General features: G+C 68.2%; 46 protein-coding genes, 1 tRNA gene and 1 pseudogene (2 of these 48 cut by a window edge). 15 read left to right on the plus strand and 33 right to left on the minus strand.

The window, feature by feature from the left end; all coding sequences use genetic code 11:
• From AC30PD_RS17440 to AC30PD_RS17465, 6 genes and pseudogenes are all read left to right on the plus strand, one after another.
• A protein-coding gene (locus tag AC30PD_RS17440; RefSeq protein ID WP_489536935.1) for a DUF429 domain-containing protein crosses the window boundary here: on the plus strand, positions 1-103 show its final stretch. Its footprint begins 722 nt before the window's first position; 103 of the gene's 825 nt are visible here — the last part of the coding sequence; the start codon falls outside the window, past its left edge; the stop codon is at positions 101-103.
• Between the two features lie 88 nt (positions 104-191).
• On the plus strand, positions 192-917 hold the full coding sequence (locus AC30PD_RS17445) for a hypothetical protein (protein ID WP_489536936.1): 726 nt from the start codon (positions 192-194) through the stop codon (positions 915-917).
• A gap of 82 nt (positions 918-999) precedes the next feature.
• Positions 1000-2463, plus strand: coding sequence for a potassium/proton antiporter (locus AC30PD_RS17450; RefSeq protein ID WP_489536937.1), 1464 nt, complete (start codon positions 1000-1002; stop codon positions 2461-2463).
• Positions 2460-4976, plus strand: coding sequence for a ligase-associated DNA damage response DEXH box helicase (locus AC30PD_RS17455; RefSeq protein WP_489536938.1), 2517 nt, complete (start codon positions 2460-2462; stop codon positions 4974-4976). The genes AC30PD_RS17450 and AC30PD_RS17455 overlap by 4 nt, the downstream gene beginning before the upstream one ends.
• Before the next feature lie 80 nt (positions 4977-5056).
• Positions 5057-5216 (plus strand): annotated as a pseudogene (locus AC30PD_RS17460) (YkvA family protein); the annotation flags it as partial.
• A 214-nt stretch (positions 5217-5430) separates the two neighbouring features.
• Positions 5431-6234 carry a MipA/OmpV family protein gene (locus tag AC30PD_RS17465; RefSeq protein WP_489536939.1) on the plus strand — a complete coding sequence of 268 codons (804 nt, stop codon included), beginning with the start codon at positions 5431-5433 and terminating at the stop codon, positions 6232-6234.
• Positions 6235-6256: 22 nt separating this feature from the next.
• On the opposite strand, the gene AC30PD_RS17470 is transcribed toward AC30PD_RS17465, so the two are convergent.
• From AC30PD_RS17470 to AC30PD_RS17495, 6 genes are all read right to left on the minus strand, one after another.
• The gene (locus tag AC30PD_RS17470; protein WP_489536940.1) at positions 6257-6670 is read right to left on the minus strand and encodes a phage tail protein; all 414 of its coding nucleotides are present in this window, start codon (positions 6668-6670) and stop codon (positions 6257-6259) included.
• Positions 6667-7119 (minus strand): phage tail protein, encoded by a 453-nt coding sequence (locus AC30PD_RS17475; protein WP_489536941.1) that lies wholly within the window; start codon positions 7117-7119, stop codon positions 6667-6669. The genes AC30PD_RS17470 and AC30PD_RS17475 overlap by 4 nt, the downstream gene beginning before the upstream one ends.
• 23 nt (positions 7120-7142) lie before the next feature.
• On the minus strand, positions 7143-7838 hold the full coding sequence (locus AC30PD_RS17480) for a ProQ/FINO family protein (RefSeq protein WP_489536942.1): 696 nt from the start codon (positions 7836-7838) through the stop codon (positions 7143-7145).
• A 123-nt stretch (positions 7839-7961) separates the two neighbouring features.
• Positions 7962-9620: a phosphoethanolamine transferase gene (locus AC30PD_RS17485; protein ID WP_489536943.1), complete on the minus strand. Its 1659-nt coding sequence runs from the start codon at positions 9618-9620 to the stop codon at positions 7962-7964.
• A complete protein-coding gene (gene rocF / locus AC30PD_RS17490; protein WP_489536944.1) occupies positions 9617-10531 on the minus strand; it encodes an arginase in 915 nt (304 codons plus the stop codon). The genes AC30PD_RS17485 and rocF overlap by 4 nt, the downstream gene beginning before the upstream one ends.
• Positions 10532-10550: 19 nt before the next feature.
• Positions 10551-11465 (minus strand): LOG family protein, encoded by a 915-nt coding sequence (locus tag AC30PD_RS17495; protein ID WP_489536945.1) that lies wholly within the window; start codon positions 11463-11465, stop codon positions 10551-10553.
• Positions 11466-11564: 99 nt separating this feature from the next.
• Here AC30PD_RS17495 and AC30PD_RS17500 point away from each other — a divergent pair, with 99 nt between their 5' ends.
• Positions 11565-12569 (plus strand): Ldh family oxidoreductase, encoded by a 1005-nt coding sequence (locus AC30PD_RS17500; RefSeq protein ID WP_489536946.1) that lies wholly within the window; start codon positions 11565-11567, stop codon positions 12567-12569.
• 9 nt (positions 12570-12578) lie between these two features.
• On the opposite strand, the gene AC30PD_RS17505 is transcribed toward AC30PD_RS17500, so the two are convergent.
• The 4 genes from AC30PD_RS17505 to AC30PD_RS17520 form a co-directional block, all read right to left on the minus strand.
• Positions 12579-13346 carry a HesA/MoeB/ThiF family protein gene (locus tag AC30PD_RS17505; RefSeq protein WP_489536947.1) on the minus strand — a complete coding sequence of 256 codons (768 nt, stop codon included), beginning with the start codon at positions 13344-13346 and terminating at the stop codon, positions 12579-12581.
• A 62-nt stretch (positions 13347-13408) separates the two neighbouring features.
• On the minus strand, positions 13409-14854 hold the full coding sequence (locus AC30PD_RS17510; RefSeq protein ID WP_489536948.1) for a S41 family peptidase: 1446 nt from the start codon (positions 14852-14854) through the stop codon (positions 13409-13411).
• A gap of 270 nt (positions 14855-15124) precedes the next feature.
• Positions 15125-15274 (minus strand): hypothetical protein, encoded by a 150-nt coding sequence (locus AC30PD_RS17515; RefSeq protein ID WP_489536949.1) that lies wholly within the window; start codon positions 15272-15274, stop codon positions 15125-15127.
• Positions 15275-15555: 281 nt separating this feature from the next.
• Complete coding sequence (locus AC30PD_RS17520) at positions 15556-16452, minus strand: hypothetical protein (protein WP_489536950.1); 897 nt, start codon at positions 16450-16452, stop codon at positions 15556-15558.
• Between the two features lie 211 nt (positions 16453-16663).
• On the opposite strand from AC30PD_RS17520, the gene AC30PD_RS17525 reads away from it, so the two are divergent.
• On the plus strand, positions 16664-17350 hold the full coding sequence (locus tag AC30PD_RS17525; protein WP_489536951.1) for a response regulator transcription factor: 687 nt from the start codon (positions 16664-16666) through the stop codon (positions 17348-17350).
• A gap of 7 nt (positions 17351-17357) precedes the next feature.
• On the opposite strand, the gene AC30PD_RS17530 is transcribed toward AC30PD_RS17525, so the two are convergent.
• Entirely contained in the window at positions 17358-19253 is a 1896-nt protein-coding gene (locus AC30PD_RS17530) for a sensor histidine kinase (RefSeq protein ID WP_489536952.1), read from the minus strand.
• Between AC30PD_RS17530 and AC30PD_RS17535 the strand changes: the two genes are divergently transcribed.
• The 3 genes from AC30PD_RS17535 (at position 19216) to AC30PD_RS17545 (ending at position 25525) form a co-directional block, all read left to right on the plus strand.
• Complete coding sequence (locus AC30PD_RS17535; protein ID WP_489536953.1) at positions 19216-21003, plus strand: methyl-accepting chemotaxis protein; 1788 nt, start codon at positions 19216-19218, stop codon at positions 21001-21003. The genes AC30PD_RS17530 and AC30PD_RS17535 overlap by 38 nt on opposite strands.
• Before the next feature lie 230 nt (positions 21004-21233).
• The gene (locus tag AC30PD_RS17540; RefSeq protein WP_489536954.1) at positions 21234-25151 is read left to right on the plus strand and encodes a PAS domain S-box protein; all 3918 of its coding nucleotides are present in this window, start codon (positions 21234-21236) and stop codon (positions 25149-25151) included.
• A 44-nt stretch (positions 25152-25195) separates the two neighbouring features.
• Positions 25196-25525 (plus strand): ATPase with chaperone activity, encoded by a 330-nt coding sequence (locus tag AC30PD_RS17545; RefSeq protein ID WP_489536955.1) that lies wholly within the window; start codon positions 25196-25198, stop codon positions 25523-25525.
• A 12-nt stretch (positions 25526-25537) separates the two neighbouring features.
• Here AC30PD_RS17545 and AC30PD_RS17550 read toward each other — a convergent pair whose 3' ends face one another.
• The 6 genes from AC30PD_RS17550 to AC30PD_RS17575 form a co-directional block, all read right to left on the minus strand.
• Positions 25538-29065, minus strand: a complete 3528-nt coding sequence (locus AC30PD_RS17550; RefSeq protein WP_489536956.1) for a DUF748 domain-containing protein — start codon at positions 29063-29065, stop codon at positions 25538-25540.
• A 53-nt stretch (positions 29066-29118) separates the two neighbouring features.
• Positions 29119-29193 (minus strand) — tRNA-Arg (locus tag AC30PD_RS17555).
• Positions 29194-29252: 59 nt separating this feature from the next.
• The gene (locus AC30PD_RS17560; RefSeq protein ID WP_489536957.1) at positions 29253-30368 is read right to left on the minus strand and encodes an NADH:flavin oxidoreductase/NADH oxidase; all 1116 of its coding nucleotides are present in this window, start codon (positions 30366-30368) and stop codon (positions 29253-29255) included.
• 122 nt (positions 30369-30490) lie between these two features.
• Positions 30491-34705 (minus strand): translocation/assembly module TamB domain-containing protein, encoded by a 4215-nt coding sequence (locus AC30PD_RS17565; RefSeq protein ID WP_489536958.1) that lies wholly within the window; start codon positions 34703-34705, stop codon positions 30491-30493.
• The gene (locus AC30PD_RS17570) at positions 34705-36576 is read right to left on the minus strand and encodes an autotransporter assembly complex protein TamA (RefSeq protein ID WP_489536959.1); all 1872 of its coding nucleotides are present in this window, start codon (positions 36574-36576) and stop codon (positions 34705-34707) included. Before AC30PD_RS17570 ends, AC30PD_RS17565 begins: the two co-directional genes overlap by 1 nt.
• Entirely contained in the window at positions 36573-37769 is a 1197-nt protein-coding gene (locus AC30PD_RS17575) for a vWA domain-containing protein (protein WP_489536960.1), read from the minus strand. Before AC30PD_RS17575 ends, AC30PD_RS17570 begins: the two co-directional genes overlap by 4 nt.
• A 370-nt stretch (positions 37770-38139) precedes the next feature.
• On the opposite strand from AC30PD_RS17575, the gene AC30PD_RS17580 reads away from it, so the two are divergent.
• A complete protein-coding gene (locus AC30PD_RS17580) occupies positions 38140-39339 on the plus strand; it encodes a GGDEF domain-containing protein (protein ID WP_489536961.1) in 1200 nt (399 codons plus the stop codon).
• 1 nt (position 39340) lies between these two features.
• Here AC30PD_RS17580 and AC30PD_RS17585 read toward each other — a convergent pair whose 3' ends face one another.
• The 3 genes from AC30PD_RS17585 to AC30PD_RS17595 are packed head-to-tail and all read right to left on the minus strand — an operon-like array spanning position 39341 to position 42812.
• A complete protein-coding gene (locus AC30PD_RS17585) occupies positions 39341-41362 on the minus strand; it encodes a S9 family peptidase (RefSeq protein WP_489536962.1) in 2022 nt (673 codons plus the stop codon).
• 12 nt (positions 41363-41374) lie between these two features.
• Positions 41375-41968 carry a GNAT family N-acetyltransferase gene (locus tag AC30PD_RS17590; RefSeq protein WP_489536963.1) on the minus strand — a complete coding sequence of 198 codons (594 nt, stop codon included), beginning with the start codon at positions 41966-41968 and terminating at the stop codon, positions 41375-41377.
• A gap of 1 nt (position 41969) precedes the next feature.
• Positions 41970-42812 (minus strand): AAA family ATPase, encoded by an 843-nt coding sequence (locus tag AC30PD_RS17595; RefSeq protein WP_489536964.1) that lies wholly within the window; start codon positions 42810-42812, stop codon positions 41970-41972.
• Positions 42813-42912: 100 nt separating this feature from the next.
• Between AC30PD_RS17595 and AC30PD_RS17600 the strand changes: the two genes are divergently transcribed.
• From AC30PD_RS17600 to AC30PD_RS17610, 3 genes are all read left to right on the plus strand, one after another.
• Complete coding sequence (locus AC30PD_RS17600; RefSeq protein WP_489536965.1) at positions 42913-43560, plus strand: c-type cytochrome; 648 nt, start codon at positions 42913-42915, stop codon at positions 43558-43560.
• Between the two features lie 130 nt (positions 43561-43690).
• The gene (locus tag AC30PD_RS17605; RefSeq protein ID WP_489536966.1) at positions 43691-44953 is read left to right on the plus strand and encodes a cyclic di-GMP phosphodiesterase; all 1263 of its coding nucleotides are present in this window, start codon (positions 43691-43693) and stop codon (positions 44951-44953) included.
• Between the two features lie 70 nt (positions 44954-45023).
• Positions 45024-46595 carry an ABC transporter substrate-binding protein gene (locus tag AC30PD_RS17610; protein ID WP_489536967.1) on the plus strand — a complete coding sequence of 524 codons (1572 nt, stop codon included), beginning with the start codon at positions 45024-45026 and terminating at the stop codon, positions 46593-46595.
• Between the two features lie 58 nt (positions 46596-46653).
• On the opposite strand, the gene AC30PD_RS17615 is transcribed toward AC30PD_RS17610, so the two are convergent.
• The 13 genes from AC30PD_RS17615 to AC30PD_RS17675 form a co-directional block, all read right to left on the minus strand.
• Positions 46654-48393, minus strand: a complete 1740-nt coding sequence (locus AC30PD_RS17615) for a methyl-accepting chemotaxis protein (RefSeq protein ID WP_489536968.1) — start codon at positions 48391-48393, stop codon at positions 46654-46656.
• 213 nt (positions 48394-48606) lie between these two features.
• The gene (locus tag AC30PD_RS17620; RefSeq protein WP_489536969.1) at positions 48607-49212 is read right to left on the minus strand and encodes a LysE/ArgO family amino acid transporter; all 606 of its coding nucleotides are present in this window, start codon (positions 49210-49212) and stop codon (positions 48607-48609) included.
• A 25-nt stretch (positions 49213-49237) separates the two neighbouring features.
• Positions 49238-49999: a flagellar biosynthetic protein FliR gene (fliR, locus tag AC30PD_RS17625; protein WP_489536970.1), complete on the minus strand. Its 762-nt coding sequence runs from the start codon at positions 49997-49999 to the stop codon at positions 49238-49240.
• Between the two features lie 23 nt (positions 50000-50022).
• Positions 50023-50292, minus strand: coding sequence for a flagellar biosynthesis protein FliQ (gene fliQ / locus AC30PD_RS17630; RefSeq protein ID WP_489536971.1), 270 nt, complete (start codon positions 50290-50292; stop codon positions 50023-50025).
• Between the two features lie 16 nt (positions 50293-50308).
• Positions 50309-51094, minus strand: a complete 786-nt coding sequence (fliP, locus tag AC30PD_RS17635; protein ID WP_489536972.1) for a flagellar type III secretion system pore protein FliP — start codon at positions 51092-51094, stop codon at positions 50309-50311.
• Positions 51084-51440, minus strand: coding sequence for a FliO/MopB family protein (locus tag AC30PD_RS17640; RefSeq protein WP_489536973.1), 357 nt, complete (start codon positions 51438-51440; stop codon positions 51084-51086). The genes fliP and AC30PD_RS17640 overlap by 11 nt, the downstream gene beginning before the upstream one ends.
• Positions 51441-51446: 6 nt before the next feature.
• Positions 51447-51878, minus strand: coding sequence for a flagellar motor switch protein FliN (fliN, locus tag AC30PD_RS17645; RefSeq protein WP_489536974.1), 432 nt, complete (start codon positions 51876-51878; stop codon positions 51447-51449).
• Positions 51868-52872, minus strand: coding sequence for a flagellar motor switch protein FliM (gene fliM, locus AC30PD_RS17650; protein WP_489536975.1), 1005 nt, complete (start codon positions 52870-52872; stop codon positions 51868-51870). The genes fliN and fliM overlap by 11 nt, the downstream gene beginning before the upstream one ends.
• Before the next feature lie 70 nt (positions 52873-52942).
• Complete coding sequence (locus tag AC30PD_RS17655; protein WP_489536976.1) at positions 52943-53605, minus strand: flagellar basal body-associated FliL family protein; 663 nt, start codon at positions 53603-53605, stop codon at positions 52943-52945.
• Positions 53606-53758: 153 nt separating this feature from the next.
• Positions 53759-54949 (minus strand): flagellar hook-length control protein FliK, encoded by a 1191-nt coding sequence (locus AC30PD_RS17660; protein ID WP_489536977.1) that lies wholly within the window; start codon positions 54947-54949, stop codon positions 53759-53761.
• A gap of 13 nt (positions 54950-54962) precedes the next feature.
• Positions 54963-55430 (minus strand): flagellar export protein FliJ, encoded by a 468-nt coding sequence (fliJ, locus tag AC30PD_RS17665; protein ID WP_489536978.1) that lies wholly within the window; start codon positions 55428-55430, stop codon positions 54963-54965.
• A 35-nt stretch (positions 55431-55465) separates the two neighbouring features.
• A complete protein-coding gene (fliI, locus tag AC30PD_RS17670) occupies positions 55466-56887 on the minus strand; it encodes a flagellar protein export ATPase FliI (RefSeq protein ID WP_489536979.1) in 1422 nt (473 codons plus the stop codon).
• Positions 56884-57251, minus strand: the end of a protein-coding gene (locus tag AC30PD_RS17675; RefSeq protein WP_489536980.1) for a FliH/SctL family protein. 385 nt of this gene lie beyond the right edge of the window; 368 of the gene's 753 nt are visible here — the last part of the coding sequence; its start codon lies beyond the right edge, outside the window; its stop codon occupies positions 56884-56886. The genes fliI and AC30PD_RS17675 overlap by 4 nt, the downstream gene beginning before the upstream one ends.

The following is a 57251-nucleotide window of genomic DNA, read 5'->3' on the forward strand; positions in this document are numbered from 1 at the left end:
CGCGGTGTTGTGCCTGATGCAGGCGGGCTGGGCCAGCACGCGGCCCGGCTGCGGCTTGCCCGAGGGGATCGACCCGGTCGAGGGCTGGATCGTGAGCGCCTGACGTCGCGATCGACCCGGCGCGGCTATGATCAAAACGGGCTCCCGGCCCGCCGTTGTCGCACCCGCCTGACCGCCACGAAAGGACCGAGATGTTCACGAACTCCCTGGCTTGCCGAGCCCGTCTTTTGGCATTCTTCGGTGTGGTGCTGCTGGCCCTCGGGGCCACGCCGCCGGCGCAGGCCCAAGGCGGCGCAGAGCGCTGGCAGCGCTGCTCGGGGCAGGACGAGATCTGTCGCGTGCCCGGCCCGGCCACGGTGCGTTATGGCGCCGACGGGCGCTACGCCTACAAGTCGGTGCGCAGCCGCATCATGTGCGACGAGCAGGAATTCGGCGACCCGTTCTACGGCCAACCCAAGCAGTGCGACTACTCGCTCGACAGCGACGGCCGGCCCGTGCCCGGAGACCCGTCGGGCGGTGACTGGGTGCAGTGCGCGACCGAAGGCCAGCCCTGTCGCTTCCAGGGCGTGGCGCGCGTGCGCTACGGCACCGACAACCGCTACGTGTACCGCAATGCCCGCAACGAGATCTTGTGCAGCGTCAAGGTCTTCGGCGACCCGGCCTATGGCAAGCACAAGGCCTGCGAGTACCAGGTTCAGCAGTACACCGGGCCGCTGCGCCCGGAAGGCGGCTGGGAGTTCTGCGCCAGCGAAGGCGGCTTCTGCAACTTCAGCGGCCCGGGCGAAGTGCGCTACGGCGCCCAGGGCCAGTTCCTGACCCGTCGTGCCATCAACGGCATGCCGTGCAACGTGCAGGCCTTCGGGCGCGACCCGATCTACGGCAAGGCCAAGCAGTGTTTCGTGCGCAGCGGCCGCTGAGCAACTGACGGCGGTGGCCGGTGCGTTGCCGGCCGACGGCGCGCGCTTCGATCGCATCGCCGGCCTCTGCTAAGGTCGGCCGATGCATGCGTTCAACCTGGTGTTGTTGGCCGCGGGCCTGCTGGTCTTCACCAGCCTGCTCGCCGGCGTGGTGTCGACGCGCCTCGGCTTGCCTTTCCTGCTGGTCTTCCTGGTCGCCGGCATGCTGGTCGGCGTGGACGGCCCGATGGGCGTGTCGTTCGACAACGCGCCGCTCGCGGCCTGGGTCGGCAACGCGGCGCTCGCGGTGATCCTGCTCGAAGGCGGCATCAGCACGCGCATGCAGACCTTTCGCGCCGGCTTGCGACCCGCGCTGCTGCTGGCCACGGTGGGCGTGCTGCTCACGGCCGGCATCGTGGCTGCGGTCGCGGTGTGGGTGATGAAGGTCGACTGGCGTTACGGCCTGCTGCTCGGCGCCATCGTCGGCTCGACCGACGCTGCTGCCGTGTTCTCGGTGCTGCGCCAGACCGGTTTGCGACTGGACGAGCGGGTCTCGGCGACGCTCGAACTCGAGTCGGGCTTGAACGACCCGATGGCGGTGTTTCTCGTGCTCGCATTGATCGCCACGATCAAGACCGATGCGGGCTTCGGTGACGCGCTCTGGTTGCTGGCGCGCCAGATCGGCTTCGGTGCCGCGATTGGCCTGGCCGGTGCGTGGGCGGTGGCGGGGTTGTTGCGCCGTTTGCCGCTCACGGTGGAACACGGTGCAGTGCTGTCGCTGATCATCGTCTCGGCGGGCCTCGCGGTGTTCGCCGCGTCGGGCCTGGTCGAAGGCTCGGGCTTTCTCGCAATCTACCTGTTCGGCCTGCGCGTGCGCGCGAATGCCGAGCAGGCGGCCCATGCGGCGTCGTCGGCGCTCGACGGTTTTGCCTGGGCCGCGCAGGCCACCATGTTCCTGCTGCTCGGCCTGCTGGTCGCGCCGCACGACATGCTGGCCCACATCGTGCCCACGCTCGCCGTGGCGGCCGCGCTGATCTTCGTGGCACGGCCGCTGTCGGTGTGGTTGTGTCTGTGGCCCATGCGCTTCGGCCCGCGGCAGCGGCTGTTCGTGGGCTGGGTCGGCCTGCGCGGTGCGGTGCCGATCGTGCTGGCCTTGTTCCCGCTGATGGAGAAGGTGCCCGACAGCTACCGCTTCTTCAACGTCGCTTTTGCGGTGGTGCTGGCTTCGCTGCTGCTGCAGGGCACCACGCTCGCTCGCGTGGCGCAATGGCTGAAGGTGGTCGAGCCGCCCGAGCAACCGCCGCAGGAGCACCGCGCCGTGCAGGGCCGGCTCACGCTCGACGCCGAACTGCCGCTCGCCGATGTGTGCGCGTTCTTCCAGCTGCCGCTGCCGCCGGGTGGTGGCCTCACGCTGCGCGACTGGCTGACCGACAAGCTCGCACGCGACGCCGTCGAGGGCGACGGCATCGACTGGCACGGCGCGCACTTTCGCGTGATCAACGTGCACGAAGGGCGCATCGCGCGTGTCGGCCTGGCGCTCGCCCCGAAAGGCGTGCCGGCATCGTGATTGCGGGGGCCGATTCGTCCGCTGCGGCCGAAGCCTGGTTTGCACAGCGCGGCTGGGCGCCGTTCGCCTTTCAGCGCGAGGTGTGGGCCGCGATGGCGGCGGGCCAGAGCGGCCTGCTGCACGCGAGCACCGGCTCGGGCAAGACCTTCGCGGTGTGGTTCGGTGCGCTCGCTCGCGCGGCGGCCTTGAAGCTGCCGGAGCCCGGCCCGCACGCACCACCGCTCGGTGTGTTGTGGCTCACGCCGATGCGCGCGCTCGCGGCCGACTCGGCGCGTGCGATGCAGGAGCCGCTCGCCGAGATCGGCTCGCGCTGGAGCGTGGGCAAACGCACCGGTGACACGCCGCCCGCCGAGCGTGCGCGCCAGGACCGGCGCTTTCCGACCGCGCTCGTCACCACGCCCGAGTCGCTGAGCCTGATGCTCACGCGCGAGAACGCGCGCGAGGAGCTGAACAGCGTGCACACCGTGATCGTCGACGAGTGGCACGAGCTGATGGGCAACAAGCGCGGTGTGCAGGTGCAGCTCGCGCTCGCGCGGCTGCGGCGCTGGAACCCGCAGCTCGTGGTCTGGGGCTTGAGTGCCACGCTCGGCAACCTGCCCGAAGCGATGCAGGTGTTGCTCGGCCAGCATGCCGGGGTGATGGTGCAGGGCCGCATCGACAAGACGCTGGTGATCGACACGTTGCTGCCCGACAACCCCGGGCGTTTTTCGTGGGGCGGGCACCTCGGCAAGCAGATGCAGCTGCCGGTGGTGGCCGAGATCGAGAAGTCGAGCAGCACGCTCGTGTTCGTGAACGTGCGCTCGCAAGCCGAGATCTGGTACCAACTGCTGCTGCAGGAAAAGCCGGAATGGGCAGGCTTGGTCGCGCTGCACCACGGCTCGCTCGACAAGGAGGTGCGCGAGTGGGTCGAGCTCGGCCTGAAGGAAGGGCGGCTGAAGGCGGTGGTGGCCACCTCGTCGCTCGACCTGGGCGTGGACTTCCTGCCGGTCGAGCGCGTGCTGCAGATCGGCTCGGCCAAGGGCATCGCCCGCCTGCTGCAACGCGCCGGCCGCAGCGGCCACGCGCCGGGGCGCGCCAGCCGCATCACGCTCGTGCCGACCAACACGCTCGAGCTGGTCGAGGCGGTGGCGGCACGGCGCGCCGCGCAGGCCGGGCGGATCGAAAAACGAGCGACGCCGGAGAAGCCGCTCGACGTGCTGGTGCAGCACCTCGTCACGGTCGCGCTCGGCGGCGGCTTCAAGGCGAACGAGCTGTTCACGGAAGTGCGCACGGCACACGCCTACCGCAAGCTCACGCGCGACGAGTTTCAATGGGCGCTCGACTTCGTGGAGAAGGGCGGTTCGAGCCTGGCCGCCTACCCCGAGTACCACCGCGTGCAGAAGGTCGGTGCGCTCTACCGCGTGCCCGACCGCGGCATCGGCCGGCGCCACCGCCTGCAGGTGGGCACGATCGTCTCGGAGTCGTCGATGACCGTCTCCTACCTGAGTGGCGGGCGCATCGGCACGATCGAAGAAGGTTTCATCGCGCGGCTGCGCGCCGGTGATTGCTTCGTGTTCGGCGGCCGCTTGCTCGAATACATCCGCACGCAAGACATGACGGCGTATGTGAAACGGGCGGAGAAAAGCAAGGGCATGGTCACAAGCTGGGCCGGCGCGAAGATGCCCCTCTCGAGCGAGCTGGCCGACGCGGTGCTGGGCGTGCTGGCGGGCGTGGCGCAGGGCGACTTCTTCGAGCCCGAACTGCAGGCTGCGCAGCCGATGCTGCAGACGCAGCTGCGTCTGTCGAAACTGCCGACACCCCCAACGCTTCTGATCGAGCGTTTTCATTCGCGCGAAGGCCAGCACCTGTTCATCTACCCCTTCGCCGGCCGCAACGCGCACATCGGCCTGGCCAGCCTGCTGGCCTGGCGGCTTGCGAAAGACGCGCCCAACACCTTCAGCCTGTCGATCAACGACTACGGGCTGGAGCTGTTGAGTGCCTTGCCGATCGACCCGGCGCCGTTGCTCGACCAGTCGCTGTTCAGCGAAGAAGACCTGCTGCACGACGTGCTCGCCAGCCTGAACTCGAGCGAGCTGGCGCGCCGCCGCTTCCGCGAGATCGCGCGCGTGGCCGGCCTGGTGTTCACCGGCTACCCGGGCCAGCCCAAGAGCACGCGCCAGTTGCAGGCATCGAGCTCGCTGTTCTACGAAGTGTTCATGAAATACGATGCCGACAACCGCCTGCTCGGCCAGGCGCAGACCGAAGTGTTGAGCCAGGAGCTTGACATTCGCCGCCTCGCCGCCAGCTTGAAGCGCATGCGCGCGCAGCGGGTCCAATTCGTCGAGCTGGCGGTGCCGAGCCCGTTTGCGCTGCCGCTGCTGGTGGAGCGCTTTCGCGAAAAACTGACCACTGAAAAGCTGAACGACAGGCTGAACCGCATGCTGATCGACATGGAACGAGCTGCCGACGCCAGTGCGGCCGGTGCTCCCGCAGCACGCCCGCGGCGCCGGCGCGTGATGAAGGCGGGCGCATGAAGCTCGCCCGCGTGTTCGGTGCGCTCAAGCTCACGCGGCTGCGCGTGTACCTCGTCGCGCTGTGGAAACTCTTCAAACACCCGCAGACACCGCGCCCCGCGAAGTGGCTGGCGTTCGCGGTGCTCGCGTACGCGGTGAGCCCGATCGACCTGATCCCCGATTTCATCCCCGTGCTCGGCCAGCTCGACGACCTGGTGATCGTGCCGCTGGGCATCGCACTCGTGGTGCGGCTCACGCCCAAGCCGCTGTGGCAGGGCCTGCTGCTCGAAGCCGAGACCTCGCAGCAGAAGCTGCCGTCGTTGTGGTGGGGCACCTTGTTGATCGTGCTGGTGTGGGCGCTGTTGTTCGGCTTGTTCGTATGGTGGGTGGCCGGGCTGATTTCGCCGACCTGATCGGCCCGGGGCTTCGGCTACAGTGCCGGGCGACTGAACAAGACCCACCGAAAGCCCCACCGATGAAGCTCACGCCCTTGCTCCGCCCGCTGCTCGCCGCATCGATCACTGCCGCCGCCGCGGGCACTGCGCAGGCCCAGGCTTTCGATGCCGTGCGCATGTACGGCGACCCGAGCGGCGACGGCGCAGGCACGGCAGGCGTGGCGACCGTGCTCGGTTACCGCTACATGGGCTCGGACGAACGCCGCTGGAGCGTGCTGCCGGCGCTCGAGTACCGCTGGAAGAACGGCTGGTTCGTCGGCACGACCAACGGCATCGGCTACAAGTTCGCGTCCGACCCGAGCCTGCAATACGGCCTGCGCGTGACAGCCGACTTCGGCCGCAGCGAAAACCGCTCGCGCGTGCTGGCCGGCATGGGCGACATCGAGGCGCGGCCCGAGATCGGCGGCTTCTTCAACATGTACTTCTCGCGCGACTTCAACCTGACCTCGTCGCTGCGCTACGGCTCGGGCAACGACCGCCGCGGCGCCCAGCTCGACCTGGGCGCGGTCTACGCCGTGCAGCTGGCGCCGCAGTGGCGCACGAGTTTCGGGGTGTCGGCCACGATCGCCAATGGCGCCTACATGCAGAGCCGCTTCGGCGTGACCGCAGCACAGGCGCTGACAAGCCAGAACCCGGCCTATGACGCCGGTGCCGGTGTGCGCGACGTGCGTTTCAACGCCTCGGTCACGCACTTCATCAACGCCGACTGGACACTCACCGCCGGTGTGAGCGCGAGCTCGTTGCAGGGTGACGCCAAAGACAGCCCGATCGTGCGCGAGCGCTCCCCGGTCAGCGGCATCGCGGCGCTCGGGTTCCGCTTTTGAGGTGCCGGTCCGCGCGCGCGGCTCAGCCCATCTCGACACGGTCGAACGCGAGCTCGAGCGTTTCGATGACGATGCCACCTTCGATCGCGTTCAGCGGCGAATAAGCCAGGCTCAGCGGGCGGGCGTTGAAGAAGCGCCAGGTCATCACCACGCTGCGCTGGTCTTCGGCGAGCAGTTCGACCTTGACGGTGCGGCGTTGTGGTGCCTTGCCACGCCGTGCCTTGTCCCACCAGGTGTAGAGCTCGAGCCCGCCGGTCACGCCACGTTTGAGCACCAGCCCGGCCAGCGTCGCGGTGCTGTCGCGTTCGGCGTCTGCCATGAACACCGGGAAGATCACTTCGGAGAAGCCGGCGCGCTCGTCGCGCGCGTCGGCGGCGCCGAACGACACCAGGAAGTTGGCGCCGGTGCTGGGCCGGTCGCGCTGCACCGGCCTCACTCGAGCTCGATGCGCTCGCAGGCGAGCACGATCTCTTCGATCGCCACGTCGTTGCCCTTCGCGTTGAAGGGGCCGCTCGTGTGCTTGACGATGCGGGCGCGCAGCAGCTTCCAGGTCTGCACCACCGCGCTGTGGTCTTCGTTCATCAACTGCACGGTCACGGTGCGCAGCGCGTTCTGATTGCCGTTGCGGATCTCGTCGAGCCAGCGGTAGAGGTCGAGCGAGCCGATCACGCCACGCTTGAGCGTCACGTTGCTCGCCTTGCTGAGGCCGGTCAGCTTGATGGGTGAGTTCTCCTTCGAATTGCCGTTGCGGTATTCGATGACGGCGACTTCGGTGCCGATCTCGCTCATCTCCTGAAAGCCGGCACGCGGGCCTTCGGTGTTGCCGTCGCCGAGGTCGACGAGAAAGTTGAACTGGGTGTAAGGGCGATCGCGCATCGTGGCCATGGCGGGTCTCCTCGGTTCAGGTTTCAGCGGGGCGGTCGGCGGTTCGGTGGCGGGCGCTGGCGCGCGCCGGGTGGCTGCTGTGGTCTGTGGTCTGGCGGGCGCGGGCCGCGTGTGTCGGCGGGGCGTTGTTCGACGCGCAGCGGTGGCGGCGCCAGCCGCGCCTGCGCGAGCATGGTTTCGAGCTGCTCTTCGGTCAACCCCTTCAGCGCACAGAAGTTCGCGCGTGTGAGCGTGGTGGTCTCGAAAGCGCGCAGCAGGCCCGAGGCTTCGCGGCGCTGCTCTTCTTCGGCGGCGCGAGCGCGACGCGCTTCTTCGTTGGCGGCGCGCTGGGCGTTGCGTTCGGCGTCACGGCGGGCGTCGTGCAGCGCGCGGCGGCGTTCGAGCTCGGCCAGCGCGGCCTGGCGGTGTTCTTCGGCGATCTCGCCCGCGGGCTGGCCGTCGAGGTCGATGCGCTGCGGCGCGTTCGCCACCGCCCGCAGGTAGGCCGTGGCCGTGGTGTGGCGGTGCAGAAAGACCGACAGCGACTTCTTCGTGAAGATGCCCGGCGCGCGCGCTTGAATGTCGGCCTGGATGCGCAGCTTCAGCGGCTGCGGCTTGCCGGGTGTGAAGAGCGCCGGGAACAACTCGGCCAGGCGCGCGGCGCAGGCCGCAGGCGAAAGTTCAGGCACCGCGGGCGCGGCGGGCGACTCTGCTGCCGTTGTCGCTGCGGGTTCAGCCATCGACGGGTCTGCGGCAGGCTCGGCCGCTTCGTTGTCGGCGGGCTCGTGTGGGATTGGTGGCACGTTCGGTCAGCGTGAAAAGATCAGGAGCCGGATTGTCGCTGCGTTTTGCGGCGCGCAATTTCAGTCGACGAACGAGGTCACCGGCACGCCCAGGCTGGGCGCGAGCCAGCGGTAGTCGTTGTTGAGCACGTTGCGGCTCGGCTCGTCGGCGCGCCACTGGATGCGCAGCAGGTCGGTGAGCGTCCAGCTGCCCCAGTCGGCGCGGAACGGCCGCCGTTCCAGGTCGGCCGGCATCAGGCGGCTGGCCTGGTTGTGCCAGACCAGTGCAGGGATGCGGTACCCGGCCGCAGTGCCCGGGCTGTGGCCGGCATGGTCACGTTCGTGAGCCACTTCCTGCCCGTGGTCGGAGAGGAACATCCAGGCGCGGTAAGTGCCGGCCTTCTCGCTGGCACGTGTGAGGTCGAGCAGTTCGGAGACCAGCAGGTCGTGGTTCAGCACCGCGGCGTCGTACTCGTTGCGCAACTGGCGCAGCCAGGCCGGGCGCCCCTTGCTTTCGAGCTCGCGCTCGACCGCGTCAGCCCGGCCGTCGAACGGGTTGCGGCCTTCGGGGTAGCGCAGGTGGTAGTGCGGGTGCGCGCCCATCAAGTGCACGACGATGAGCTTGCGCGGGTGCGGGTCGGCGAGCGCAACACGCATGGGCTGCAGCACGTCTGAATCGGGAGACAGGCTCGATCGGCCCGGCTTGCGGTTGATCAGGCGCAGCTCGTCGGCCAGGCCGGCGTGGGTCTGCTCGACGGCGATGTCGTCCTGGTTGCCGATCCACCACACGCGGTAGCCGGCGGCTCGCGCCAACGCGAGCACGTGCATCGGATTCTTGCTCGACCTTTCGCCGAACTGGAACAGGTTGGCCAGTGCCGCCAGCGTGGCCGGGTCGGCCGACCAGGCGTTGCGCAGCACGATCAGCCGCTCGGCCAGTGCCGCGCGCTGTGCCGACAGCCGCGGTGTGGTCGCGCGCGCGTAACCGTAGAGGCCGAGGTTGTCGCGGTTGATGCTCTCGGAGACGACCAGCACCACGGTGGCCGGCTCCTGCGACAGCAGCACCGGCTGGGCCGCCGCCGCCCGTTCGAGCGCCGCGCGGCGCGCCACGGCGCCGTCGGCCCACACGGCACGCTGTTCCTGCACCGAGCGGCTCCAGTCGGCCCAGTGCAGCGCCGGGTGCAGTCGGCGCCACGGCTTGCTCGCGTAGGCGACGCTGCTGGCCAGCAAGGCCAGCCCGAGCAGGCCGATGCCCCAACGGGTGCGGAGCGCGCGCGTGCCGGTGGCGCCGCCGCGTGCCGCCGAAGGCCACAGAAAGTACGCCAGCAAGAGGCCGGCCACGGCCACCGGCACGAGCGCAGCCAGAACCGGTCGCCAGTGCATCGACAGGTATTCGGCGCTTTCACCTGCGCTGGTGTTGGCCATGGCGCCGAGCACCAGCGAGCTGTCGGGCGCGGCCTGGTAGGTGCTGAAGAGATAAGCCCGCAGTGCGGCGTCGGCGACGAAGGCCATGGCCCAGCACCACAGCGCGACCGAACGAAGCGCGCGCATTGCGGCGCTGCGCAGCGGCCAGAACAACCAGAGCAGGCCGGGCAGCGCGAGCAGCAGCAACTGGCCGATCTTGCGGCCTTCGTGGCCGAACGCGACCCACAGCCACAGCGTGGCGCCGACCGCGAAAAAGGGTGCCAGCGGGTCGGCGTGCCAGAACCGGCCGAACCTGCTGGCCGCTGGGCTGGCGGTCATGAGCGCATCAGGGTGCTTTTGCCGAACAGGCTTTCGATCAGGTCGACGGCCACGATCGCCGTGCCGTTGCGCACGTCGAGCGCCGGGTTCAGCTCCATCACGTCGAGCGACGCTAGGCGCCCGGTGTCGGCGATCATTTCCATGCAGAGCTGGGCCTCGCGGTACGTGGGCCCGCCTTTCACCGTGGTGCCCACGCCGGGGGCGAGGTCGGCGTCGAGAAAGTCGACGTCGAAGCTCACATGCAGGTGGGTGTTGGCGTCGAGCGTGGCCAGCGCCAGCTCCATGGTGTGGCGCATGCCCATCTCGTCGATGTAGCGCATGTCGAAGACTTCGAGGCCGGTCTCGTGCACGAGCCGCTTCTCGCCCTGGTCGACGCTTCGGATGCCGATCTGTCGCACGACTTTCGGGTTGATCGCCGGCACCGTGCCGCCGATCTCGACCAGCGCCTGCGGGCCGTGCCCGCACAGGCAGGCGACCGGCATGCCGTGGATGTTGCCGCTCGGCGTGAGTGTGTTGGTGTTGAAGTCGGCGTGCGCGTCGAGCCAGAGCACCCGCAGCTTCTTGCCGGTTTCGCGGCAGTGGCGCGCCACGGCGCTGATCGAGCCGATGCCCAGGCAGTGGTCGCCGCCCAGCAAAATCGGCAGACGGCCGAGCTTCAATTCGGCCAGCATCGCTTCGTGCACGGCCACGTTCCAGGCCACCACCTCGTTGAGGTGCCGGTAGCCGTCGACCGGTGGCAGCCACGGGTTGGCGGGGCCGCTCACGTTGCCGCGGTCGAGCACTTCGAGGCCGTGGCTTTCGAGCACCTTGACGATGTCGGCCACGCGCAGCGCTTCGGGGCCCATGCTGGCGCCGCGGCTGCCCGCGCCGATGTCGGTGGGCGCGCCGATCAGGCTGATGAGTTTGTTCATGCGGGTTCCGGCGGGTGGTTCAAAGATCGGCGACGGGCAGGTCTTTGTCGGACTCGCGCAGCTCGAAACCGCCTTCGGCTTCGAGGTGGCCCCAGGCTTCTTCGGCGGTCTCGACGAAGCGGAAGAGCTGCAGGTCGAGCGCGCTGATCATGCCGGTCTCGACGAGCTGCTCGAAGTTGATCAGCTTGGTCCAGAACTCGCGGCCGAACAGCAACACCGGCCGGCGCCGCGACTTGCCGGTTTGTATGAGCGTGAGCGCCTCGAACATCTCGTCGAGCGTGCCGAAGCCGCCGGGAAAGCACACCAGCGCCACCGAGCGCATCAGGAAGTGCATCTTGCGCAGCCCGAAGTAGTGGAACTGGAAACACAGTTCGGGCGTGATGTAGGGGTTGGGCGCCTGCTCGTGCTGCAGCACGATGTTCAGGCCGATGCTCTTGCCGCCAGCCTCGAAGGCGCCGCGGTTGCCGGCTTCCATGATGCCGGGGCCGCCGCCGGTCACCACGTAGATCGGGGTGGCGAGCTGGGCCGACTTCTGCGTCACCAGCGCCGCGAAACGGCGCGCTTCTTCGTAGTAGTGCGACATCGCCATGTGGCGTTCGGCCAGGGCGAGCGCCGTGGCGTTGTTGGCCGAGCGGGCGTCGTCGAGCAGGCGCTGTGCGGTCTCGCGCGGCACGATGCGGGCGCTGCCGAAGATCACGATGGTCGACTCGATGCCCTGTTCGTCTTGCACCATCTCGGGCTTGAGCAGTTCGAGCTGCATGCGCACCGGGCGCATCTCTTCGCGCAGCAGGAAATCGGTGTCGGTGAAAGCGAGCCGGTAAGAGCTTTCGGGCCCTTCGTAGCGCGACAGCGGCTGGGTCGAACCGGCGTTGGCGTTCGCGTCCTGCTTCGCGGTCGGGAAGTTGCGGGTCTGGCGGCGACTCAGTTTGCTCATGGCGCACAGCTTAAGGCAAGTGCGCTGCCCGGTTCGGTGCGATCGGCGCGCGCCACTAAGATCGGCCGCGCACGATGGGTGCGACACGGGAGGGCGCGAGTGCCGAAGATTTCGATGACGCAGGCGCGCGAGCGCGTGAGCGCGGCGCTGCGGCGCGCCGGTGCGAGCCCGGCGATGGCCGACGCGACAGCGCGGGCGCTGGTGCTGGCTGAAGCGCAGGGCATGGCGTCGCACGGCCTCAGCCGCGTGGCGCAATACAGCGGGCACTTGCGGCACGGGCGCGTCGACGGGGCGGCGGTTCCGGTCGTTGCGAAAAGCAAGGGCGCTGCGGCCGTGGTCGACGCCGGCACGGGCCTGGCCTTCCCGGCCTGCGATCTGGCGGTGGCCGAGGCGATGCGGCGCGCGCAGGAGTTCGGCATCAGCGTGGTCGGCGTGGTCAACAGCCACCACGCCGGCGTGCTGGTCGACCACCTGCGTGTGGCGGCGGCGGCCGGGCTCGTGGGCCTCGGGTTCGCCAACGCGCCTTCGGCGATGCCGGCGGCCGGCGGGCGCCACCCGATCTTCGGCACCAACCCGATGGCGGCGATCTTTCCGCGCCGCGATGGTGTGCCCTTGATGATCGACCTGAGCTTGAGCGAAGTCGCGCGCGGCAAGCTGATGGTGGCTGCGCAGCAGGGCAAGCGCATCCCGCTCGGCTGGGCGCTCGACGTGAACGGCCAGCCCACCACCGACCCGGCGGCCGGCATGGAAGGCTCGATGCTGCCGATCGGTGCCGCTTCGAGCGCCAAGGGCGCGATGCTGGCGCTGGTGGTCGAACTGCTGGTCACGGCCGTGATCGGTGCCAGCTTCGGCTTCGAGGCGTCGAGCTTCTTCAGCGATGCCGGCAACACGCCGCGCATCGGCCAGACCTTCATCGTGATCGACCCGGGTGCGCTCGCGGGCCGCGAAGCTTTCTTCGACCGCATCGAAGTGCTGGTGAACGAGATGCTGGTCGACGATGGTGTGCGCCTGCCCGGCGCGCGCCGCGAGGCGCTGCGGGTGGCCGCGCAGGCCGAAGGGATCGAGGTGCCCGATGCCTTGTGGCAGAGCCTCGGCGAGGGCTGAGTCGCCCGCTCAGGCGGCGCCCAGTGCGCGACGCTCCGCGCAGACCGGGCAGCCGGCGCTGCGCGCGGTGCCGATCTGCGTCCATTCCATCGACCGCGCATCGAGCATCTGCAAGCGGCCGGCGAGCGACGTGCCCACGCCCATCAGCAGCTTCAGCGCCTCGGCCGCCTGCATGCTGCCGATGATGCCGACGAGCGGCGCGAACACGCCCATCGTCGAGCACTGCACTTCTTCGATCAGCGCATCGGGCGGGAACAGGCAGGCGTAACAGGGGTTCGCCGGCGAACGTGTGTCGTAGACCGAGATCTGGGCGTCGAAGCCGATCGCCGCACCCGAGACGAGCGGCTTGGCGTGCGCTACGCACGCGGCGTTGACCGCGTGGCGGGTCGCGAAGTTGTCGCTGCAGTCGACCACCACGTCGGCTTCACGCACCAGCGCATCGAGCCGCGCGGCGTCGGCCCGTTCCTGCAGGGAGACGACGCGCACGTCGGGGTTGATCGCGTGGACACTGGCCGCCGCCGACGCGACTTTCGGCTGCCCGACCCGCGACAACGAATGCGCGATCTGCCGCTGCAGGTTGGTCAGGTCGACCGTGTCGTGGTCGACCAGGGTGAGCGTTCCCACGCCGGCGGTGCCGAGGTAGAGCGCGACCGGCGAACCCAAGCCGCCGGCGCCGATCACCAGCGCGTGCGCGGCCAACAGCCGTTGCTGCCCTTCGATGCCGATCTCGTCGAGCAGGATGTGGCGCGAGTAGCGCAGCAGCTGGGTGTCGTCCATGCGCAAAGCATACAAACTAAAACGCCCGTGGGTGGCACGGGCGTTTCAGGGGGCGGCAGGCCTCAGTTGTTGGTGTCTGCCTCGGCCTTGCGCTCGACAGCGGTCTTGCTGACCATCACCGTCTTGCCTTTCAGGCGGTTCAGCGCCTGCGTCAGCTGGAAGTCTTCGGCGCTGCCGAATTCGATCGGAGGCTTGGGCGCCGTGCCAACCTTCTTCGCCATGTCTTCCTCGAGCTTCTTGCGCGCTTCGTCGCGGGCTTTTTCGCGGGCTTCGTCTTTCTGCTCGGCGCCCTGGCCGCTTTGCAGGTGTTTCTCAAGGTCGGCTTCGCGGGTGCGCAGCGCGGCGAACAGGTTGCCCTCGGCGGTTTCGTCGAGCATCACGTCGGGCACGATGCCCTTGGCCTGGATCGACGCACCGCTCGGCGTGTAGTAGCGCGCGGTGGTGATTTTCAGCGCGGTTTCAGGCGAGAGCTGGCGAACGGTTTGCACCGAGCCCTTGCCGAAGGTCTGCGCGCCCATGATGGTGGCGCGCTTGTGGTCTTGCAGCGCACCGGCCACGATCTCGCTGGCCGAGGCCGAGCCTTCGTTGACGAGCACGATCAGCGGCACGCGCTTCACGGCGTCGGGCACCTTGCGCAGCGGGTCGGTGCCGCCGCGGCGCTGGTAGTACTCGGGCGAGGCCTTGAAGGTCTGCTTCGAGTCGGCGATCTGGCCATTGGTCGACACCACGACCACATCGGTCGGCAGGAAGGCCGCCGAGATGGCCACCGCGCCTTCGAGCAAGCCACCCGGGTCGTTGCGCAGGTCGAGCACCAGGCCCTTCAGATTCGGTTCCTGCTTGTAGATTTCTTCGAGCTTGCGCGAGAAGTCTTCGACGGTGCGGTCCTGGAACTGGCTCACGCGCAGCCACGCATAACCCGGCTCGACCACCTTGGAGCGAACGCTCTGCACGCGGATCTCTTCGCGCACGATGGTCACGGGGAAGCTGCGGTTCTCGGTCTTGCGGAAGACGGTGAGCACGACCTTGGTGTTGGGCTCGCCACGCATGCGCTTCACGGCCTGGTCGACCGTGAGGCCCTTGACCAGCGTGTCGTCGATCTTGGTGATGAGGTCGCCGCTCTTCATGCCGGCGCGGAAAGCGGGTGAGCCTTCGATGGGGCTGACGACCTTCACGAGCCCGTCTTCCATGCCCATTTCAATGCCGATGCCGACGAATCGGCCGGTGGTCGACTCGCGGAATTCCTTGAAACTCTTCTTGTCGAAGTACTGCGAGTGCGGGTCGAGCCCGGCCACCATGCCGCCGATGGCGTCGCTGATCAGCTTCTTCTCGTCGACAGGTTCAACGTAGTCGGTCTTGACCATGCCGAACACGGCGGCCAGCTGTTGAAGTTCTTCGAGCGGGAGTTGCGACACGCCGTTGCGCGCCGTGGCCTGCAGCTGCATCGTGGCCAGTGCGCCGGTGACGGCGCCCACGGCGAGCCAACCTGCGACCTTGAGTTTGGCACCCATCAACGACCCCTTGTGCTTGGCTGCTTGAACGTGATTCAAATGACACCCCAGTATATTCCTGCGACCCATTCTCCGAGTGGTGGCGGGCCGGGAAAGTTGCACGCGGCACTCGTGCAGGCAGCCTTACGCAAGCAGCCTGGCGGTGGATGCGCCGCCCTGTGGCGCGAGGCGCGCACCGGGTGCAGAGATGACGCCGGGTACTGGCAGGTCAATTGCCGGGGTGTGTAAAGAAGTTCCGCAGGGTTTGCGGCGCTGCCGCTCCCGCGAGGCTCAGCGCCGGAAAAGCTCGTCGAACACGTCGCCGGGGACGGTGTCGGCCGGCGCTTCGCTCACCTCGAGGCCGTGGGTCAGTTCGAACGACGACATGCGCCAGCCGGGGTCGACCGGTTCGACTTCGGTGGCCGCCGGGCGTGCGGGCAATTCGTCGGGATACACGAACTCGCCCAGCGGGGCGGCTTCAGAAACGCGCCAGACACGTCGGCGAACTGCACTTGCACTCTTCCGTTGAACCATCACGAAGCTCCCACCTGAACAGGACTCACAGGTTGATGCCGGGGCCAACTTCGCCGCAACAACCATGCCACTTTTTACGACAGTCCGGGGTGCATGGGAATCCCCTCGTTCGCGGAAACTCGACAGGTTTCGCACGCCCGGTGCACCATGCTGGCCGCCTGTGTATCGGCAAGTAACGTCGCCGGCGATCACCCGGGGGGCATTCGCCAGCCGGCGGCTTCGTGCCCGGTGGCGTAATGGTTGTTGGTGGTGGCCGGGTTGCGGTTGACCAGCGCCCGGGCGTACATCGGGTGGCGCATGCTGCGCACCTCGTGTTCGAGGGTGACGAGCACTTCGCCGGTGTCCAGGTCGGTGATGTTCTCGAAACGGTACTGGCTCTGGTTGCTTTCTTCGCTCACCAGCCCGCGTTCGAGCAGGCGGCGGTGCACCCCCGAAAAGTCGGCCACCGCGATCTGGACATGGTGGCCGTCGTAGGCGGCCAGCGGAGCCTGCGTTTCGCGGAACACCAGGCTCTCGCCGGCGCCGGCCGGCACCCGGGTGAACACACCGGCGGCGTCCTCGCCGCCGAGTGCGGGCGAGGCCAGAACCTCAGAGTAGAAGCGTCCGATGCGTTCGGCGCTGCCCGGCGGGGCGTCGATTTCGACGTAAGGCATGCCCAGCGTCATGCGGCCGAAGCGCTGCGTGTCGGGCGCATGGACCCGGATGCGGTTGCCCCAGGGGCAGCTCACGTCGACGTGGCCCGCCGCCCGATCGAAGCCGAACCGGGTGCCCTGCAGGCGCGGGCGCACCTGAGCCAGCCGATCGACCAGCGCGTCGAGGTCGCCCATCACCAGACCGATGCAGCCTCGCAGCACCTGCGCCGGACCCACCGGCAAGTGAAACTGGCAGGTGCCCACGTTGATCCAGGCGTTGTCGACCCCCGTCACCAAGTACGGGTCGCGCGTCAGGCCCAGGCCCATCACGTAAAAGACGATGGCCTGCTGCTGGTCGGGCACACGCAGGTTCACGTGGCCGAACTCGACGATGTTGCCCACGTCTTCGGTGCGGCGGTCGTGGCGCGGCGCGCCGGCAGGCAGATCGTTCATGGCAGGGCCCCGTGGTCGTCTCGGTCATGCAGCATGCCAGACGGAGCGCCCCAGGCGTGCCCAACCTGCTCTTGCCCCACGGTGGCTCCGCAGCCGAGATCGGGCGCCCTCGTCGGGCCCGTACTGGAAGGACGGTTTTCCGGTGCATATCGGCCATTTGCCGCTGGCACGGCCGTGTACCCTGCCGGGGCTCACTGGACCAAGCCACCACATGCTGCCCCACTCACTTGCCGTTGTTGATGACGATCTGGAGTTTTGCGAATTCCTGACGCAGTACCTGCGTGGCGAAGGGGTCGACGTGCATGCCTTCGGCGACAGCAACGAGCTGCTGACCCACCGTGCGCCGTACGACTTCGACTTCTATGTGCTTGACCTCGGTCTGCCGGGCGTCGACGGTGTGGAACTGATCCGGATCCTGCGGCGCCGCGTCTCGGCCGGCGTACTGGTGGTGTCGGGCCGTCTGGCGCCTGCGGTGTTCGACGAAGTGATCAATGCCGGCGCGGACATGTACCTCGCCAAGCCCATCCGTTTCGAGCAGGTGGCTCTGGCCGTCAAGGCGGTGCACCGCCGGGCCGCCGCCGTCCAGGACCAGGTGCGTCGCTGGAAGCTCGACCTGCGTACCAGCGAACTGGTGGCACCCGACGGTGCCCAGGTGTCGCTGAGCGGCACCGATCTGGCCGTCATGAAGTGTTTTCTCGAGGCCCGCGGCGGCACCGTGTCGCGCGACACGCTGAAAGAGCGCCTGGGCCGCGCGCATGCCGAAGACTCAGACAACCTGCTGCACGCCACGATGTACCGGCTGAGGCGCCGCATCGAACGGGCCACGCCCGCGATCGTGCCGCTGCAATCGCAGGCACGCATCGGCTACGTGTTCAGGGCCGAGCTGCTTCAGGCCTAGTCTGGCGTCAGCCAGCAAGCGACTGCGGTATCACCAGTCGCATCGTCAGGCCTGGCGCCTCGCTCGGGTGCACTTCGGCGGTCCCGCCATGCATTTCCATGATGCGACGCACGATATAGAGCCCGAGGCCGTGCCCGCGCGGGTTGTGAACCTGGTTGCCACGTGCTCCGCGAGTGAACAGGCGCGGCATCAGCTCGGCCGGTATGCCCGACCCCTGGTCGCGCACATCGATCAGCAGGGCCAGCGGTTCTTCTGATTCGGCCACGTGCACCGCCACCGCCGAGTCTGGCGGTGCGTACGCCAGGGCATTGGCGATCAGGTTGCGCAAGGCCAGGCGCATCAGCCCGGCGTTCATCGACGCGGTGCGGGTGTCGGTCGAGCGCTCCCGCCGCACACGGTCGCGCGCGCCCGGGTCGATGTCGCCGATGGCGAGCGACACGAGCGTATCGACGTCGATGTCCTGGCGAGCCAGGGGCGCTGTGCCGCCGAGCAGCACGGCATCGGTCAGCGTGTTGTCGAGTGCCGATGTCACCTGTGTCAGTACCGTCTTGGCACGCTGCAGACGTGCTGCCGCCTGTTCGCGGTCGAGTTGCGCCTCGGTGAGTGCCTGCCAGGCACCTTGCAGGGCGGCCGAAGCGTTGTTCAGCGGCTGCCGCACTTCGTGGGCCAGGGCGGCCAGCATTTCCTCGCGCTCGGCCAGCAGGCGGCCGCGCTCCTCCAGCAACGCGGCCTGCTCCCGCACGCGCAGCTCGGACTGCGCGCGTTGCTCCTGTTCGCGCGCGAGGGCTGCGCTGCGTTCGAGTTCCAGGCCGCGGCTTCTCTCGAGCGCGATGCCGATGTAGCCGAGGTTGCCGAACAGCGCGGCCACCAGGCTCGCGCAGAACGTGATGACGAAGTCGAGCGTGCCCGCCATGGCGCGCGCTTCGCCCCACGACAGCAGCACGGCCACGAGCCGCACGATCAGCGTCGCTGCGAACAGGCCATAGGCGCTGGCGAGCATCGCCGCGCTGCGGTGGCCGCAGGCGCGGTACATCTGCCAGGCCAGACAGCACAACCAGGTGCCGCCAAACAGGTTGGCCACCAGCGAAACGGCCAGCCGGGGCCCCTCTGCCGGTGCCCAGACGTAGGCCAGCAGGTACATGGCCGAGAACAACAGGAATGCGCCGATCGGAGCCCGCGCTCCGGAGCGCACGCCGAGCTCTCGCCGCAGGGCCAACCCGCGCAGCAGGTAGCCAGCGAACATGAATGGGTTGGCCACCATGAAGCTCAGCCAGGCCGGGATCTCTTCGCGGAGCCCGATCAGGATGAACCCGCCGCCGTACAGCAGGCCCCCGCCGCACCACAGCCCCACCGAAGCGATGTCGTGGCGCTTGTGCAGGATCGTCCAGGCCGTGGCCGGCAGGGCGACGAACAGGAAACCCACCACGATGAATGCGGTCTGCGCGTGAATCATGGCGAATTTTCGGCGCACGCCTTGGCTGGGGGTCGCCACAAATGCGCCGTGATTCCGGCGCGCCCGAGCGGAACGGCGGGCCGGCACTTTTTCGCAGAAACGCCGATTCGGGCTAAAGATCAGAAGCTGCACGACGAAATCACATCTGACGTCGGGCGACCGCGGGCGAGACACGCCCATCCCCTGCGCCATCTGCAGTAACCGAAGGAGCACCATGTCTTTTGCAATTGCGCAGGCCGCCAGCCTGACTCGGCATCGGGGCGACGACGCCAAGCGCGACGCCGGCTTTTTTGCCCACCACGGGGCCTGGTCACCCGGTGTGCGACTGTTCCGCACCCTGAACTTTCGAGCCAAGGCGCTGATCGTCTCCGCCGTCTTCCTGGTCCCCGTGGCCTTGTTGAGCTGGAGCTTCATGACTGAAAAGTCGGCGGCGATCGAGTTCTCGGCCAAGGAACGGGTGGGCGTGGCCTATGTGCGCGAGGTGGCGCCGCTGGTTCGGCTGGGCCAGGCGTTCCGAGAACAGGCGCTCCAGGCACTGGCCTCCGGCCATGCTGCGCCCGAATTGGCCGAGGCGCGCAAGGCGCGCGACGCCCAGATGCAGAAAGTCGAGGCGGTCGAGCGCGCGCTCGGAGCCAGCCTGGGCACGGAAAAGGCGTTTGCCGCACTCAAGGCGGCGGCCGACGCCGCCAACAACGCGCCGACCGAGAAGGCCTTCGCTGCGCACTCGGCTTACGCCGACGCCGTGCAGGCTTTGCTCGGGCAGGTCGGCGACGGCTCGAACCTGACCCTGGATCCCGACCTCGACACCTACTACCTGATGGATGCCTCGCTGGCCGCCGAGCCGGTACTCGTGGAGGCCACCGCCAGGCTGCGCGACGTGTTGTCGGCGGTCGCCGCTTCTGGCAAGCCGGCGAACGACGAAGCGCGCCGCCAGATCATCACCTCGGCGGTGACCGCGGACCTGTTCGGCAGCCGGCTCGAAGCGGCGCTCGAGAAGATTCTGAGTGTGCACCCCGACTACAAAGGCGACATCAAGGCCGATGCCCTGATGCCGCAGCTGCGCGAGTTTCGCGCCATGGCCGTGGCCGGCCAGCCCGAAGGCGAATCGCTGGTCAAGCGTGGCAGCGCCGTGGTGGAGGGTCTGAACGGCCTGCAGGGCAGGATGATCGAGCGGCTCGACGAACTGCTGCAAGTGCGCGTCGATGGCCTGGCGCGGCAGCGCAACCTCACGATGGCAGCCGTTTCGCTGGCGCTGCTGCTGGGTGCCTACCTGTTCTATTCGTTCTACCTGGTGACGCAAGGCGGCCTGAACGAAGTCAAGCGCCACCTGATCGCCATGACCGGCGGCGATCTCACGACCCGCCCCAACCCCTGGGGCAAGGACGAAGCCGCAGCCCTGATGATTTCGCTGCACGACATGCAGGCTTCGCTGCGCACCATCGTCTCGCGGGTGCGGGGTTCGTCGGAGTCGATCGTTCACGCCAGTGGCGAGATCGCCTCGGCGTCGATGGACCTGTCGGCGCGCACCGAGCAGACGGCGGCCAACCTGGAGGAAAGCGCTTCGTCGATGGAAGAGATCGCGTCGACCGTCAAGCACACGGCCGACAACGTGCGCGAGGCCGCGGAAGTGGCGGCCGGCAATTCGCAGTCCGCCGCGCGCGGTGGCGTGGTGATCGCGCAGGTGGTCAGCACGATGCAGGGCATCAACACCTCGTCCAGAAAGATCGGCGACATCATCGGCACCATCGACGGCATCGCCTTCCAGACCAACATCCTGGCGCTCAATGCCGCGGTCGAGGCGGCCCGTGCCGGCGAGCAGGGGCGCGGCTTTGCGGTCGTGGCCAGCGAAGTGCGCAGCCTGGCGCAGCGCAGCGCCCAGGCCGCGCGCGAGATCAAGACGCTCATCACCACGAGCGTCGAGCAGGTCGAGGCCGGGACCCTGGTGGTCAAGGGAGCTGGCGACACCATGGAAGAACTCGTCGACAACGCACGCCGCATGAACGACTTGCTTTCCGAAATCTCGACCGCTGCGGCCGAGCAGAGCAACGGGGTGTCGCAGGTCGGCGCCTCGGTGAACGAGCTCGACCGCATGACGCAGCAGAATGCCGCGCTGGTCGAGCAGACGGCGGCCGCCTCGTCGTCGTTGAAGGAGCAGGCCATTCGACTGGCGGGCGAGGTCGACAAGTTCCGCTTGCCGTGAAGCGCCGGGGCTGAGGCACAGAACCGGCGCTCCGTCGGCCGGTTTTCGCCCCTCGCCGGCGGTTTGCCGGCGCGTGCGCCGCGCGAACGGCTCGCGCCGCCTTCGGGTTGCCCACCGCCCCAAGCCGGTGGCCCAGGGATACCATCGCCCCACATCTGCAGGCCCGCGCTGGTCGGATGCTCCGATCGCGGTGACGGCACAGCGCAGCCTGCATGTGATGGGAGACGCCGATGCGACACCAGGGCTACTTCTTTCGCCAACTGGTCTGGCTGATTGCCGTCGTCGCGATGCCTTTGCTCGCGTTGCTGGCCTACAACCTTTCCCATGAGTCGCTGCAAGCCCGCGAGTCGGCGATCCAGACGGTTGAAAGTCTCGCCGCCGGAATCGGGCAGGACGTGCAGTCTTTGCTCACCGGTACCGAGCAGTACCTCGCCTTTCTCGCCGAGCGCCCGCTCGTGAAGGCGCTCGACGACCAGACCTGCGATCCGCTGCTCGAGGGCGTGGCCCAGCGGCGCCAGCATGTTGCCAACGTCTTCATCACCGACCTGGCTGGCAAGCCGGTGTGTTATTCCGTGAAGAGGCCGGGCCCGCTGCCCGCGAACGTGTCCGACTTCGCCTGGTTCCAGCAAGCGGCGAACAGCGATCAGGTGGCCTTGAGCAAGCCTTTCCTCGCGCCGGTCGTGCAACGCACGGTGGCGGCGATGAGCGTGCCGCTGCGCGACGGCGCGGGCCACCGGGTCGGCACCCTGACCGCTCTGCTGGACCTTGAAAGCATGCAGGGCCGCTGGAGCCGTTACGCACTGCCACCCGGCAGCCGGCTGACGCTGTTCGACCGCGACGGCACGATCCTCGCCACGATGCCCGGCTTCTCCGAGCAAGTGGGCAAGGACGCGAGCGCCGTGATCAGCAGGGCGCTGCACCTGAACCCGAAGGGTGTGGGCATCGCACCGGGCATCGACGGCGTCGAGCGAGTCTTCGCACTCAAGACCGTGGCCGCCGGCCCGTGGCAGACCGCGGCCGCGATCCCCGCGGCCCACGTCTTTGCCGACTACCGCGCCCAGTTGCAGCGCAATCTCGTGGTCGGCTCCTTGGTGGTGCTGGCCGTCTTCGGCCTCGCTGTCTTCATGGCCAGGCGGATGTCTGCCCCGCTCACGGCCATCGCAAAGACCGCCCGGCAAGTGGCCCTCGGCGACCGCGGCGCGCGTGCCGAGGAGGCGGTTCCCGGCGAATTCCATCAAGTGGCCAGAGAGTTCAACGCGATGCTCGACGCGCACCAGAACGCCGAAGCCGAACTGCGCGAGTCGGAGCGGCGCTACGCCGACCTCTTCGCGAACGTCGACATGCTCTCGCTGATGCTCGATGCGAAGGGATGTGTCAGTTTCTGCAACGACTACCTGCTCACGCTGACCGGCTGGTCGCGCGACGAGATGATCGGCGCGCACTGGTTCAGCAGGATGCTGCCTGCGGAGCGCCCGGACATCGCGGCAATGTTCGACGACGCAATGGCTGGCCGCCGCACGCCGCGCCTCAGCGAGTATGAGATCCTCACCCGCCCGGGCGCGCGCCGTGTCGTGCGCTGGCACAGCTCGCTGCTGAGGTCGGCGAGTGGCGCCATCGTCGGGTCGGCCAGCCTCGGTGAAGACGTGACCGAAAGCCTGCAGGCACGCCTGCGCGAACGGCGCCAGTCCGACTTCTACGCGGCGCTGTCGCGCACCAACGGCGCGATCGTGCGCATGTCCGAACCCGCTGCGCTCTACCGCGAGATCTGCGGCATCTGCGTCGAACACGGCCACGCCAGCATCGCCTACATCTCGCTGGTCAACGAAGGCCTGGTCAAGCCGGTGGCCTGGGCCGGCCCGGCCGAGGCCTTCGTCAGCGGCTTCAGGGCCTCGCTCGACCCAGCCGTGCCCGAGGGCCGCGGGCCGACGGCGCTGGCGGTTCGCACCGGCCAGCGGCAAGTGTCCAACGACTATGAGAACGACCCGAGCACCTTGCCCTGGCGCGACCGCGCGGCCGCGATCGGCACCAAGGCCGCGGCCGCCTTTCCGTTCCGGCGCGCCGGCGTCGTCGTCGGCACGCTCAGCCTGCACATGACGGTCAGCGGCTTCTTCGACGACCGCCTGATCGACCTGGTCGAAGAAATGACGAGCGACATCTCTTTCGCGCTCGACAACTTCGAGCGCGAAGTTGCCCGCGCTGCCGCCGTGCAACGGGCCGAGGCCGACTACGCCCGCTTTCGCATGCTGTTCCAGACCGCGCCGGTGTCGATGTCGATCGCCAGCGTGGCCGACCAGCGCTTGCTCGACGTGAATGAAACCTACGGCGCCTTCACCGGCCAGCGCGTACAAGAGCTGATCGGGCGCAACGCCTTCGACGCGGGCCTGTGGCCCGGCGACGCCGAGCGAAAGGACTTCGTCGGCCAGTTGCGTGCCGACCACCGGGTTCGAAATTTCGAGATGCGTGGCGCCGCCGTGGGCGGCCGTCAGCGAGACTATCTTCTGCAGGCCGACCTGATCGAGTTCGACGGCCAGGCCTGCGTGCTGACGATCGCGAACGACATCACCGACCTTCGCGAAACCCAGCGTCTGCTGGGTGCCCAGCAGTTGCAGCTGGCCGGGCTGGTCGAGACGGCGATGGACGCGATCATCTCCATCGATGCGGGCCGCAAGGTGCGCTTGTTCAACCGCGCTGCGTCGGAACTGTTCGGAGTGACGCCCGCCGAAGCGATGGGGCAGGACATCGAGCGCTTCCTGCCGGCGCGGCTGCACGCGGCACACCGCGAACACGTGGCCGGCTTTGCCCACACCGGCAGCACGGCGCGCCGCATGGGCGGCCTGCACACCCTCGTCGGCCTGCGCGCGGACGGTTCCGAGTTCCCGATCGAGGCGTCGATCTCCAAACTCGGTGAAGGCGAAGAGGTGCTGATGACCGTGGTGATCCGTGATGCGTCCGAGATGATGCGGGTTGCGCAAGCACGGCTGGCACAGGCAGTGGCCGAGTCGGCCAGCCGCGCGAAGACCGACTTTCTCTCGCGCATGAGCCACGAATTGCGCACGCCGCTGAACGCGGTGCTCGGCTTTTCGCAGTTGTTGCAGAGTGATGTCGCCAACCCGTTGTCCAAGAGCCAGCACGGCCAGGTCGAGCACATTCGGCGCGCGGGCTGGCACCTGCTGGCGCTCATCAATGACGTGCTTGACGTGTCGAAGATCGAAGCCGGCCGCGTCGATGTGGAAGAACGCAGCGTCGACCTGCCGGAGCTGCTCGACGAAGCGGTTCGGCTCAACGAGGCGCCGGCGCTGCAGCAGGGCGTCACGATCGAACCGCTCTACCGTGCGGCTGGCCGGGCTCGGGTGTGGGCAGACCCGATCCGCCTGCGCCAGGTGATGATCAACCTGCTGTCGAACGCGATCAAGTACAACCGCCGCGGCGGCCACGTGCGCATCGAGATCGTGCGTGACCACGACCGCACCCACGTCGAGGTGCTCGACACCGGTATCGGCATGACCGCCGAGCAACTGGCGCATCTGTACGAGCCCTTCAACCGCCTGGGGCGTGAACGTGATGGCATCGAAGGCACGGGCCTGGGCCTGGCGCTCACGCGCCAGCTGGTGCAACTGATGCACGGCAGCATCGACGTTCGCAGTGAGGTCGGTGTCGGCACGACGATCCGGGTCGGCCTGCTCACGCACGACGCGCCAGCGGCGTCGAACCCGTTCGCGCCTCCGCCGATCCCGCAAGTGCTGGCCGCGAACGATGTGCCGCCGAGCGGTACGGTGCTCTACATCGAGGACAACCCCGTCAATCTGCTGCTGGTCGAGCACCTGTTGCTGCGCTGGCCGCGGGTCACGCTGGCCCAGGCAGAGACCGGCAGCGACGGCCTCACGATGGCGCGCGCCGTGCAGCCCGACCTGGTGCTGCTCGACATGCGCCTGCCCGACATGGACGGGCTGGCGGTGCTGGCCGCGCTGCGCAGCGACGAGCGCACGAGCCGGTGTCGGGTGGTCGCGTTGTCTGCGAGTGCCATGCCCGACGAGGTGACCGCAGCGCGCAAGGCCGGCGCCTTCGACTACTGGACCAAGCCGCTGGACTTCGACCACTTTCTCGGCGAAGTGAAGCGCCTGCTGACCGCTGCGCCAGATGGGGCGTGAATCCGGGCAAGATGCGCGGCCTGCCTTCCCGCTGCACCCTGCCCATGTACGACCACAACCAGCTCGAGGTTCCCGACTCTTTCGTGGCGCTGTTCCTCACCCGCGGGCGGCTGCAGGCGGGTTCCACCCGCGAACACGTCAGCGCACGCTACGAGCACTGCGAAGACTTGGCCCAGCACCTTCTCGAATACGCCCGTGCGCAGCACCTTGATGCCGGTTTGTCGCAGGCCGATGTGCTCGAACGCTGCCGGCTCGGCTTGACCGCGGCGCCTGCCGGTGTGAGCGAGGCCGAGGCCGGCTGGGTCGTCGCTCGCCTGGCCGAACTGGCCGATTGGCCAGTGCCCGACCATGCAACGCCGCCTGAAGCAAGCTGAGCCGAGCGTGCTTCAGCGTGCCGTCGGCGTCGCCGAGGCCGCGCCGGCGGGTGCCGAAGCCGCGGCCGAGCCGCCGGCCGGTCTGGCCCCCGTGGCGATGCCGAGCGCCGTGGCCACCGAGCCGTTCTCACCTTCGGAGGCGCGTGGTTCTTCGAGGCGAATGCGGTCGGCAGCAACGCCCAGCGTGCCGAGTTCGGCCCCGATCGCCGCGCCACGCCGCGCCGCGAGCGCGCGCAGGCGGGCCGGGTCGACCACGTCTTCGTCGAGCAGGCGCTGCAGCATCAGCGCGTGCAGGTCGGCGCCCTTGAGCCGCGCTGCCTCTTCGGCCGGCAGGGGCTGGGCCGTGGGCTTGAGCATCGACGAAAAACGCGACACCAGCCGGCCCGTGGCGCTGGCCGGTGGCGGGCCCGGGTTGGCCTGCACGAAACGCTGTTGCAGCGACTCGAGCGCGGCCGCGCCGAAGCGCTTGGCGTAGAGGCGCTCCAGGGCTTCGCGTGTGGCCGGCTGCTCGGTGCTGATCGGGCCAGGGTCTTCGTCGTCTGCCAGCTTGCGCCCGGCATCTTGTGCCACGGCGCGGCGCAACTGCAGAGATTGAATGGCCTGGCCATCGGTCTTCGGGTCGAAGTCGGCGCGCACCGACAGGCCGATGCCCGGCCGCTTCGCCATCAGCTTGGCGAGGTTCGCGAGCTTTTCGCGTTCCGGCGGCAGCAGCCGGGCCGAGCCGCCGTCGAACACGATCTGGTCGAGCTTGTCGCCGCTCACCCCCAGCAAGGCACCGAGCGCACGAAAAGGAGCCGTGACGACCTTGGTGAGCACGTTGACGATCGCCTTCCAGACGATCTGCCCGTAGCTGAAGCTCGGGTCGTCGAGGCTGCCCGACACCGGCAGGCCCAGATCGATCTTGCCGTCGGCGTCTTTCAGGATCGCCAGCGCCAGGTCGAGCGGCAGGTTCATCGCGCCCGCACTCTCGACCCGCTCGCCGAGCGTCAGCTTGTCCATGACGATCTGGTTTTCGCCGGCGAGCTGGCGCTGCTTGACTTTGTATTCGAGGTCGAGCGAGAGCTTGCCCGACTCGATCTTGCGCCCGGCGAAGGTGGCCGAGTAGGGTGTCAACGATGTCATCTCGACATTGCGGAAGATCACCTTGATGTCGGTGAAGCCGGTCGGGTCGAAGAGGTTGATCTGGCCGGCCGCGCGTGCCAGGCCGTAGTCGTCTACCTTGCCGTCGAACTCGAGCTGGGCGGGCGGCCCGGCCTGGCTCGACAGGCCGACCATGGTGCCCTGCAACTCGTGGATGCGCGCGCCGAAGGGCAATGCCAGCGACAGGTCAGAGAAGTCGAGCTTGCCGTTGACCATGCGCACCCGATCCACATCGACCCGATAGGGCGGCCCGGCTTTCGCGGCCGGGGCTGCGGTCGGTGGCGCACTGCCTGCGGGCGCCGCCGGCTTGGCGAGGCGCGCGATGTTGACACTGCGGTCCTTGAGGATCACGAGTTCGCTGTCCAGGCCATCGAGCAGCACCTCGCCGACCCGAAGCCGGTCTTGCGTCGCGCTCAGCTTCGTGCTCGACAGCGACTTCAAGCCCAGCACCGGTTCGTTGGTGCCCGCTTCGTTCAACTGCAGCGCCTTGACGCCGAAGCTGCCTTCGTAGTTCAGCTGGCCACCCTTGTAGCGCAGGCGGCCCTGGGTGCCTGCCTTGCCGTCGACGAGCACCAGGTTGGTCGGCCGCGCCAGGAAAGGCTGCGCCGGCAGCAGCGACAGGTCGGTCAGCTTGACATTCAGGTCGGCCGAGGGCGCGAACGGCGACACCCGCCCGCTCGCTTCGAAGCTCCCGCCTTGCTTCACACGAAAGCGCAGGCGCATCGGCAACTCGGCCTTCGGGTCTTCGCTCAGGCCGTCGAGCGCCGCACTCAGGCCTTCGACCGCCAGCGTGGCGTGGGGTGTCACCGACTCGTCGCGCAGCGCCAGGCTGAACGGGTCGATCTCGATCTTTCCGACCTTGTAGCGCCAGGCTCGTTCGGCGGGCACCGTCGCAGCAGGGCGGGGCGGCGGCGCGGGCTTCGCTGCGGCCGAACCGGGCGCGACCCGTTGGAGCAAACCCAGCACCGAAAGATCGCCATTGGCAGCGCGCACGAGCTCGGCCTGGCCGCCACTGAGCGAGACACGGCCCAGCGCCACCTCGCGCTCGTCCAGGCCGACGCTGCCATCCTGCACTTCGAGCGCCGCGAGGCGCAACCAGGGCGGCGCGTTGGCGCCACTGGCAACGGCCAGATCGGCGATGCGTGCGCCGAGCCCGTCGATTCTTGCTTGCGTCTCGCCGGCCCCCACCTCGGCGCGCGCCTTCAGCTGCAGCTTCAGCTGCCCCACGGTGGCCGCCAGCGGTGTCACGAAGCCGCGGTCGAGCAGCGACAGGGCCAGGCGGTCGACACCGAGCTCGCCGATCTCCACACGCCAGGGCTGCGCGGCCGGTGCAGCGGCTGCTGCTGCAGGTGCGGCCGGGGTCGCCGGCTGAGCGCCGGGAAGCAACCAGTCCATCAGCTGGGGTCGGCCCTGAGCGTCGAGTTCGACGGACACGCGCCCGCCTTCGGCACGCAAGCTGTCGAAGGCCAGCGTTTGCCGGCCGAGGTCGAACTTTCCACCCCGCGCACGCAGCGAGTCGAGCGCGATCGACGGTGCTGAGTCGCGCACGCCACGCAGCGCGAGGCCGTCGACGCTGGCGTCGAGCTTGTCGATGTTCAGGTCGAACTGGCGGTTCGCGTAGCCCACGCGGTAAGCCAGAGCCAGCGCCGCCATACCCTGCGGCGGCGCCATGTTCAGACGGTTCTTCAGGTAAGGCCAGAGCTTTTCGATCTGCAACTCGTCCACGGCGATCTCGCCGGTGGCCGTGACGGGGTTCAGGCTGACGTTGCCTTTCCAGCGCAGCTTCGCGCCGATGCCGGTGCGCGCAGACAGGCTGTACGAGCCGCGGTCTTCGGGCAAAGTGGAAATGTTGTCGAGCTCGATGTTCAGCGCGTCGATCGCGGTCTGGAAGCCGCCGCTGACGCGCTGGTCCGAAAGTTCGAGGCGGCCCTGTTCGAGCCGCAGGCGGCGCAACAGCAACCGTGGCGGCGCGGCGTCGGGTTGGTCGGTGGCGGAGGGCGGGCCGGCCATCGCGTCGACGAAGTCGAGCCAGTTCAGCCGGCCGTCGGCCCGCAGCTCGACTTGGGCGACCGGCTCGCCCAGCCGCACTTCATGGACCACGAAAGCGCGCTTGAACAGGCTGCTGGCATCGAGGTCGAGAAACAATTGCTTCATCGACAGCAGCGGCTTGCCGCCGGCCTCGGTGAGTGCCAGGCCACGCGCGTCGATGGCCAGGCGCAAGGGGTCGAAACGGGCCTGCTCGAGTGTGAGAACGCGCCCGCTCCGGTCGGCCACGATCTTGGGCAGGGCCCACTTGGCCAGCGGCTCGAAACCGAACCAGCCGAACAGGAAAAACGCGATCACGAGCCCGCCGAGCGCCCAGGCGCAGATGCGAACGAACTTCGGCAGACGGGAGAGCATGTTCAAGACCATGCCACGGTCGGTGCGGATGAATCGAAACCAGGTGTTCTTGTTGGTCCCGCCGACAGGAATCGAACCTGTATCTGCCGCTTAGGAGGCGGCCGTTCTATCCATTGAACTACGGCGAGAGCGGGGCTGGCTGCGGGTCGGCGGTCAGGCGGCGATTCTCGCCCAACTCGGGCGGCGCTCAGCGCGCGCCGAACTGCGCACCGTCGAACAGGTCTTTGAACTCGCGCGGCTGCGAGCGCCAGTACTGCTTCGGGGCGCTGACCTGCGCGCCGAGCTTCGCGGCGGCGTGCCAGGGCCAGCGCGGGTCGTACAACATCGCGCGGGCCAGCGAGACCGCGTCGGCCTCGCCGTTCCTGATGATGGCTTCGGCCTGTTCGGGCTCGGTGATCAGGCCGACGGCGATCGTCGGCATGCCCACTTCAGCCTTCACACGCTGCGCGAACGGCACCTGGTAACCCGGCCCGAGCTTGATGGCCTGCTGCGGCGACACCCCGCCGCTCGACACGTGGATGGCCGCGCAGCCACGCGCTTCGAGCGCGCGCGCCAAAGCGACGGTGCCTTCGATGTCCCAACCGCCGGGCACCCAGTCGGTGGCCGAGACACGCACCCACACCGGGCGCTCGGCCGGGAAGGCCTGGCGCACCGCGTCGAACACTTCGAGCGGGAAGCGCATGCGGTTCTCGAGGCTGCCGCCGTAGGCATCGTCGCGCTTGTTCGCGATCGGCGACAAGAACTGGTGCAGCAGGTAACCGTGCGCGGCGTGGACCTCGATGCCGTCGATGCCCAACCGTGCGGCACGCTGCGCCGCGCTGACGAAGTCGTCGCGCACACGCTTCATCCCGGCGGCATCGAGCGCGGTCGGTGCTTCTTCGGCAGGCGAGTGCGGCACGGCCGAAGGCGCCACGGCTTGCCAACTGCCCGGCTCACCGGCGCGGATCTGCGAGCCGCCGTCCCAGGGCGCGCGGCTCGAGGCCTTGCGCCCGGCGTGCCCGAGTTGCATGCCGACCTTGATCGGCGAATGCGCGCGCATGGCCGCGAGCACACGTGCGAGGCCGGCTTCGTTGGCGTCGTCATACAGGCCGAGGTCACCGGGCGAGATGCGGCCCTCTGCCGACACTGCAGTGGCTTCGATGATCAGCAACCCGGCGCCCGAAACGGCCAGCTGCCCGAGGTGCATCAGGTGCCAGTCGCCGGGCGTGCCGTCGACGGCCGAGTACTGGCACATCGGCGCAATGATGATGCGGTTCGCGAGAGTCAGGCCGCCGAGGGCCAGGGGCTCGAAGAGTGCGCTCAAGGGAGGCTCCTGTTGGTGAGTGACGATGCGGCCGGCCGGCGCGCCGAGCGCCGGGCCGCCCCAAGCCGGCGCGCACCCCCTCGGGGGGTGGCTTGCCGTATCCGGTGAGCCGGGGGCGCCATCTACTGCCAGCGCCAGGTCCAGATCAGGTCGAGCGAATTGTCTTCGCCCGACTGTGCGCGCAGCGTGAAGCGCTGCGCGATGCGGTAGATCAGCTGCCAGCTGCCGGTGGTGGCGTTCAGGCCGCGTTCGTAGCCCACGTACCAGCGCCGCGAGAGCTGCTTGCCGAGCGAGATCACGGTGTCTCGCACTTCGCCGTCGCTCTGACGCACCGAGATCTCGTCGAGGCCGATCGCCTTGATGAACTGGTCGCTCACGCTTTCTTTTTCGCCCGCCAGCAGGGCCAGCGCGGCGCGTTGCAGCAGCGCGGTGTCGGTGCGGCCCAGGCCGTCGCTGGCGCGGCCCATCACGAGCCAGCTGAGCTTGTCGATCTCGGACAGTTCGGGCTCCGAGAACAGGCGGATGCGCGGCGTGACCGCGTTGCCGGTCACGGCCACGCCGACGCGCACGTCGAGGTTGGGGCGCGTGGCTTCGATGTCGAGCCGCGGGTTGTCGACCGGCCCGTTGAAGATGACCAGGCCGCGGTCGATGCTGAGCTTCTGCCCGTAGGCCGCGTAAGTGCCGTCGGCCGCGCGCACCGTGCCATTGACGGTGAGGCGGCCGTTCGGCGACGTGATGTGCAGTTCGCCACGCAGCCCGGTGTCGAGCCCGCGGCCGCGCACGCGCAGGTTCTCGCCCAGGTTCACGCGCAGGTCGAGCGCCACGTCGCGGCTGGTGGGCGCGGTGGCCGTGGGCGCCGCTGGTGTGGCGGCGGCCGATGCAGCGGCGGCCGGTGAGGCCACACCCCTGGCGCGAACCACTTCCACGTCGCTCGACAGGCTGGGCGCTTCGCTGCGTGTGAAGTCGATCGCGCCCTCGTCAACGCCGAACGAGCCATTCAATGCCAGCGTCTTGCTGTCGAGCGTGAGCTGCGCCTGGCCGCTGCTGACGATGCGCCGGTCGACCCGGCCGAGCAGCTGGAACTTGTCGGCGCTGAGCTTGAGCACGGCCTTCGGCGCTTCACCCAGGTTCGCATTGCCTTCGAGCTTGATGGTGCCCGTGCCACCCTTCGCGGTGAAACGCTCGATGCGCGCGGTGCTGCCCTGCAGCGCGATCAGCAGGTCGCCGTCGCTGATGTTCACACCCTGCAGGAAGTTGCGCACCGACAGGCCGGTGCCACGCATCTCGCCGGTGTATTCAGGCGCGTTCAGCCGCCCGCCGATGCTGGCGCTGGTGCGCAGCGCGCCGTCGATGCGCCATCCCGGTGGCACCCAGGTGCCCCAGGTGCCCAGGCTCGCCACCTGCAGTTCGAGCACGCCTTCGATCGGTGTGTCTGCGGCCGGCCAGCTGGCCTGCGGAGAAGTGCGCGCGACGATCGCGCCGGCCGCCACGCCCAGCGTCTTGCCGGCCAGCGCCTGCGTGAACGACCAGACACCGTCGTTCGCGTTCAGCGCCAGGCGCAGGTCGGTCAGGCCGAGCGCCTGGGTGCCGAGCTCGTCGGTCACGCTCAGGTCGCCGGCGCTGCGTTCGAACACGACTTCGGCGCGAAAGTCGGGCGCACTGCGCAGGTCGATCTTGCCGGCCAGCGTCAAGTCGCCGCCCCAGCCGAAGTCGGGTTGCGCGCGCGCCAGCAGCGGCGCCACGCGCATCGGCTCGATCTGCGCTTGCGCCTCGATCTGCGCGAAGCCACCTGCGCTCTCGGCGGCGCGCCACGCGATGCGGCTCCAGCGCACCGCGCCCCCCAGCAGCTCGGCGCGGCCGGGTTGCACGGTCGCGCGTGCCGGGCCGCCGGCCCATTGCAGCTCGATGCCGACGTCGCGGCTGCGCAGCAGCGGCGCTGCACTGTCGCCCCGCAGCTCGACCTGCTGCACGGTGCCGCGCCAGCCGGCGAACGGGCTGCCGGGTTGATCGAAGGCGCCGCCTTGCGCCTGCAGCACTGCCACGCTGCGCTTCGGCCCGGCAGGCGCCTGGGCGCTCTGTGCCGGGGTGGTGGCCAGCAGGCTCTCGGTCCAGGCCGGCGGCAGCGCTTTCGACTCGGCGCGCACATCGAGCGTGTGGGCGCGTGCGCCGCCCTTCAGCTGGAGTTGCACCGACGCGAGCGACGGCCCCGGCGTGGCCGCGCCCGAGCTCTTGGCCGCGGCGGCCGGCGCGGTCTGTGCGAGCGTGGCGTCGGTCAGCGCGGCCTGAATCTCTGCCGGCGCGTCGGCCGAGGTGCCGAGCTTCCACGTCGCCTGCGCGCGCTGAACGCTGGCGCTGCCGACGCGCAGGCCGTTGGCGTCGAGCTGGCCTTCGCTCGTCATCAGCGGCCAGCGGCCGGCGACACGGGCGCTTGCGCTCAGGCTGCCGGCGACGGTGCTGTCGCCAGTGGTCGACTGCAGCAGCTTGAACAGCGGCGCCAGCCGGTTCAGTGCGGGGCCGTCGATGGCCACGTCCCAGCGGTCGCCGGCACCGTCGCCGGTGGTGCCGAGCCGGCCTTCCACGCGCACGCTGTTGCCCGCCGCGTCGAGCGTCAGCAAAGGCAAGGCCACATTGCCGGCAGCGCTGCGCAAGGCCAGCTCGCCACTCAGCGGCACGCCCGCCAGCACGCTGTTCGCGACCGTGGCGGCGGCCTCGCCGCGCAACCCGGCCAGCAACGCGGCGAGTGGCATCGAGCCCGCCTTGCCCGGCACGCCGAGGTCGAAGGTGCTCTTGCCGTTCAGGCGGTTCACCGTCTTGCGCCAGGGCGAGTCTTCTGCGCCCGGCCACCACAGCGCTGGGTCGAAGTCGACGAGCGCGGCTTGCCCCTTCACTTGCCAGGGCGCATCGGGGGTCGGGTGCGTGACCAGGCCGCTGAGCGTGGCACGTGCTGCGCCGGCCAGCACCTGCGCGTCGCGCACTTCGATGCGCTGCGTGCTCAGGCTGGTGTCGAGCACGAGCCGCACGGCGCGGGCGGGGCCGCGGTCGGCGAGCTGGCCTTGCAGTTCGGCCTTCAGGTCGACCGTGGCACCGGCGCCCGACGCCGTGAGCGGCCCGCTCAACTGCATCGGCGCGGCGCGTGCATCGAGCAGCGCCGGCTTCAAGGCGGCGAGCGTGGCGGCGAGCGTCCAGCCGTCGGGGCTCCAGCGGCCGGTGCCGGTGAGGCGGCCGGCGTTCTGTTGGGGTGTGCCGAGCTCGGCTTCAAATCGGCGCAGCTCCAGCACTGAAGGGCTGTCGGGCCGGCCACCGAGCGCGAGCGTCAGGCGGTGCAGCGGCAGGCGCTGTTCGTTCCAGCGGCCGGCGGCGGCGTTCGTCACGTCGATGTCGACCGAGGCCGGCTGGTCGAGGCCGCTGCTCGCGGCCACGGCGCGCCCGCTCAGGCTCGTGGCCGGCGCGGCGCTGCTGAATGCCGACAAATCGAGCGCTTGCGTGCTCGCCTGCAGGTCGCCCAGCGGCCAGGCGGCGAACGGACGCAGCGTGGCGCGCGCGTCGAGCGACTGCGGTGCTTCTTTCGCCGCGGGTTGGGTGCGCACCGTCGCCATCAACACCGGTGCAGCCAGCGGGCCGGCGAGCGACACACCCGCGCTCCACGCGGGCACGGCACCGAACGCGGCCTGCGCGAAGCCGAGCGCGGCGTCGAGCTGCATCGGCGCGCTGCTCGCGATGCGCGCGCTGCCGCGAGCCTGCAGGCGGTCCCAGCCCAGGCTGAGGCCTTCAACGCGGTGCTCGGCGCCACCGGCTGCGCCCAGGTGCAGCTGCGCGCGCAGTTCGCGCAACGGCTTGTCGCCGAGCGCGTTCAGGTGCAGTTCGGCCACGTTCAGCGCGCGCACCTCGATCTCGAACGGCCATTTCAGGTCGGCGGGCTGGCGCAGCGGCTCGCTCTTCTTGTTCGGCGCCATGAGCACGTCGACGCGGCCGGCGTGCAGCTCTTCGAGCACCAGGCGGAACCAGCGCCCGCTGTCGCCACGGGCCAGCACGAGGCCGCGCCAGCCGACGTTGGCGAGCGTGAAGCTGTCGTCGCTGCCCGGCAGTTTGATCTGCACGCGGCGTGCCTCGAAGTCACCCAGCAGCAGGCCGCGGGGTGACTCGACCTGCACGCCGGGCACCAGCGTCAGCAGCCAGGCCGTGCCACTTTCGCTGCGCAGCGCCCAGCCGATGGTGGTGGCCAGTGCAGCCAGCAACAGCACCAGCGTCGCCAGGCCGGCAAACCACCAGCGCAGCCCGCGCCGCTTCGCTGGCAACGACGGCGGCTCGGGCAACGACGGCGTCCCGGTCTCGCTCATCAGAACGCGATCCCGATGCTCAGGTGCAAACGAACCTTCTGCGTCTCCTGGCCGTACGCCAGGTCGACCCGCAGCGGCCCGACGGGGCTGCGCCAGCGCACGCCCACCCCGTAGCCGAATACGGGTCGCAGTTCGGTCCAGCGGTCGGCGGCATTGCCGGCGTCGACGAAGGTGGCCCACCAGATTGCGGGGTACTTGGCCGAGATCGGCCGCGCGATTTCGGCGCTGGCGGTGGCCAGCGTGCGACCGCTCGAGACCACACCGGCCGTGGTCGGGCCGAGCGTGCGGTAGGCATAACCCCGTACCGACTCGTCGCCACCGGCACGGAACAGCAAGGTGTCGGGAATGCCGATGGCGTCGCGTGTGAAGACCTCGCCGGCTTCGCCGCGGAAGGTGGCGTACCAGGCGTCACCGATCGGCTGGTACCAGGTCATGCGCAGATAGAGCCGCCCGAACGGGCTGCGGCCTTTTTCGGTCACGCCGAGTACCGTGGCGCTGCCGCTCGCGTAGCCCACCGCCGCCTGCGCCGAGGTGGTGAGGCCGCGGGTCGGCAGCAGCACGCTGTCGATGTCGCGGTAGACCCAGTGGTAGTTGTACGACGCGGCGCTGCCGTTGCCGCTGGCCAGGTTGCCCTTGAGCCGGGCCTGCGTCAACTCGAAGAAGTAGAGCCGTTCGATGCGCGGCGTGTCCTGCGTGCGGCCGACACGCGCCGACCAGGAGTCGAGCACCTCGTCGGCCGCGCGCAACTGCGAAGCACTGCCTGCCACGAGGTTGCGGTAGCGGCCGTCGAGCGGGTGCGACATCAGCTCGCCGCTCCAGGACTTGAGGTTCGCACCGAGCTCGAACTTGTTCTTCGCGATCCAGCGTGTGCCGAAGACCCGCCGGTGCGTGTGCTCCAGCGTCAGGCGCGCGCCGGTGTTGGCGCTGTAACCGATGCCGGTGGTGGCCTGCTGCAGCGGCAGTTCCTTGAGCTTGACGAGCACCGGCGCGGCGCTGGCCGTCTCGGGGTTGGCGTCGAGCTCGACCGCCGCGCCTTCGAACAGGCCGACCTTCTGCACCCGCTCCTGAAAGTCGAGCAGCGCTTTCTCGGTGTACGGCGTGCCGGTGCCGAAGAAAGCGAGCTTGCGCACCGCATCTTCGTCGTAACGCTGCAGGCCTTCGATGCGGATCTCGCCGAAGCGGAACAGCGGCCCGCTGTCGAGCTGCGCCGAGAGCGTGACGCTGTTGTCGGGCGCATCGACGAGCGCGCGTGTCTCGGTCCAGGCGGCGGCGGCGTACCCGCGCGCGCGGAGCTGCGCGATGGTGAGGTTCTTCGCGTCGGTCCAGGCCGACTGTCGGAACGCCGCGCCGGCCTGCAGCGGCCACTGCCGCCGCAACGTGGCCAGCTCTTCGAGGGCCGCTGCGTCGCCTGCTTTCGCGGCGGTGTCGAGCGGGCCCTGGGCACCGAGCGTGAAGCCGGCGACCAGGGCCTGCGGGCCCGGCTCGACGATCACCACGATCAGCGGCACCTCGCCCTGCGCCGGGCCGCGCTCGACCTTCACGTCGGCGCTGAAATAGCCCGCGGTTTCCAGCAGCGAGCGTGCCTGCGCCGGTGTGCCGCGCATCAACCGTTCAAGCTCGGCCGGCGTGATGCCTTCGGCCGCCGGTGCGTTCTGGAAACGCGACAGATCGAGGTAGGTCGTGAGCAGCGTGCGCAGCGCGTCGGGCGCCTGCACCTCGACGCGGTACTCGGCACGTTCGAGCGTGGGCGCCGGCGCCTCGGCCTTGGCGGGCTCGGGTTTCGGGAGCAGAAAGACCAGGTTGGCGCAGCCCGACAGCAGGCCCGCCACCACGAGCGCGGCCGCAGCCAGCGCCCCGGTGCGAGCCGTCATTTGCTGAGCAGGCGCATCGCCCCTTCCAGCCCGGCCAGCGTGAGCGGGAACATGCGCTGGTTCATCAGTTGCTGGATCACCGCGATGCTTTGCCGGTAGCCCCACACACCTTGCGGTTCGGGGTTGATCCAGGCGAACTTCGGGAAGGCCTGCGTGAGCCGCGCCAGCCATTCGGCGCCGGCTTCTTCGTTGTTGTATTCGACGCTGCCGCCGGGCTGCAGGATCTCGTACGGGCTCATCGTGGCGTCGCCCACGAAGATGAGCTTGTAGTCCTTGTTGTACTTGCGCAGGATGTCCATCGTGGCGAACTTTTCGCTGTAACGACGGCGGTTGTTCTTCCACATGAAGTCGTAGACGCAGTTGTGGAAATAGTAGAACTCGAGGTGCTTGAACTCGCTCTTGGCGGCACTGAAGATCTCTTCGACGCGGTGGATGTGTTCGTCCATCGTGCCGCCCACGTCCATCAGCAGCAGCACCTTCACCTTGTTGTGGCGCTCGGGCACCATCTTGATGTCGAGCCAGCCGGCGTTCGCGGCGGTGCTGCGGATCGTGTCGTCGAGGTCGAGCTCTTCTTCCGAGCCTTCGCGGGCGAATCGGCGCAGCCGGCGCAAGGCCACCTTGATGTTGCGCGTGCCGAGCTCGAGCGTGTCGTCGTAGTCCTTGAACTGGCGCTGGTCCCACACTTTCACCGCGCTCTTGTTGCGGCCCTTCTCCTGGCCGATGCGGATGCCCTGCGGGTTGTAGCCGTAGGCGCCGAAAGGCGAGGTGCCCCCGGTGCCGATCATCTTGTTGCCACCTTCGTGGCGCTCTTTCTGTTCTTCGAAACGCTTCTTGAGCGTTTCCATCAGCTCGTCCCAACCCATCTTCTCGATCAGCGCCTTTTCTTCGGCGCTGAGTTCGAGCTCCATCTTCTTCTGCAGCCAGTCGAGCGGCACGTCTTGCGTGAAGTCGGTGAGCAGTTCGACGCCCTTGAAGTAGGCGGCGAAAGCGCGGTCGAACTTGTCGAAGTTGGCTTCGTCCTTCACCAGCGAGGTGCGGGCGAGGTAGTAGAACTTGTCGATGGTGGGGCCGTTGGGGTCGTTCTCGTCGGCGTCGATCACGCCCGACTTGATGGCCTCGAGCAGCGTGAGGTATTCCTTCACCGAGACCTTCAGCTTGGCGGCGCGCAGGGTGAAGAAGAAGTTGATGAGCATGGTGGTGCGGCCCGTTGGCGCGCCCGCGGCGGTGCGCGGGCGGGCGAAGACCGGAGCATAGCCGGGAGCGTGTCCCCAGAGGCTCGGCCGGGTCTTCGGGGGGCCGTAACCGGTTGTTGCGCGATGGAATGCTGTCATGTTTGCGGCGCTGTTTGCCACCCGGGGTGGCGGGTCAGAGCCGCTGGCCGTGGCCGAGGGGTAGGTGTTGACCGCGCCCTGCCGTAACGGTCACGTCCTTTTGTCGTTTTCACACCCCTTCAGAAGCCGCAGTTGCGCAGGAGCAAGCCAGGGCTCTTCTACCGATTCCGGGAACGCGGAGCCTGCGGTATGGTTTGCGCTCGCGAGCTCCCCGGTATCCGCCCGCGTCGTCATGGAAAACCATCTCGCTTCGCCCCTGATCCTGCTCATTGCGGCGCAGCTCACGCTGTACGCATTGGGCTGGGCTGTGTGCAGCATGGTCGTTCCCGAAGAACGTGCCGCCGCGCTGAACTGGTGCTTGTTCGGCGTGCTTGCCGGCGTGGGCCTGCTGCTGATCGGCCTGCGAACCGAGGATCGCGGCTGGTGGGCGTATTGCGGCAGCAACGTGTTCACCACGCTGAGCTACCTGGCGCTGCTGCGCGGCGGCGAGTCGTTCGTGCGCCTGCCGCCGCGCAATGCCGAGCACCTGCTGGTGGCCGCGGCCATTGTCGCGGTGTTCGTCTTGTTCGGGCCCTCCGCCGAGCACGCGCCGGCGCGTCTGCTCTTTCTGTACGGCGTGTCGGCTGCGCTGCTGGTTCGAACTCTGTTGCGCCTGCAGGCCCCGATCCGTACAGAGTTCGGCGCAAAGGTCTTGTGGGTGGTGATGCCCTCGGGCGTCCTGATCGCCACGATCTTCGTCGGCCGTGTCGTGCAGCAGGCGATGCACATGGACTTGCCCCTCGAACTTCATCGCGCCGGCCCCGACAACACCCCGACCATGGTGGGCTACCTTGTCGGCGCGGCGCTGTTCAATTTCGGGTTCCTGTCGCTGCTGATCATGCGGTTGACCCGGCGCCTGCGCGAACTGTCGCGACTCGACCCGCTCACCGGGCTGCTGAACCGGCGGGCGCTCGGCCTGGAGCTCGAGCGCGAATGGCGGCGTTTTCGGCGCGACGGCACGCCGCTCGCGGTGCTGGCGATCGACATCGACCACTTCAAGGCCGTGAACGACAACCTGGGTCATGCCGCCGGTGACGCGGTGCTCGTGGCCGTGGCGCAGCAACTGCGCGCCAGCGCTCGCCAGACCGACGTGGTGGCGCGCACCGGTGGTGAAGAGTTCGTGCTGTTGATGACCGGCGCACAGCCGCAGGGTGCCGAAGAAGCGGCGCAGCGGCTTCGCGAGGCGATCGCAGGCGCGACCGTGGTTTTCGCTGGCCGCGGCATGGCTGTCACGGTGAGCGTCGGCCTGGCACTGCCTGAGGCTGCCGATGCAGACGCGTCGGCCTTGATGCAGCGCGCCGACAAACTCCTCTACCGTGCCAAGTCAGAAGGGCGCAACCGCGTCTGTTTCGACGCTCGCCAAGCCGACATCGGCAGCGCCCCTGCGGCGTGAATCACTTCGGCGCTGCGGGGCGCCGGTTCGCCGGCGCACGATCGTGCCGCTTCAGCCAACTGAAGAATTCGCCGTACCAGAGCTGCGAGTTGCGTGGCTTGAGCACCCAGTGGTTCTCGTCGGGGAACCAGAGCAGGCGGGCGTCGATGCCCTTGGCCTGCAGCGTGTTGTAGTAGGCCAGGCCTTGCTGGTCGGGCACGCGGTAGTCGAGCGCACCGTGGATCACGAGCGTCGGCGTTTTCATCGCGGACACGAAATTGCTGGGGCTCTGTGATTGCACCTTGGCCGGGTCTTCCCAGTACCAGCCGCCCAGCTCCTTGGCGTGCCAGGTGTAGGCGTCGTCGCTGAACATCGCCTGCCAGTCGAAGCAACCGGCATGGCACACGTAGGCGTTGTACCGGCCCGCTTTCACGTGGCCGTTCATCCACGCGACCATGTAGCCGCCGTAGCTGCCACCGGCAGCGAACACGCGCTTGCGGTCGGCCCATGGTTGCTTGAGCAGCCAGTCGGTGCCGGCTTCCACGTCCTGCAGTTCGAGCTCGCCCCAGCGGTGCGTGATACTGTCGAGGAAAGCCTGGCCGAAGCCGCTGGAGCCGTGGTAGTTGACGCACGCCACCACGTAACCCTGGGCCGCGAACGCGTGGGTGTTCCAGCGGTAGTGGAAGGTGTCACCGGCCGCAGCGTGCGGCCCGCCGTGGATGCTGTGCAACACCGGGTACTTCTTCTTGCGATCGAAGCGCGGCGGGTAGGTGAGCCACATCTGCACCGGCTCGCCGAGCGCACCCTTGACCGTGACTTCTTCGCACGCCCCGAGCCGCAGCGTGCCGAGCAGCTTGTCGTTGAAGGTTTCGAGCCGCAACGGCGCCTGGCCGTCGCGCACGGCATGCACCCGCGCCGGGTGCATCAGCGCATCGGCCACGCTCGCGACCACGCCACCGGCCACGTCGAAGCCCTGCACCCAACCGCCCTGGGCCACGACGCTCGCGGTGCGGCTTTCGATCACATAGCGGTAGAGGTGTTTGCGGCCGCGGTCTTCGGCGGCGAAGTAGAGCGCGCTGGTGTCGCTGCCCCAGCGCAGCGGGCCTTCGACGGCGTGGTCCCACTCATCGCTGAGCAGGTGCCAGCGGCCGCCACGCTCGAGCAGCGCGGCGCGGCCGGGCATGGTGTGCTTCTTGCCGGTGTGGGCCGCGCTCATCGCGATGTGCCGGCCATCGGGGCTGTAGCGCGGCGCGTCGAAGTCCCAGGCGGCGTCGCTGGTCAGCGCCGCGAACTTGCCCGTGCGCAGGTTCAGCTCGGTCAGCGCCTTGCGGTTCTCGATGCGTTTTTGCGGCTGCGGGTCGTGCGTGAACACGATGTGCCGGCCATCAGGCGAGATGTCGAAGCAGTTCGCGTCGGGGTCGGTGCGTGGCAGTTCGTAGGGCGTGCCTTCGAACAGGTCGGTCACACGGCCGCTGGCCAGATCGAGAACATGCAGGTGCGCCACCCGGCCCATCGGCAGGTTCTGGTCCCAGAAGCGGTATTGCGCTTCGCTGGTGACGTAGCCGCTGGCCTTGCGGTCCTTGAACTCCTTGAGCTTCTTCGCTTGTGCTTTGGAGCCCTTCAGTTCCGGCCAGACCCAGGCGATGAAGGCGATTCGGCGGCCGTCGGGAAACCACTTGAAAGCGTCGATGCCGGGTGCGTAGTCGCTGATGCGGCGCGCCTCGCCGCCGTCGGGCGCGATCACGTAGAGCTGCGGCGCGTCGTCTTTCTTGCCTTGCTGCTCGCGCCTGGCGACGAAGGCGATCTGTTCACCGGTGGGCGACCAGGCGGGCTGCCCGTCCTTGTCGCCGCAGCTGGTGAGCGCGCGTGCAGCGCCACCGAATGTGGAGAGCAGCCACAGGCTGCTGCGGCTGTTGTTCTCGTCCATCGAAAAGCGGCTGACCGAACACACCGCCTGCGCGCCGTCGGGTGACAGGCTGATGCCACCGATGCGTTCGAACTGCCAGAGCTCGTCGACCGTGAGGTTCTTTTTCTTGTCGGCCATGGTGCAACCTTTTCAGCGGGGTTTGTCGAGTTGCCAGCGCAGGTGGGTTTTCACGGTCGGCCACTCGGCTTCGGTGATGCTGTAGACGGCGGTGTCGCGCAGCGTGCCGTTGCTGGCGCGCTGGTGGTTGCGCAGGATGCCGTCGAGCTTGGCGCCGAGGCGCTCGATCGCGCGCCGGCTCTGCTGGTTGAAATAGTGAGTGCGGAACTCGACGGCGATGCAGCCGAGCGTTTCGAACGCGTGGCCGAGCAGCAGCAGCTTGCACTCGGTGTTGAACGGGCTGCGCTGCATGCGCGCCGCCGTCCAGGTGGAGCCGATCTCGACACGCTTGTGTGTGGCATCGACGTTCATGTAGGTCGTCATGCCGGCCACACGCCCGTCGCCATCGCGGGTGGTGAACGCCAGCATCGCGCCCTTGGCCTGCAGGTCGAGCCGGCGTGCGATCTCGGCGCTCATGCCCTCGGGCGACGGCACGGCGGTGTACCAGAGCTTCCAGAGTTCGCCGTCGCGCGTGGCGTCGACGAGCTCGTCGTGATGCTCGGGCGCCAGCGGCTCGAGCGAGCAGTGCGCACCGACCAGCCGAACCGGCGACAACCAGGCCGCCATGTCAGCGGTTGTGCCGTTGCATGAACACGAGCTTCTCGAACAGTGACACGTCCTGTTCGTTCTTCAGCAGCGCGCCCACCAGCGGTGGCACGGCCACCTTGTCGTCCTTGCTCTGCAGCACCTCGAGCGGAATGTCTTCGGCCACCAGCAGCTTGAGCCAGTCGAGCAGCTCGCTGGTCGAAGGCTTCTTCTTCAGGCCCGGCAGGTTGCGCACGTCGTAGAAGTTCTTCAGCGCGGCGCCCAGCAGCTCTTTCTTCAGCGACGGGAAGTGCACTTCAACGATCGCCTTCATGGTCTCGGCGTCGGGGAACTTGATGTAGTGGAAGAAGCAGCGGCGCAGGAACGCGTCGGGCAGCTCTTTCTCGTTGTTCGAGGTGATGAACACCAGCGGCCGGTGTTTCGCCTTCACGAGCTCGCGTGTTTCGTACACGTAGAACTCCATGCGGTCGATCTCGCGCAGCAGGTCGTTCGGGAACTCGATGTCGGCCTTGTCGATCTCGTCGATCAGCAGCACCACCGGCTGCTCGGCCGTGAAGGCCTGCCACAGCACACCCTTGACGATGTAGTTGTGGATGTCTTTCACCTTCTCGTCGCCGAGCTGGCTGTCGCGCAGGCGACTCACGGCGTCGTACTCGTACAGGCCCTGCTGGGCCTTCGTGGTGCTCTTGATGTGCCACTGCAGCAGCGGCATCTTCAGCGCCAGCGCCACTTCTTCGGCCAGCATCGTCTTGCCGGTGCCGGGCTCGCCCTTCACGAGCAGCGGGCGCTTCAGGGTCGAGGCGGCGTTCACCGCCAGCATCAGGTCGGGGGTGGCGACGTAGTTTTCAGAGCCTTGAAACTTCATGACGCGGTCTCGAGAGACGGTGGTGTTGGGGGTCTCGAACCAGTATAAGGGCGCCCCCTATAATCCCGCGTTGCTGAGCAAAACCCCGCCTTCCGCCACCATGAAAAAGCTTCTTTCGCTGTTGATCGCGCTGGCCGCCACCGGCCTTTCCCTGCAAGCGCAGGCCCAGGACGCCAAGGCCGGCGAAAAGAAGGCGGCGATGTGCATCGGCTGCCACGGCATCCCCGGCTACCAGGCCAGCTTCCCCGAGATCTACAAGGTGCCGATGATTGCGGGGCAGGGCGCCAAGTACATCGTCTCGTCGCTCACCGCCTACAAGAAGGGCGACCGCAAGCACCCGACCATGCGCGCCATTGCGGCGTCGCTCAGCGACCAGGACATGGCCGATCTGGCCGCGTTCTACGAGACCGAAGCCAAGGGCGATGCGCCCGACACCAAGACCGCCGCTGCGCCGTCGGCCGCGGTGGCCGAGTTGCTGAAGAAGGGCAACTGCGCTTCCTGCCACGGCGAGAACTTCAGCAAGCCGATCGACCCGAGCTACCCCAAGCTCGCCGGCCAGCACGCCGACTACCTGTACCAGGCGCTGAAGGCCTACCAGACCGACAAGAACCCGCAGGTCGGCCGCAACAACGCCATCATGATGGGCATGGCCAAGCCGTTCACCCACGCCGAACTCAAGCTCGTGAGCGGTTACCTCGCCACCCTGCCGACCGAGCTGAAGACGGTGCCTCAGTCACGGTTCCGCTGAGGCAAATCACACAATCCTGAAGGCCGCTGCGATCCAGCGGCTTTTTTCATTGGGCACGACCGAGCGGGGTGGCTCAACTCCCGGCCAGAATGGACGATATCGTGGTTGACTCTCGTCCTGCGACCCGCCCATGCTGAAGAAGATCGCCATCCAAGACCTGCGCCTGGGCATGCACCTGCATGAACTCTGCGGGCCCTGGCTCGACCACCCGTTCTGGCGTGCGAAGTTCCTGCTGACCGACCCGGCTGATATCGCCAAGCTGCATGCCAGCGGCATCACCGAATGCTGGATCGACAACGCCAAAGGCGCCGATGTGGCAGCGGCTGCGGCCGAAGCTGCGCCCGCGCCGGTGGTGATGGCGGTTCCCGAGGAAGCGCCTGCCGAACCGAAAGCGGCCGAAGCCGCGGCGTGTTCCATCAACGAAGAACTCGCGCGCGCCGCGCAGCTGGTGAAGAAGTCGCGCACGGCCGTGCTGTCGCTGTTCAGCGAGGCGCGCATGGGCAAGACCATGAACACCGAGCAGTGCGCCGAACTGGTCGGCGAGATCACCGAATCGGTGTGGCGCAACCCGGGCGCGCTCGTCAGCCTGGCGCGTCTGAAGACCCACGACGACTACTCGTACATGCACTCGGTGGCGGTGTGCGCGCTGATGGTCTCGCTGGCGCGCCAGCTCGGCCAGAGCGAAGCCGAAGCGCGCGAGGCCGGCCTGGCCGGCCTGCTGCACGACATGGGCAAGGCGCTGATGCCGCTCGAGGTGCTGAACAAGCCCGGCAAGCTGACCGATGCCGAATACGACCTGATCAAGACCCACCCCGAGCGCGGCCACGAACTGCTGCTGGGTGGGAGTGCCGGCGCCATGGCGCTCGACGTCTGCCTGCACCACCACGAGCGGCCCGACGGCAAGGGCTACCCGCATGGCCTGGCCGGCGCCGCGTTGACGCAGATGGCGCGCATGGGGGGCGTGTGCGACGTCTACGACGCCATCACCTCGAACCGCCCCTACAAGGCGGGCTGGGACCCGGCCGAGTCGATCGCGCGCATGGCCGAATGGACCAAGCAGGGCCAGTTCGACCCGCTGATCGTTCACGCCTTCGTTTCCAGCCTGGGCATCTACCCCACCGGCTCGCTGGTGCGGCTGCACTCGGGCCGGCTGGCAGTGGTGGTCGAGCAGAACCCGGCGGCGCTGGCGGCGCCGCAGGTGAAGGTGTTCTTCTCGACCAAGGCGCAGATGCCCGTGCCGCCCGAGCTCGTCGACCTGAACCAGCCCGGCTGCAGCGAACGCATCATCGGCCGCGAGTCGAACGCGGTGTGGCAGTTCAAGCACCTCGACGAGCTCTGGGCCGGGCGAGAAGCGCTCGACAAGGCGCGCGGCAGCGGCGCCCGCAAAGGCTGAAACCCGCGCCACGCTCCGGCTCCGGTCTGGCCCTTAAACTGCGGCCACAAACCACTCTTCGGAGCCAGAGATGAAGCTGATGTTTTCTGCCGCGTTGCTCGCCGCGCTGAGCCTGGGCACGGCCCAGGCACAAACGCTGCGCTGGGCCTCGCAGGGCGACGCCCAGACCATGGACCCGCATTCGCAGAACGAGTCGATGACGAATGCGATGAACGGCCAGGTCTACGAAGCGCTCGTCAACTACGACAAGAAGCTCGGCATGGACACCATCCTCGCCGCCAGCTACCAGATGGTGACCCCGACCCTGTGGCGCTTCAAGCTGCGCCCGAACGTGAAGTTCTCCGACGGTGCGCCGTTCACGGCCGACGACGTGGTGTTCTCGGTGCTGCGCGCACGCATGGGCACGTCGGACATCAAGGTCTACGCCAACGCGGTCGGCGAGCCGAAGAAGGTCGACGCGCTCACGGTCGAGTTCACGCTGAAAGACTTCAACCCGGTGTTCCTGGAGCACCTGTCGACGATCCAGATCATGAACAAGGCCTGGTGCGAGAAATACAAGGCCGAGAAGCCGATCGACTTCAAGAACAAGGAAGAAGGCTTCGCCTCGCTCAACTCGAACGGCACCGGCCCGTTCATGCTGGTCTCGCGCGCGCCCGACACCAAGACCGTCTACAAGCGCAACCCGAACTGGTGGGGCAAGTTCGAGGGCAACGTGCAGGACGTGGTCTACACACCGATCAAGAACGACGCCACGCGCACCGCCGCCCTCGTGTCGGGCGAGATCGACTTCGTGCTCGACCCGGCGCCGACCGACGTCGACAAGCTGCGCGCCACCAGCGGCGTGAAAGTGATCGACGGCCCCGAGAACCGCATCGTCTTCATCGGCATGGACCAGAAGAGCGACGAGCTGGCCTACAGCAGCGTGAAGGGCAAGAACCCCTTCAAGGACCTGCGGGTTCGCCAGGCGCTCTACGACGCGATCGACATCGACACGCTCAAGACACGCCTGATGCGCAACCAGGCCTACCCGACCGGCGGCATCACGCCTTCGCCGCTGGCCGCCTTCAACGACCCGGCGATCGAGACGCGCCGGCCCTACAACCTGGAAGGCGCGAAGAAGCTGATGGTCGACGCGGGCTACCCCGACGGTTTCGAAGTCACGCTCGACTGCCCGAACAACCGCTACATCAACGACGAGAAGATCTGCCTCGCGCTGGCCGCGATGTGGGCCAAGCTGAACGTGAAGGTGCGTGTCAACGCCATGCCGCGCGCCAACTACTTCCCCAAGGTGCAGAAGTACGACACCTCGATGTACATGCTCGGCTGGGGCGGTGCCAGCACCGACGCCGAAAGCACGCTCACGCCGGTGCTGCGCAACCGCGGCGAGGGTGGCGTGGGCTCGTGGAACTTCGGCCAGTACAGCGACGCCAAGCTCGATGAGCTGGCGGCCGCGTCGAGCAAGGAAGCCGACCCGAAGAAGCGCAAGGAGCTGATCATCGCGGCGCTCAAGCAGCACAACGCCCAAGTGCACAACCTGCCGCTGCACCGCCAGGTGATCCCGTGGGCTTCGCGCCAGAACGTCGAGGTCGTGCACCGCGCCGACAATTGGCTCGAGTGGCGCTGGATCACGATCAAGCAGTGAACTGAGCCACGAAAAAGCCCCGCACTCGGCGGGGCTGGCAGGGCGGGGGCAGCTCGACTCAGAAGCTCGTCCATTCGTCGTCGGTGCCGGTCTTGCGTGGCGCCGCTTCGGGGCGCGGTGCAGGCGCTGCCACTTTGGCTTTGGTGCCGAAGGTCGGCCGGGTCACGTTCTTGGCGCGGCCCGGGCCACGCCGTTCGGCATTGCTTGGGGCGGGGCTGGCCGTGAAGGCGGCCGGGGCGAAATTCGCGGCGTTGCCCTGGGCCAGCTTGAACACCGCCACCACCTGCACCAGCTGGTTTGCCTGCACTTTCAGGCTCTCGGCGGCGGCGGCACTTTCTTCCACCAGCGCGGCGTTCTGCTGCGTGGTCTGGTCCATCTGGCTCACCGCTTCGCCGATCTGGGCCACGCCGGCCGACTGTTCGGTGCTGGCGGCGCTGATCTCGCCCATGATGTCGGTCACGCGCCTGATCGAGTTGACCACTTCGGTCATGGTGGCGCCGGCCTGGTCGACCAGGACCGTGCCCTGTTCGACCCGCTCCACGCTGGCGCTGATCAGGCTCTTGATCTCCTTGGCCGCATCGGCCGAGCGCCCGGCCAGGCTGCGCACTTCGGAGGCCACGACCGCAAAGCCGCGGCCCTGTTCGCCGGCGCGCGCCGCTTCGACCGCCGCATTCAGGGCCAGGATGTTGGTCTGGAAAGCGATGCCGTCGATCACGCTGATGATGTCGGCGATCTTCTTCGAGCTGTCGTTGATGCCCTTCATCGTGGTCACCACCTGGCCGACCACGTCACCGCCCTGCATCGCGACGCTGCTCGCGTTCATGGCCAACTGGTTGGCCTGCTTGGCGTTGTCGGCGTTCTGCTTGACGGTGGAGCTGAGCTCTTCCATCGAGGCGGCGGTCTCTTCCAGCGCCGAGGCCTGCTCTTCGGTGCGCTGGCTCAGGTCGTTGTTGCCCTGGGCGATCTGCGACGAGGCGCTGGCCACGCCCTCGGCGTTCTGGCGCACTTCGCCAACAATGCGCGTGAGGTTGTCCTTCATGTGTGACAGCGCGACCAGCAGTTGTGCCGTCTCGTCCTTGCCTTCGACGCGCAGGTCCACCGTCAGGTCACCTTCGGCCACGCGCACGGCGGCGGCCTGAGCCCGTTTGATCGGTGTCGTGATGGACCGTACGATCAGCCAGCCGAACCAGCCGGCAAACAACAAGCCGCCGACCATCGCGACCGCGAAAGACGTTCGCATCGTGGCGTAGCGGGCCGCGGCCTCGTCGTACTCCTTCTTGGCCTCTTCCAGTTGCACTGTGGTCAGGGAATAGATTCCTTTCTCCACAGGTGCGTACAACGGACGCACCTTGTCGGTCAGAAGACGCGTGGCATCCTTCAGGTCGTTGGCGCGCAGAGCAGCCAGCGTGGGCTGCAAGCCTTCTTGCAGGAACTTGTTGCGGTCCTCGACGAAGGCCTTGGCCAGTGCTTCTTCTTCCCGTGTCGCCTTGGTCGCCGCGTAGGCATCCCAGACCTTGGAGGCTTCGACCAGGTTGGCATCGACCTTCGCCGTGCGCTCCTTGATGAACTCGGGTGTGGGCGTGTTCAGCGCGGCGGCGGTGTCGAGCCGGACTCGCAGCAACAGGGCTTTGACCTCGCCGAGTTGACTGGTGGGAACGGTGCGATCCTCATAGACTGTTTTCAGCGCATCGTTTGATTTTCCGAGGCCGACCAGGCCGAGCACGCCGATGCTGACCATCAGTGCCGACAGGACGCAGATCAGCAGCATCAACCGGGTTTGGATTTTCAAGTTGTTCATGGGGTATCGTTTGAAAGTGACTTGGGGGCGTTCGAAGGGCTTTGCGGCAATTGGCTCAGTACGAGGATTGTTCGATCAGCCCATTCCCGGGGCTGCTCATCAGCTTTTCGAAGTTGACGAGGGTCAGCATCCGCGTGTCGAGCCCGTAACCTGTTTTCGGCCGTGGCGGTGACAACTTGAGCCGCCACCGCAGGCTTGCGAGACGCGCCTCTTTCAATGACCGAACAGCAAGGACGCAGCAATCGCCCACATCACGAGCGCGATGGCGGCGTCGAGGATCTTCCAGGCCAGCGGCCGCTCGAACAGGCCGCGCAGGCCGCGTGCGCCGAACCCGAGCGCGAAGAACCAGATGAAGCTGGCCGCCGTGGCGCCGACACCGAAGGCCGCGCGGGAGCCTTCGGGTTGCTGCGCCGAGATCGAACCGAGCAGCACCACCGTGTCGAGCCAGCAGTGCGGGTTGAGGTAGGTGAACGCCAGGCAGGTGGTGATGGCGGCGCGCAGGCTCATCGGCGCGCCCGCCGCGGCGTGCAGCGTTTCCGAGCCGAAAGCGCGCCGCGCGGCGAGAGCGCCGTAGGCGATCAGAAACGCGGCACCGCCGTAGCGCGCCAATGCCAGCAGCTTCGGGTGGCCTTGCACCAGCGCACCGAGACCGGCCACGCCGAGCGTGATGAGCAGTGCGTCCGACAGCGCGCACACCAGCACGACCGCGAGCACGTGCTCACGTTTGATGCCCTGGCGCAGCACGAAGGCGTTCTGCGCGCCGATGGCGATGATCAGCGCCGCCGAGGTGGCGAAGCCCTTGAAGAAGACGAAATCCATCCCGCAAGGCTAACGTGCCGCGGGCTCACAGAAAGTTCTGCAGCATCCTCTCGAGAGCCATCGTGAACGGCACCTGCAGCATCGGCAGCGTGAGCAGCACGCCGATCAGGCCGACCGACACGGTGATCGGAAAGCCGATCGCGAAGATGTTCATCTGCTGCGCCACGCGCGAGATCACGCCCAGCACCAGGTTCACGAACAGCAGCATGCCGATCAGCGGCAGCGCGATCCACAGCCCAAGGCGAAAGATCTCGGCGCCCCAGGTCTGCGGCTGCACCGCGCGCAGAAAGGCGAAGGGCTCGGGGCCGACCGGGAACACCTGAAAACTCTGCACCACGGCCGCGATCACCAGCAGGTGCCCGCCGGTCACGATGAACAGCCAGCTCACGCTGATGCCGAAGAAGCGGCTCGTCGCGGTGGCTTCGCCGCCGGTCATCGGGTTGAAGAACCCGGCGAAGTTCAGGCCCATCTGCAGGCCGATCAGTTCGCCCGCGAACTCGACGGCGCTGAAGACGATGCGCACGGCGAAGCCGATCGACACACCGATCAGCATCTGCTGGATCACGGCGAGCACGGCCGCGGGCGAGTCGAGCGGGATCAGCGGCATCGCGGGCAGGCTCGCCTGCGCGCAGAACGCGATCAGGAAAGCGAGTGCGACGCGGATGCGCATCGGCACCGTGCGCTGGCCGAGCACCGGCAGCGAGCCGAACAGCGCCAGCACACGCAGAAAAGGCCACAGGATCGGCGTGACCCAGGCCAGCACCTGGGCTTCGGTGAAGGTGAGCACCGCGAAACCCGAGGCCGTGACGCTCAGCCGACGACCGAGGGGATCGATTGCAAGGTGCGCTGCAGGTATTCCACCAAGGTGGTCAGCATCCACGGCCCGGCCACGGCCAGCACCGCGACAGCGGCCACGACCTTGGGCACGAACGACAGCGTGGCTTCGTGGATCTGTGTGGCGGCCTGGAAGATGCTCACGAGCAGGCCGACCGCCAGGATCGTCAGCAGCACGGGCGCGGCGACCATCAGCAGCATGTACAGGCCTTGCTGGCCATGGTTGAAGACTTGGGTGGCGTCCATGGGTTCGGCTCGTGGGTCAGGTGGCGAAGCTGGAAGCCAGCGAACCCAGCAGCAGGTTCCAGCCGTCCGCCAGCACGAACAGCATCAGCTTGAAGGGCAGGGCGATCAGCACTGGCGACAACATCATCATGCCCAGGCTCATCAACACGCTGGCGACGATCATGTCGATGATCAGGAACGGGATGAAGATCAGAAAGCCGATCTGGAACGCGCTCTTCAGCTCGCTCGTCACGAAGGCCGGCACCAGCACCTTGAAGGGCACGTCGGCGGTCTTGACGGCCGGGTCGACCTTGGCGAGCTTGGCGAACAGCATCACGTCGGCCTGGCGTGTCTGCTTGAGCATGAAGGCGCGCATCGGCACTTCGCCGCGCTTCAGGGCCTCGTCGAACTGGATCTTGTTCTCGGCGAAGGGCTGGTAGGCCTCGGCGTAGACCTTGTCGATGGTCGGGCTCATCACGAAGAAGGTGAGGAACAGGCTCAGCCCCACCACCACCTGGTTCGGCGGCGCGGCCTGCGTGCCCATCGCCTGGCGCAGCAGGCTGAGCACGATCACGATGCGCGTGAAGCCGGTCATCAGCAACAGCACGGCCGGCAGGAAGCTGAGCGCCGTGAAGAACAGCAGCGTCTGGATCGGCACCGAATAACTCGTGCCACCCGCGCCCTGGCCGACCATCAACGGCAGGCTCGCGCCGCCGCTCGTCTGCGCTAAAGCCACTGCAGGAATGGCCGAAAACACCGCAAGCGCGCAGAGCGCGAGCCGCCGGGCCGATGCGGCACAAAAAACAGTGCGCTCAGCGTTCACCGGCCAGCCCCTTGTCTTGCCGCAGCTTGCCGAGCATCTGCGCGAAACCCGGCATGGGCGGTGTGGCGCTCATCGGTGCATCGGCCTGCGGCTCCATCGAATGCAGCGTGGTGATGCTGTTCGGCGTGACGCCCAGCACCAGCCAGCGCCGCGCTTCGCCCCGGCCGACCTCGACCGTCACGACCCGCTGGTTCGCCGAGAGCGGCAGCACCGCCACATGGCGCATCAGGCCGCTCGACGCCGCGCCGCCCATCGGCGTGCGCTTGAGCAACCACAGCGCGAGCGGGATCACCGCCACGATCGCCAGAAACCACAGCAGCGAAGCTGCCCAAGAACCCGTGGACATCGGCGTTCAGCCCCGGCTCAGGCGGCGCATGCGCTCGCTGGGGGTCACGATGTCGGTGAGCCGGATGCCGAACTTGTCGTTCACGACCACCACTTCGCCCTGGGCGATCAGGTAGCCGTTGACAAGCACGTCCATCGGTTCGCCGGCCATCGCTTCGAGCTCGACCACCGAGCCGTGCGCGAGCTGCAGGATGTGCTTGATCGGCACCCGCGTGCGCCCCAGTTCCACGGTGAGCTGCACCGGGATGTCGAGGATCATGTTGATGTCGTTGCCCGCCGCGCTGCCGGTGGTGGGGCTGAAGTTCTGGAACGAGGCCGGCGAGACCTGGTCCTGCACTTCGGTGGCCGCTTCGGGTTTCGACTCGGCCAGCGCGGCGGCCCATTCGGCGGCCATCGCGTCGGTTTCGTCGGCGGCAGCGGCGGTGTTTTCAGTGCTCATTGCTTACTCCCATCCAGCCCGGTTGAGAGCTGTTCAACAGTTGATCGACCTTCAGCGCGTATTTGCCGTTCGACGTCCCGTAGTGGCAGTCGAGCACCGGCACACCGGCCACCTTGGCCTGGATGGACTGGCGCAGGTCCAGTTCGATGAAGTCGCCGGCCTTGAACGAGAGCAGTTGTTCCACCGTGGCCGGTGCCTGCGCCAGCTCGGCGATCAGCTCGACCTCGGCCGATTGGATCTGCTCTTTCATCAGGTTGATCCAGCGCCGGTCGGGCTCGCCGGCGTCACCCTGCACGGTCGAATAGAGAACGTCGCGGATCGGCTCGAGCGTCGAGTACGGAATGCAGAAGTGGATCGCGCCGCTGGTGTCGCCGATCTCCAGCGTGAAGCTGGTCGTGATGACGATCTCGCTCGGTGTGGCGATGTTGGCGAACTGCGGCTGCATCTCCGAGCGCTGGTAGGCCAGCTCGAGCGGGTAGATGCCGTGCCAGGCCTTCTTGTATTCGGCCGTCACGACCTCGATGAGGCGGCTGATCACACGCACTTCGGTCGCCGAGAAGTCGCGCCCTTCGATGCGGGTGTGGTATTTGCCGGCGCCACCGAAGAGCGCGTCGATCACCGAGAACACGAGCGTCGGGTCGCACACGATCAGGCCCGAACCGCGCAGCGGCTTCACGCTGACGATGTTGAAGTTGGTCGGCACCACGATCTCGCGCAGGAAGGCGCTGTACTTCTGCACCTTGGTCGGGCCGATCGAGATTTCGGGGCTCTTGCGGATCAGGTGGAACACGCCGAGCCGGATGTTGCGGGCGAAGCGCTCGTTGATGATTTCCATCGTGGGCATGCGCCCACGAACGATCCGCTCCTGGCTGGCCAGGTCGTAGTCGCGGATCGAGCCTTTCTCGGTCGGCTCGGCCTCCAGGCTCTGGCTGTCGCCGGTGATGCCCTGAAGCAGCGCGTCGACTTCGTCCTGCGAAAGGATCGGCTGGCTCATGTGTGCACCCTAGGCGCTGCGCGCCGTCCCGCCGAGCGGGAGCATTCGCACTTGGGGCGGCCCGGCGTGCTCATTGGATGATGAAGTTCGAGAAGTGCACGTGCACGATCGGGTTCGGCTCGGTCGCCGCCTTCTTGGCCTTCTTCTTCGGCTTCTTCTCGACTTCGTCGTCGCCTTCTTCCTTGGCCGCAGGCGCCTCGGCCGGCTTGGCTTCGGTCACGGCTTCGGGTTCGGCGACCTCGATGCCCATGGTGCGGGCCGCTTCGAGCTGCACCTGGTTCGCGAGCATCTCCTTGCCCGAGCGGTCGAGCAGTTCGCCCGAGGTCTTGTGCGCCAGGATCATCAAAATGGCATTGCGGATCGCCGGCATGTAGAGTTTCAGTTCGTCGGCGAACTTGGCGTCGTGCAGTTCCAGCGTGATGCCGATCTGGGCGTAGCGGTCGGCGTCCTTGTCGGCCAGGTTCACGACGAAGGGGTCGAGCGGCAGAAAGGTGGGCGGGTGCTTGGGGTCGCGCTTGGCGGCCTTGTGTGCGCCGGCGGAAGCACCTTCATCGGCGCCTTCTTCGGCGGCTGCGGCTGCTGCGGCCTTTTTCTTCATGTAGAAGGCCGCGCCACCACCGCCGGCGAGCACCACCAGCAGCGCCGCCGCGATCATGATGATCAGCTTCTTCTTGCCCTTCTTCGCGGGCACGGCGGCGCCGGCGTCGGGGGGCGGGGCAGCGGCAGCAGACATCGGTTCTCCTTCAACGGCAGGGCGCGCACTCGCGCGGCATGAGGCTGCGCGCGGGCACTGGCATGAAGGAAATTATGGAAACGCAGGCCGCGGTGCGAAGCCGGGATAAGCGGTGCTTTTGCTGCCCAGTCCGGCGCACCCTGAGCGTGCCGCTCAGGCGTACAGGTCGACGCCGCCAGCGGCGACTCGGCGCCGCTGCGTCACATGCTGCGGTGCCGGGCCGTCGGCCTCGCCGTTGCCGTGGCTGCCGCGGCCGGTGTCGGCGGGCGTGCCCGACGAGTCGCTGCGGCCGCCGGCGTGTTGCGACACACCGCCGCCGGCCAGCGTGAAGCCGGCGTCGCGCAAGGCGCCTGCCAACTCCGGCATGCCGGCCTCGATGACCTGTCGCGTGGCGGCCAGGTCGGCACCGAAGTCGACGCGCGCGTTGCTGCCGTCGATCACGATCTGCACCGACACCGGCCCCATCTCGGCCGGGTTCAGCTGCAGTTCGGCGCGCTGCACACCGTCGCCGGCAAGCACGCTGATCTGCACGCCCAGCGCCTGGGCGAAGTCGGGCGCGGCCAGGGGCGTGGGCAGGTTGACGGTGAGCGGGGCGGCACTTTCGCGCGCGGCGCCGAGCTGCGTGTTGAACGCGGCGGCACCGAGCGCGGCAGCGCCCGGCGTGGTGTCGATGGCGGCGGCCTGGCGGCCGGTGTGGCCTTCGGTGAGGATCTGGCCGGCCTGCTGGGGGTTGGCGCTCTCGGCGCGTTGGCCGGCAGCCCAGCGGGCCAGGGCGTCTTGCGAGGCGCTCGCGCCTTCGAGCCGGGCCTGCTTGTCGGCGTCTGCCCTGGCCTCCTGCGCGGCGGTGTCGCCATGCGCCGAGCCTGCCACCCGCTCACCGAAGGCGCCGGCGTCTGCCTCGTCGCCCTCGCCGGCGCCCCGAGCCGCCGCTTCAGTGCGAAGGCTGTGCTGTGCCGCCGCCAGCCACGGTGGAACGCTCGGGTCGGCCACCGACGTGTCGACACGTTTGGCGCGCGTGGCTTCCGGTGGTTCTTCCTTCGTGGCAGGCGTCGTCGCTTCCTGGCTCTCGGCGGGTTTCGGGCCGCGCTCGGGCGGGCGTTGCGGGCCGGGCTTGTCGGCCACTTTCAGGCGTGGCTTCGAAGGTGTGCTCGACTGGGCCTCTGCCTGGTTGTTCTCGTCGCCCGCTGCCGCGTCCGCGCCGGAGGCCGGGTTGTCGGGTGAGGCGGCCCGGGCCGTGCTCTGGCGCAACAGGCTCGCGAAAGCGTTCCTCGCGTTGTCGACGGGCTTGGGCGGCGCCACCGGCGCGGTGCTGCTGACGGGAGAGACGGCGTTCGTGACCTGCATCGTGTTTCTCCGCTCAGGCGCCGTGCGGCGCACCGTGGGCGTCGGCGCGGCCCCACGCGGCGCGGGCCGCTTGTTCGTCGCTCTGCTTCTGCTCGCGACGATCGGCATCGACGCGCAGGTCACGCACGCGCCGTTCGATCAGGCGCCGCACCGAAGCGCAGCGCACCTCGACCGCGCGCAGTTCGGTGCCGGCCCGTTCGGCCTGCTGGGCCGTGTGCTCCGCCGTGCGGGTCTGCTGCTCGACGGCCTGGCTCAGGCGCTCCATGAAGCCCTGATAACAACGCACGAGCTCGATCTTGCCGTCGCTGGCGAACTGCTTCTGCCAGCGCTGTTCGTACTCGCTGCGGTAGGTGAGCAGCTGTTCGGCCTGGGCTTCGGCCGCACTGTGTGCGCTCTGGGCCCGCAGGTGGTCGGCCAGCGCCAGGTCGCGCTCGCGTTCGGTCTGGGCCAGCAAGGTGGTGAGCGGGTGCAGGGAGGTCATGGGTCGGTGGTTTCCGTGACAGGGGAAATCGGGTGTCAGGCGCCGATGGCGCTGTGCAGTTGCGCCAGGCTCGCGTCGAGCGTGGCGGGCTGGTGCATGTTCTGTTGCAGCAGCGCCGTCATCGGCGAGTGCAGGCGCACGGCGGTGTCGAGGTCCTGGTCGTGGCCGGGCGCGTAGGCGCCGAGCTGGATCAGGTCGCGCGCCTTGTTGTGGCGCGCGTGCAGCTGGCGGAAGCGCCGCGCGGCGTCGATGTGTTCGCTCGAAGCCACGCTGCCCATCACGCGCGAGACCGACTTCTCGATGTCGATCGCCGGGTAGTGGCCGGCTTCGGCCAACTCGCGTGACAGCACGATGTGGCCGTCGAGAATGCCGCGTGCGGCGTCGGCGATCGGGTCCTGCTGATCGTCGCCTTCGCTGAGCACGGTGTAGAAGGCAGTGATCGAGCCACCCCCGGCCACGCCGTTGCCGCTGCGTTCGACGAGCTGCGGCAGCTTGGCAAAGCAGCTCGGCGGGTAACCTTTGGTGGCGGGCGGTTCGCCGATGGCCAGCGCGATCTCGCGCTGTGCCATCGCGTAGCGGGTGAGCGAATCCATCAGCAGCAGCACGTTCATGCCGCGGTCGCGAAAGTGCTCGGCGATCACAGTCGCATAACTTGCGCCCTGCATGCGCACCAGCGGCGGCGAGTCGGCCGGCGCGGCGACCACGACGGAGCGTTTCATGCCGCTCTCGCCGAGGATGTCTTCGATGAACTCTTTCACTTCACGGCCACGCTCGCCGATCAGGCCGACCACGATCACATCGGCGGCCGTGTAGCGCGCCATCATGCCCAGCAGCACCGACTTGCCCACGCCAGTGCCGGCGAACAGGCCGATGCGCTGGCCGCGGCCGACGGTGAGCATCGCGTTGATCGCGCGCACGCCGGTGTCGAGCGGTGTGCGCACCGGGTCGCGGTCCATCGCGTTGATCGGGCGGCGGGTCAGCGGCTCGTTGTGCACGTGGTCGATCGGGCCCTTGCGGTCCATCGGGTGGCCGTGCGAATCGACCACGCGGCCAAGCAGGCCGTCGCCGACCGGCAGGTGCAAGGTGCGGTCTTCGTTGCGGCGCCACGGGTGGCGCTTGGCACCGAGCTGCATCGGCACCACCGGCGAGGGGCGCGGCACCACGCGGGCGCCACTGGCCAGGCCGGTCACGTCGCCGGTGGGCATCAGGTAGGCGCGGTCGCCCGAGAAGCCGACCACTTCGGCGATCACGGGGGGCTGGCCTTCCATGCGCACTTCGCAGACCGAGCCGACCGGCACGCGGATGCCGGCCGCTTCGAGCACGAGGCCGGTCACGCGCACCAGCAGGCCTTGCGTTTCGAGCGCGACCTTGTCGGCCGCAAAGCTGCGCATGTCGGCCAGATAACGGGGCCAGGCGTCGGGTGCGACCGGGCGCGGTGGCGTTGCAGCGACGCTCATTCTTCTTCGCCCGTGTCGGCCGGCACTTCCGAAGTCGGTTCCCAGGGTTCGTCGCTGCCGAGCGAGGCGGCAGCACGACGCCAGCGGGTCTCGATGCTGGCGTCGATCACGCCGATGTCGGACTCGACCAGGCAGCCGCCGCGGGTCATCGCGGCGTCGGAGAGCAAGCGTGCGCCGCGCGCGGCCAGCACTTCGGCTGCACCCTGTGCCACCAGCGCGTGGTCGTCGGGGTGCACGCGCAGCGTGATGTGGCGGGCGCTGAGCAGCAAGGTGTCGAGCGCCTCGTGCGCCACCTGCGCGACCAGCGCCGGTTCGGTGGCGAGCTCGCTGCGCACGATCTGGCGCGCCAGGTGGGTGGCGCAGA

This window comes from Rhizobacter sp. (assembly GCF_032229685.1).
Taxonomy (GTDB): Bacteria; Pseudomonadota; Gammaproteobacteria; order Burkholderiales; family Burkholderiaceae_C; genus LMDS01.

Excerpts from the sequence above, each read along its gene's own strand:
- AC30PD_RS17445 (WP_489536936.1), top strand. The coding sequence starts at position 192 with ATGTTCACGAACTCCCTGGCTTGCCGAGCCCGTCTTTTGGCATTCTTC.
- AC30PD_RS17450 (WP_489536937.1), top strand. The coding sequence starts at position 1,000 with ATGCATGCGTTCAACCTGGTGTTGTTGGCCGCGGGCCTGCTGGTCTTC.
- AC30PD_RS17465 (WP_489536939.1), top strand. The coding sequence starts at position 5,431 with ATGAAGCTCACGCCCTTGCTCCGCCCGCTGCTCGCCGCATCGATCACT.
- AC30PD_RS17475 (WP_489536941.1), bottom strand. The coding sequence starts at position 7,119 with ATGGCCACGATGCGCGATCGCCCTTACACCCAGTTCAACTTTCTCGTC.
- AC30PD_RS17480 (WP_489536942.1), bottom strand. The coding sequence starts at position 7,838 with ATGGCTGAACCCGCAGCGACAACGGCAGCAGAGTCGCCCGCCGCGCCC.
- AC30PD_RS17485 (WP_489536943.1), bottom strand. The coding sequence starts at position 9,620 with ATGACCGCCAGCCCAGCGGCCAGCAGGTTCGGCCGGTTCTGGCACGCC.
- rocF (WP_489536944.1), bottom strand. The coding sequence starts at position 10,531 with ATGAACAAACTCATCAGCCTGATCGGCGCGCCCACCGACATCGGCGCG.
- AC30PD_RS17495 (WP_489536945.1), bottom strand. The coding sequence starts at position 11,465 with ATGAGCAAACTGAGTCGCCGCCAGACCCGCAACTTCCCGACCGCGAAG.
- AC30PD_RS17505 (WP_489536947.1), bottom strand. The coding sequence starts at position 13,346 with ATGGACGACACCCAGCTGCTGCGCTACTCGCGCCACATCCTGCTCGAC.
- AC30PD_RS17510 (WP_489536948.1), bottom strand. The coding sequence starts at position 14,854 with ATGGGTGCCAAACTCAAGGTCGCAGGTTGGCTCGCCGTGGGCGCCGTC.
- AC30PD_RS17520 (WP_489536950.1), bottom strand. The coding sequence starts at position 16,452 with ATGAACGATCTGCCTGCCGGCGCGCCGCGCCACGACCGCCGCACCGAA.
- AC30PD_RS17525 (WP_489536951.1), top strand. The coding sequence starts at position 16,664 with ATGCTGCCCCACTCACTTGCCGTTGTTGATGACGATCTGGAGTTTTGC.
- AC30PD_RS17535 (WP_489536953.1), top strand. The coding sequence starts at position 19,216 with ATGACTGAAAAGTCGGCGGCGATCGAGTTCTCGGCCAAGGAACGGGTG.
- AC30PD_RS17540 (WP_489536954.1), top strand. The coding sequence starts at position 21,234 with ATGCGACACCAGGGCTACTTCTTTCGCCAACTGGTCTGGCTGATTGCC.
- AC30PD_RS17545 (WP_489536955.1), top strand. The coding sequence starts at position 25,196 with ATGTACGACCACAACCAGCTCGAGGTTCCCGACTCTTTCGTGGCGCTG.
- AC30PD_RS17550 (WP_489536956.1), bottom strand. The coding sequence starts at position 29,065 with ATGCTCTCCCGTCTGCCGAAGTTCGTTCGCATCTGCGCCTGGGCGCTC.
- AC30PD_RS17565 (WP_489536958.1), bottom strand. The coding sequence starts at position 34,705 with ATGAGCGAGACCGGGACGCCGTCGTTGCCCGAGCCGCCGTCGTTGCCA.
- AC30PD_RS17570 (WP_489536959.1), bottom strand. The coding sequence starts at position 36,576 with ATGACGGCTCGCACCGGGGCGCTGGCTGCGGCCGCGCTCGTGGTGGCG.
- AC30PD_RS17575 (WP_489536960.1), bottom strand. The coding sequence starts at position 37,769 with ATGCTCATCAACTTCTTCTTCACCCTGCGCGCCGCCAAGCTGAAGGTC.
- AC30PD_RS17580 (WP_489536961.1), top strand. The coding sequence starts at position 38,140 with ATGGAAAACCATCTCGCTTCGCCCCTGATCCTGCTCATTGCGGCGCAG.
- AC30PD_RS17585 (WP_489536962.1), bottom strand. The coding sequence starts at position 41,362 with ATGGCCGACAAGAAAAAGAACCTCACGGTCGACGAGCTCTGGCAGTTC.
- AC30PD_RS17590 (WP_489536963.1), bottom strand. The coding sequence starts at position 41,968 with ATGGCGGCCTGGTTGTCGCCGGTTCGGCTGGTCGGTGCGCACTGCTCG.
- AC30PD_RS17595 (WP_489536964.1), bottom strand. The coding sequence starts at position 42,812 with ATGAAGTTTCAAGGCTCTGAAAACTACGTCGCCACCCCCGACCTGATG.
- AC30PD_RS17600 (WP_489536965.1), top strand. The coding sequence starts at position 42,913 with ATGAAAAAGCTTCTTTCGCTGTTGATCGCGCTGGCCGCCACCGGCCTT.
- AC30PD_RS17605 (WP_489536966.1), top strand. The coding sequence starts at position 43,691 with ATGCTGAAGAAGATCGCCATCCAAGACCTGCGCCTGGGCATGCACCTG.
- AC30PD_RS17610 (WP_489536967.1), top strand. The coding sequence starts at position 45,024 with ATGAAGCTGATGTTTTCTGCCGCGTTGCTCGCCGCGCTGAGCCTGGGC.
- AC30PD_RS17615 (WP_489536968.1), bottom strand. The coding sequence starts at position 48,393 with ATGAACAACTTGAAAATCCAAACCCGGTTGATGCTGCTGATCTGCGTC.
- AC30PD_RS17620 (WP_489536969.1), bottom strand. The coding sequence starts at position 49,212 with ATGGATTTCGTCTTCTTCAAGGGCTTCGCCACCTCGGCGGCGCTGATC.
- fliQ (WP_489536971.1), bottom strand. The coding sequence starts at position 50,292 with ATGGACGCCACCCAAGTCTTCAACCATGGCCAGCAAGGCCTGTACATG.
- AC30PD_RS17640 (WP_489536973.1), bottom strand. The coding sequence starts at position 51,440 with ATGTCCACGGGTTCTTGGGCAGCTTCGCTGCTGTGGTTTCTGGCGATC.
- fliN (WP_489536974.1), bottom strand. The coding sequence starts at position 51,878 with ATGAGCACTGAAAACACCGCCGCTGCCGCCGACGAAACCGACGCGATG.
- fliM (WP_489536975.1), bottom strand. The coding sequence starts at position 52,872 with ATGAGCCAGCCGATCCTTTCGCAGGACGAAGTCGACGCGCTGCTTCAG.
- AC30PD_RS17655 (WP_489536976.1), bottom strand. The coding sequence starts at position 53,605 with ATGTCTGCTGCCGCTGCCCCGCCCCCCGACGCCGGCGCCGCCGTGCCC.
- AC30PD_RS17660 (WP_489536977.1), bottom strand. The coding sequence starts at position 54,949 with ATGCAGGTCACGAACGCCGTCTCTCCCGTCAGCAGCACCGCGCCGGTG.
- fliJ (WP_489536978.1), bottom strand. The coding sequence starts at position 55,430 with ATGACCTCCCTGCACCCGCTCACCACCTTGCTGGCCCAGACCGAACGC.
- fliI (WP_489536979.1), bottom strand. The coding sequence starts at position 56,887 with ATGAGCGTCGCTGCAACGCCACCGCGCCCGGTCGCACCCGACGCCTGG.